This window comes from Pseudarthrobacter sp. NKDBFgelt (assembly GCF_046097905.1).
Lineage (GTDB): Bacteria > Actinomycetota > Actinomycetes > Actinomycetales > Micrococcaceae > Arthrobacter > Arthrobacter polychromogenes.
The window spans coordinates 1-41,712 of the sequence record NZ_JBJURL010000039.1 but is presented as its reverse complement, the minus strand read 5'-3'; the positions used below and the strand labels follow the sequence as shown (position 1 = coordinate 41,712).

36 protein-coding genes and 1 pseudogene are annotated in these 41,712 nt (G+C 66.2%); 6 read left to right on the top strand and 31 right to left on the bottom strand.

Features of this window, described 5'->3' with window-relative positions:
- Nucleotides 1–137: 137 nt before the first annotated feature.
- The 4 genes from leuS to ACKAE7_RS12015 all read right to left on the bottom strand — a co-directional run bounded on the left by leuS (nt 138) and on the right by ACKAE7_RS12015 (nt 7,272).
- Nucleotides 138–2,666, bottom strand: a complete 2,529-nt coding sequence (leuS, locus tag ACKAE7_RS12030) for a leucine--tRNA ligase (RefSeq protein WP_408979289.1) — start codon at nt 2,664–2,666, stop codon at nt 138–140.
- A 334-nt stretch (nt 2,667–3,000) separates the two neighbouring features.
- Nucleotides 3,001–4,515 carry a glycerol kinase GlpK gene (gene glpK, locus ACKAE7_RS12025; RefSeq protein ID WP_174174340.1) on the bottom strand — a complete coding sequence of 505 codons (1,515 nt, stop codon included), beginning with the start codon at nt 4,513–4,515 and terminating at the stop codon, nt 3,001–3,003.
- 49 nt (nt 4,516–4,564) lie between these two features.
- Nucleotides 4,565–5,314 (bottom strand): MIP/aquaporin family protein, encoded by a 750-nt coding sequence (locus tag ACKAE7_RS12020; protein ID WP_104185910.1) that lies wholly within the window; start codon nt 5,312–5,314, stop codon nt 4,565–4,567.
- 89 nt (nt 5,315–5,403) lie between these two features.
- A complete protein-coding gene (locus ACKAE7_RS12015) occupies nt 5,404–7,272 on the bottom strand; it encodes a glycerol-3-phosphate dehydrogenase/oxidase (protein WP_408979288.1) in 1,869 nt (622 codons plus the stop codon).
- Nucleotides 7,273–7,359: 87 nt separating this feature from the next.
- Here ACKAE7_RS12015 and ACKAE7_RS12010 point away from each other — a divergent pair, with 87 nt between their 5' ends.
- The 4 genes from ACKAE7_RS12010 to ACKAE7_RS11995 are packed head-to-tail and all read left to right on the top strand — an operon-like array spanning nt 7,360 to nt 11,230.
- Nucleotides 7,360–8,334: a sugar-binding domain-containing protein gene (locus tag ACKAE7_RS12010; protein WP_190612496.1), complete on the top strand. Its 975-nt coding sequence runs from the start codon at nt 7,360–7,362 to the stop codon at nt 8,332–8,334.
- 10 nt (nt 8,335–8,344) lie between these two features.
- Entirely contained in the window at nt 8,345–9,214 is an 870-nt protein-coding gene (locus ACKAE7_RS12005) for an aldo/keto reductase (RefSeq protein ID WP_408979287.1), read from the top strand.
- A 10-nt stretch (nt 9,215–9,224) separates the two neighbouring features.
- Nucleotides 9,225–10,151 carry an alpha/beta fold hydrolase gene (locus ACKAE7_RS12000; RefSeq protein WP_408979286.1) on the top strand — a complete coding sequence of 309 codons (927 nt, stop codon included), beginning with the start codon at nt 9,225–9,227 and terminating at the stop codon, nt 10,149–10,151.
- Entirely contained in the window at nt 10,148–11,230 is a 1,083-nt protein-coding gene (locus ACKAE7_RS11995; RefSeq protein WP_408979285.1) for a glycosyltransferase family 4 protein, read from the top strand. The genes ACKAE7_RS12000 and ACKAE7_RS11995 overlap by 4 nt, the downstream gene beginning before the upstream one ends.
- Nucleotides 11,231–11,240: 10 nt before the next feature.
- On the opposite strand, the gene ACKAE7_RS11990 is transcribed toward ACKAE7_RS11995, so the two are convergent.
- The 13 genes from ACKAE7_RS11990 to pyrR all read right to left on the bottom strand — a co-directional run bounded on the left by ACKAE7_RS11990 (nt 11,241) and on the right by pyrR (nt 26,410).
- Nucleotides 11,241–13,349 (bottom strand): primosomal protein N', encoded by a 2,109-nt coding sequence (locus ACKAE7_RS11990; RefSeq protein ID WP_408979284.1) that lies wholly within the window; start codon nt 13,347–13,349, stop codon nt 11,241–11,243.
- 167 nt (nt 13,350–13,516) lie between these two features.
- Nucleotides 13,517–14,752: a methionine adenosyltransferase gene (gene metK / locus ACKAE7_RS11985; RefSeq protein WP_188808850.1), complete on the bottom strand. Its 1,236-nt coding sequence runs from the start codon at nt 14,750–14,752 to the stop codon at nt 13,517–13,519.
- A gap of 86 nt (nt 14,753–14,838) precedes the next feature.
- Nucleotides 14,839–16,080, bottom strand: coding sequence for a bifunctional phosphopantothenoylcysteine decarboxylase/phosphopantothenate--cysteine ligase CoaBC (gene coaBC / locus ACKAE7_RS11980; RefSeq protein WP_408979283.1), 1,242 nt, complete (start codon nt 16,078–16,080; stop codon nt 14,839–14,841).
- A gap of 38 nt (nt 16,081–16,118) precedes the next feature.
- On the bottom strand, nt 16,119–16,379 hold the full coding sequence (gene rpoZ, locus ACKAE7_RS11975) for a DNA-directed RNA polymerase subunit omega (RefSeq protein ID WP_003800778.1): 261 nt from the start codon (nt 16,377–16,379) through the stop codon (nt 16,119–16,121).
- Between the two features lie 15 nt (nt 16,380–16,394).
- Nucleotides 16,395–16,991, bottom strand: coding sequence for a guanylate kinase (gene gmk / locus ACKAE7_RS11970; protein WP_104185918.1), 597 nt, complete (start codon nt 16,989–16,991; stop codon nt 16,395–16,397).
- Nucleotides 16,992–17,035: 44 nt separating this feature from the next.
- Entirely contained in the window at nt 17,036–17,353 is a 318-nt protein-coding gene (gene mihF, locus ACKAE7_RS11965) for an integration host factor, actinobacterial type (RefSeq protein ID WP_174174766.1), read from the bottom strand.
- Between the two features lie 110 nt (nt 17,354–17,463).
- On the bottom strand, nt 17,464–18,336 hold the full coding sequence (gene pyrF, locus ACKAE7_RS11960; RefSeq protein ID WP_188808847.1) for an orotidine-5'-phosphate decarboxylase: 873 nt from the start codon (nt 18,334–18,336) through the stop codon (nt 17,464–17,466).
- Nucleotides 18,329–21,643, bottom strand: a complete 3,315-nt coding sequence (gene carB / locus ACKAE7_RS11955) for a carbamoyl-phosphate synthase large subunit (RefSeq protein ID WP_188808846.1) — start codon at nt 21,641–21,643, stop codon at nt 18,329–18,331. Before carB ends, pyrF begins: the two co-directional genes overlap by 8 nt.
- Complete coding sequence (gene carA, locus ACKAE7_RS11950; protein WP_408979282.1) at nt 21,643–22,929, bottom strand: glutamine-hydrolyzing carbamoyl-phosphate synthase small subunit; 1,287 nt, start codon at nt 22,927–22,929, stop codon at nt 21,643–21,645. Before carA ends, carB begins: the two co-directional genes overlap by 1 nt.
- Before the next feature lie 4 nt (nt 22,930–22,933).
- The gene (locus ACKAE7_RS11945; RefSeq protein WP_188808844.1) at nt 22,934–23,452 is read right to left on the bottom strand and encodes a hypothetical protein; all 519 of its coding nucleotides are present in this window, start codon (nt 23,450–23,452) and stop codon (nt 22,934–22,936) included.
- A complete protein-coding gene (locus ACKAE7_RS11940) occupies nt 23,452–24,801 on the bottom strand; it encodes a dihydroorotase (protein ID WP_408979281.1) in 1,350 nt (449 codons plus the stop codon). The genes ACKAE7_RS11945 and ACKAE7_RS11940 overlap by 1 nt, the downstream gene beginning before the upstream one ends.
- Nucleotides 24,801–25,826: an aspartate carbamoyltransferase catalytic subunit gene (locus ACKAE7_RS11935; protein WP_408979280.1), complete on the bottom strand. Its 1,026-nt coding sequence runs from the start codon at nt 25,824–25,826 to the stop codon at nt 24,801–24,803. Before ACKAE7_RS11935 ends, ACKAE7_RS11940 begins: the two co-directional genes overlap by 1 nt.
- Entirely contained in the window at nt 25,823–26,410 is a 588-nt protein-coding gene (pyrR, locus tag ACKAE7_RS11930) for a bifunctional pyr operon transcriptional regulator/uracil phosphoribosyltransferase PyrR (RefSeq protein WP_408979279.1), read from the bottom strand. The genes ACKAE7_RS11935 and pyrR overlap by 4 nt, the downstream gene beginning before the upstream one ends.
- A gap of 183 nt (nt 26,411–26,593) precedes the next feature.
- Between pyrR and ACKAE7_RS11925 the strand changes: the two genes are divergently transcribed.
- Nucleotides 26,594–27,865 carry a PrsW family intramembrane metalloprotease gene (locus ACKAE7_RS11925; RefSeq protein ID WP_408979290.1) on the top strand — a complete coding sequence of 424 codons (1,272 nt, stop codon included), beginning with the start codon at nt 26,594–26,596 and terminating at the stop codon, nt 27,863–27,865.
- Between the two features lie 100 nt (nt 27,866–27,965).
- Here ACKAE7_RS11925 and nusB read toward each other — a convergent pair whose 3' ends face one another.
- From nusB to ACKAE7_RS11855, 14 genes are all read right to left on the bottom strand, one after another.
- Complete coding sequence (gene nusB, locus ACKAE7_RS11920; protein WP_408979278.1) at nt 27,966–28,376, bottom strand: transcription antitermination factor NusB; 411 nt, start codon at nt 28,374–28,376, stop codon at nt 27,966–27,968.
- The gene (gene efp, locus ACKAE7_RS11915) at nt 28,376–28,939 is read right to left on the bottom strand and encodes an elongation factor P (protein WP_066276200.1); all 564 of its coding nucleotides are present in this window, start codon (nt 28,937–28,939) and stop codon (nt 28,376–28,378) included. Before efp ends, nusB begins: the two co-directional genes overlap by 1 nt.
- 190 nt (nt 28,940–29,129) lie before the next feature.
- Nucleotides 29,130–29,648 carry a tetratricopeptide repeat protein gene (locus tag ACKAE7_RS11910; RefSeq protein WP_188808840.1) on the bottom strand — a complete coding sequence of 173 codons (519 nt, stop codon included), beginning with the start codon at nt 29,646–29,648 and terminating at the stop codon, nt 29,130–29,132.
- On the bottom strand, nt 29,648–30,739 hold the full coding sequence (gene aroB, locus ACKAE7_RS11905; protein ID WP_104185929.1) for a 3-dehydroquinate synthase: 1,092 nt from the start codon (nt 30,737–30,739) through the stop codon (nt 29,648–29,650). The genes ACKAE7_RS11910 and aroB overlap by 1 nt, the downstream gene beginning before the upstream one ends.
- Nucleotides 30,736–31,302, bottom strand: a complete 567-nt coding sequence (locus ACKAE7_RS11900) for a shikimate kinase (RefSeq protein ID WP_408979277.1) — start codon at nt 31,300–31,302, stop codon at nt 30,736–30,738. Before ACKAE7_RS11900 ends, aroB begins: the two co-directional genes overlap by 4 nt.
- Nucleotides 31,303–32,502 (bottom strand): chorismate synthase, encoded by a 1,200-nt coding sequence (gene aroC / locus ACKAE7_RS11895; protein WP_191034446.1) that lies wholly within the window; start codon nt 32,500–32,502, stop codon nt 31,303–31,305.
- Between the two features lie 26 nt (nt 32,503–32,528).
- Complete coding sequence (locus ACKAE7_RS11890) at nt 32,529–33,389, bottom strand: shikimate dehydrogenase (protein WP_188808837.1); 861 nt, start codon at nt 33,387–33,389, stop codon at nt 32,529–32,531.
- Nucleotides 33,386–35,008: an endolytic transglycosylase MltG gene (gene mltG, locus ACKAE7_RS11885; RefSeq protein ID WP_188808836.1), complete on the bottom strand. Its 1,623-nt coding sequence runs from the start codon at nt 35,006–35,008 to the stop codon at nt 33,386–33,388. The genes ACKAE7_RS11890 and mltG overlap by 4 nt, the downstream gene beginning before the upstream one ends.
- Nucleotides 35,005–35,601, bottom strand: a complete 597-nt coding sequence (ruvX, locus tag ACKAE7_RS11880) for a Holliday junction resolvase RuvX (RefSeq protein WP_188808835.1) — start codon at nt 35,599–35,601, stop codon at nt 35,005–35,007. The genes mltG and ruvX overlap by 4 nt, the downstream gene beginning before the upstream one ends.
- Before the next feature lie 7 nt (nt 35,602–35,608).
- Entirely contained in the window at nt 35,609–38,287 is a 2,679-nt protein-coding gene (alaS, locus tag ACKAE7_RS11875; RefSeq protein WP_190612460.1) for an alanine--tRNA ligase, read from the bottom strand.
- Nucleotides 38,288–38,436: 149 nt separating this feature from the next.
- The gene (locus ACKAE7_RS11870) at nt 38,437–38,679 is read right to left on the bottom strand and encodes a hypothetical protein (RefSeq protein WP_229666262.1); all 243 of its coding nucleotides are present in this window, start codon (nt 38,677–38,679) and stop codon (nt 38,437–38,439) included.
- 16 nt (nt 38,680–38,695) lie between these two features.
- Nucleotides 38,696–39,070, bottom strand: coding sequence for a DUF948 domain-containing protein (locus ACKAE7_RS11865; protein ID WP_191034444.1), 375 nt, complete (start codon nt 39,068–39,070; stop codon nt 38,696–38,698).
- 146 nt (nt 39,071–39,216) lie between these two features.
- Nucleotides 39,217–39,843: a 30S ribosomal protein S4 gene (gene rpsD / locus ACKAE7_RS11860; protein ID WP_104185938.1), complete on the bottom strand. Its 627-nt coding sequence runs from the start codon at nt 39,841–39,843 to the stop codon at nt 39,217–39,219.
- 171 nt (nt 39,844–40,014) lie between these two features.
- Nucleotides 40,015–41,433, bottom strand: coding sequence for an AAA family ATPase (locus tag ACKAE7_RS11855; protein ID WP_191034443.1), 1,419 nt, complete (start codon nt 41,431–41,433; stop codon nt 40,015–40,017).
- Between the two features lie 70 nt (nt 41,434–41,503).
- Between ACKAE7_RS11855 and ACKAE7_RS11850 the strand changes: the two are divergent.
- Nucleotides 41,504–41,712 (top strand): annotated as a pseudogene (locus ACKAE7_RS11850) (hypothetical protein); the annotation flags it as partial.

The window sequence follows — 41,712 nt, the reverse complement described above, 5'->3', positions numbered from 1 at the left end:
CCTGCCAGGTAGTTGGGTCCGCCGGCCTTGGTTCCTGCACCTACGGCTGACTTCTTCCAGCCGCCGAACGGCTGCCGGCAAGGGGGCCTCCTGGGGTCACAGCAGGCCGCCGGAGGATACCGGCGGCCTGGTCCGGCCTAGGCCGGGACGATGTTGACCAGTTTAGGGGCGCGGACGATGACGGTGCGGATGCCGCGGCCGTCAAGGGCGCGCTGGACATTCTCTGAGGCCAGCGCCAGCTCCCGGAGCTCGTCCTCGGTCACGGAGGGGGGAACCTCCAGCCTGTCACGCACCTTCCCCTGGACCTGGACGACGGCGGTGACGGTGTCCTGCACCAGCAGGGACTCGTCGTGTGCCGGCCAGCCCGCATTGGCCACCGAGGCGGGGTGCCCCAACACGTTCCACATGTCCTCGGCCGTGTACGGGGCGAACAGGCTCAGGATCACGGCAACCGCCTCGGCCGCCTCACGGACTGCCGGGTCGGTTCCGCCCGCCCCTGCGTCGATGGCCTTGCGGGTGGCGTTAACCAGTTCCATCAGCTTGGCCACCACCACGTTGAACTTGTTGGCGTCCAGGAGTTCGGCGGCGTCGGCAATGGTCCGGTGCGTCACGGAGCGCAGGGCACGGTCGCCGGTGGTGACGTCGACGCCGGGTCCGCTGGCCACATCCTGGGCGAGGCGCCAGGCGCGGGCCAGGAACTTTGCCGAGCCCGACGGCGAGACGTCCGCCCAGTCGACGTCGTCCTCCGGAGGGGAGGCGAAGATCATGGTCAGGCGCACGGCGTCCACGCCGTACTTGTCCAGCTGCTCACCGAGGTCCACGCCATTGCCCAGCGATTTGCTCATCGCTTTGCCGCCGTTGAGGACCTGGCCCTGGTTGAGCAGTGCGGTGAAGGGCTCGTTGGCCTCGATCAGGCCGAGGTCGTTGATGACCTTGGTGAAGAACCGGGCGTACAGCAGGTGGAGGATGGCGTGCTCCACGCCGCCCACGTACTGGCCCACCGGCATCCAGTCGTTGATCTTCTGCGGATCGAAGGGACCCTCGGTGTAGTGCGGGGAGACGAAGCGGAGGAAGTACCAGGACGAGTCCACAAAGGTGTCCATGGTGTCCGTATCACGCTTGGCCGGGCCGTGGCAGGTGGGGCACTCTACGTTGACCCACGCCTCGGCCGCGGCCAGGGGCGAGGTGCCCTTCGGCGAGAGGTCCTCACCGCGCAGGTCGGACGGCAGGGTGACGGGCAGCTGCTCGTCCGGGACGGGAACCTCGCCGCAGGACGGGCAGTGGATGATCGGGATGGGGGTACCCCAGAACCGCTGGCGGCTCAGCAGCCAGTCCCGCAGCCGGAAGTTGACGAACTTTTCGCCCGTGCCCTGCTGCTCCAGCATGGCGATCGCGGCCGGGATGGCTTCGGACTTGGGCAGGCCGTCGAGGTTGCCGGAGTTGATCAGGGTCCCCTCCCCTGCCGTCGCGGTGCCGGATACTGCGGGGTCTTCCTCGCCCGTATCCAGGACGGCCCGCACGGACAGGTCGAACTTCCGGGCGAAGTCCAGGTCGCGCTGGTCGTGGGCGGGCACAGCCATGATGGCACCGGTGCCGTAGTCGGCCAGGACGTAGTCCGCTGCCCAGACCGGCAGCTTCTCGCCGTTCAGGGGGTTGACGGCGTACCGGCCGGTGAAGACGCCGGTCTTTTCGCGTTCGGTGGACTGTCGTTCGATTTCGGAGAGCGCCTTGACCTGTTCGCGGTAGTCGTCCAGGGCTGCGGCGTGCTCGTCGGTGACGAGTTCGACGGCGAGCGGGGCGTCTGCGGCCACCACAAAGAACGTTGCGCCGTACAGCGTGTCCGGGCGGGTGGTGAAGACCGTGACCTCCTTGGCGGGCCTGCCGCCGTCGGCCTCGATCACAAAGTTGACGTGCGCGCCCTCGGACCGTCCGATCCAGTTCTTCTGCATGGCCAGCACGCGCTCGGGCCAATGCCCCCGCAGCTGCTCCATGTCATCGAGCAGGCGGTCCGCGTACTCGGTGATCTTGAAATACCACTGGTTGAGGGACTTCTTGGTGACGGTGGTGCCGCACCGCTCGCAGGCCCCGTTGACAACCTGTTCGTTGGCCAGGACGGTCTGGTCCTTGGGGCACCAGTTGACCGGGGAGTTCTTCCGGTAGGCCAGGCCGCGCTCGTAGAACCGCTTGAACAGCCACTGCGTCCACCGGTAGTACTCGGGGTCCGAGGTGTGCAGCCGCCGGGACCAGTCAGCAGAGATGGCGTAGCGCTTGAAGGACGCCGCCTGGGTGTCGATGTTGGCGTAGGTCCACTCGCTGGGGTGGGCATTGCGCTTGATGGCGGCGTTTTCGGCGGGCAGGCCAAAGGAGTCCCAACCAATCGGGTGGAGGACGTCGTAGCCCTTCTGGCGCAGGTAGCGGGCCACGACGTCGCCCATGGCGAACGCTTCCGCGTGGCCCATGTGCAGGTCACCGGACGGGTAGGGGAACATGTCCAGCACGTAGCGGCGCTCGCGCGTCCCGTCATCGACGGGTGTGAAGACCTTGAGGTCCTCCCACACCTGCGGCCATTTGGCCTCCATCGCCGCGAAGCTGTAGGTGCCCTCCTCGGGCACGTCCGCTGACACTGTTGCTGCTGTTCCGGTCTCTGTCTCCGGCTGAACGCCCACTGCTGCCCTCTTCTGTTTCTGTTACGGCATCTGTGCTGCCATAACGGCCTGATCCCCCTGCTGCCACCGGGAAATGCTCCCGGACACACAAAAGCCCCTCGCCATGGAGGGGCTGCCGCACGCTATCCGTTGTTTCGGATACCGGGCGGCTGGCTAAGCAGAAGGATCGTACGCATGCAACCACTTTAGCGCACCCATACAGCACCACGTCGCAAACAAGCGGCTGAGGTGGCAGTTAAACGGGAGAGGGGCCGGTGACTCCCCGCCATGGTGTGGTGGGCACCGCGAAGCGGGCGGGCGGGAGTCACCGGCCCCTCTTGGGGGCAGCTCTGGGCTACTTCACGTCCTCGTCGACCCAATCCATGGACTTGGTGACGGCCTTCTTCCACAGGCGCAGCTGGCGGTCCTGCTCGGCCTGGTCCATCTGCGGCTCCCAGCGCTTGTCCTCGGACCAGTTGGCCGAGCACTCCCCCAGGTCCTTCCAGAACCCGACGGCCAGGCCGGCCGCGTAGGCCGCACCGAGGGCGGTGGTTTCCACAACCTTCGGCCGGATCACAGGAACGCCCAGGATGTCCGCCTGGAACTGCATCAGCGCATCATTGGCCACCATGCCGCCGTCGACCTTAAGTTCGGTGAGCGGAACGCCCGAGTCCGCGTTCACGGCGTCCAGCACCTCCCGGGTTTGGAAGGCGGTGGCTTCCAGCGCGGCGCGGGCGATGTGGTTCTTGTTCACGAACCGGGTCAGCCCAACGATCGCGCCGCGGGCATCCGAGCGCCAGTACGGTGCAAAGAGGCCGGAGAAGGCGGGCACGATGTACACGCCGCCGTTGTCCTTCACGGACGCGGCGAGGGTTTCCACTTCGGGCGCGCTGCTGATCATTCCCAGGTTGTCCCGCAGCCACTGGATGAGCGAGCCGGTGACGGCGATGGAGCCTTCCAGGGCGTAGTGCGGCGCAGCATCGCCGAGCTTGTAGCCCACAGTCGTCAGCAGCCCGTTCTTGGAATGAACAATCTCCTCTCCGGTGTTGAAGATCAGGAAGCAGCCCGTGCCGTACGTGTTCTTGGCCTCGCCGGCCTCGAAGGCAGCCTGGCCGAACGTGGCCGCCTGCTGGTCGCCGAGGATGCCCGCAACGGGAACTTCCCGCAGGAGCTGTGAGGTGTGCACGGTGCCGTACACCTCCGACGAGGACTTGATCTCCGGCATCATGGTCCGGGGAACACCGAAAATGCCAAGGATCTCGTCGTCCCATTGCAGGGTTTCCAGGTCCATGAACAGTGTGCGGGAGGCGTTCGTGACGTCGGTGACGTGGACTCCGCCGTTGACGCCGCCGGTCAGGTTCCACAGGACCCAGGAGTCGGTGTTGCCGAACACCAGGTCTCCGGCTTCGGCCCTGGCGCGGGCGCCCTCCACGTTGTCGAGGATCCATTTGATCTTGGTACCGGAGAAGTAGGTGGCCAGCGGCAGCCCCACTTTTTGCTTGAAACGGTCCGGGCCGCCGTCCTTGGCGAGTTGGTCCACAATGTCCTGCGTGCGGGTGTCCTGCCAAACGATGGCGTTGTAGACGGCCTCACCGGTGGTCTTGTCCCACACCACGGCAGTTTCGCGCTGGTTGGTAATGCCGACGGCGGCAATGTCGTGCCGTGTCAGGTTCGCCTTGGACAGTGCGGAGGCAATGACCTCCCGGGTGTTGTTCCAGATTTCGGCGGGGTTGTGCTCCACCCAGCCGGCCTGCGGGAAGATCTGTTCGTGTTCCATCTGGCCCGAGGACACGATGCTCCCGCTGTGGTCGAAGATGATGGCCCGGCTGCTGGTGGTTCCCTGGTCGATGGCGATTACGTACTGGTTCATGATGGACGTCCTTGTCTGTATCAATGCGTTGGCAGTGTTTGTTAGTGGGTCAGGCTGCGGCGGTAACGATGATCGGCGCGAGGTTGGCCACGATGCCGGCAAGGGCGCCGCCTACCAGCGGGCCCACCACCGGGATCCAGGAGTAGCCCCAGTCGCTGGAACCCTTGCCCTTGATGGGCAGCAGGGCGTGGGCAATGCGGGGACCGAGGTCGCGGGCCGGGTTGATGGCGTAACCGGTGGGGCCGCCGAGGGACACGCCGATGCCGACGACGAGCAGTGCGACGGCCAGCGGGCCCAGGCCCGAGGGGGTTCCGCCGAAGGTAAGGATGACGAATACCAGGACGAAGGTGCCGATGATCTCGGTGACCAGGTTCCAGGGGGTGGACCGGATGGCGGGCCCGGTTGAGAAGACGCCGAGCTTGCTGGCAACCTCGGGCTCCGCGTCAAAGTGCTGCTTGTACGCCAGCCAGCACACCACGGCACCGAGGAATGCGCCCACCAGTTCGCCACCGAAGTACGTCAGCGTCGAGGCGAAGTCCACGGGCACGTCCGGCGCGTATTCGGTTTTTCCGTTGACCAGCAGCCCTAGGGTTACGGCGGGATTCAGGTGGGCACCGGATTTCGCGGCAACGAAGACGCCGGCGAATACAGCGATGCCCCATCCCCAGGTGACCATCAGGAACCCACCGCTGTTGCCCTTTGTCCCACGTAGGGCAACGTTGGCGACGACGCCGCAACCCAGCAGGGTGAGCATCGCCGTTCCGAATACTTCGGAAAGGAAAACTATTCCAAGAGACATCTTTGACTCCTTATTTTCTGATGGAGGTCCTTCGCGGGTTGAAGGACCGTGGGCCGGGGCGGGTTGCCGCCCCGGCCGGCAGCCTGGTGCTAGGCGACCAGGCTGTGGGTTTCTACACGGTGGAACCTTTGCAGCACGTCCTGCGCGTGCTTGATCTCTGCCGCCCGGACCGCGGCGTTCCAGCCAAGGGGAACCGCCAGCACATCTGCCACTTCGTTCAGCAGTTCGCCCGTCACCAGGCCCCTGAATGCCAGGGAGGTCCGGCGGATGAGGACGTCCACCAGGTGCCCCACCTGCTCGTGGGCCGCCATGAACTCAAGTTCACGCACGCTCAGTTCGCGGGTGGAGTGCAGCAGCCTGTCGGGTCCGGCATCGAGGTACTCCATGACATCCTGGGCACGGGTCCCGTACCTGGTCAGGAGTACCGCGGTACGGTCGGCGTCACGGCCGGAGGCCATGTGCGCCTTGATCCATTTCTGCACGCCGGGCTCATCAGCGGGAAAGCCTGCGCCGCCGCCGATGGGAAGCTGTGCGGTGGAGACTTTGCGTCCCATTCCGATCTCGGCCAGCACGTCGTTGGTCATGTGTTCGGCAAGGGCCCGGAAGGTGGTCCACTTGCCGCCTACCAGGCTCAGCACTACGGCGCCCTTTCCGTTTCCGTCCTGGACGGGTTCGCGGCGCTCGATGCGGTAGTCGCGGGAAACAAAGCCCGGCTGGGTGGCATCGTGGCGTGGCAGCGGCCGCACTCCTGAAAAGGTGTAGACGATCTGTTCACGCGTGACAGGCAGGTCCGGGAAGACGTGCCCGATCAACTCGAAGAAATACTCGATTTCCTCATCCGTGCAGACGGCATCCTCTGCCATGTCTGCGTCCACATCAGTGGTGCCCACCAGGACCCGGTCCCCCATGGGGTAGATCAGGACGATCCGCCCGTCCGTGTGTTCGAAGAAGATTTCCCGGCCGCGGCAGGCTTCCAGGAGCGCAGGGTTGTCCAGCACAATGTGGGAGCCCTTGGTGCCGCCCATGAAGGTGGAGGCAGTTCCCATTGCTTCGTTGGTGAGGTCCACCCAGGCGCCGGTGGTGTTCACAATGACGTCTGCAGTGAAGTCGAATTCTTCGCCCGTGAGTTCGTCCCGCAGCCGGACGGTGCTTCCCCTGCCGGTGCCCGGGTTGGGCTTGCCTGTCATGGACTGCAGTGAAACGTAATTGCTGGCACGGGCCGTGTAGCCCTGGGCATTGCCTTCGCCGACGGCCGCGCGGCCGGCCTTCTCCCCGTCCTGGAGGACGTCCAGGGTCAGGCGCTCCGGGTTGTGCACGGACGCGTCAAAGTAGGTGGCGGTGTACTTGACGTCCGGGCGGAGTGCGGGCAGTTCCGCGCGGGCCCGCCGGCCGCTGCGGAACTGGTGCCGCGGGACCGTGCCGCCGTCGCGGGAGAACGAATCGTAGAGGCTGAGGCCGAGCTTGATAAGGAAGGCCCCGCGTTCCTTGGGCTTGCCCTGCTGCTTGTGCGTCAGGAAGCGCAGGGGTGCGGACAGCACGCCGGAAAACGTGCTGAAGATCGGGATGGTGGTCTGCAGCGGCTTCACGTAGTGCGGAGCGATGCGGAGCAGCCGGTTTCGCTCCACCACTGACTCCTGGACCAGACGGAATTCGCCGTTTTCGAGGTAGCGAATGCCGCCGTGGATCATGTGGGAGGAGGCGCCGCTGGCTCCCTGGCAGTAGTCGCCGCGTTCCACGAGGGCAACATCCACGCCCTGCAGCGCGAGGTCACGGAAAGTTCCTACACCGTTGATGCCGCCGCCTACCACCAGCACCTTTGCATGCGGGCGGCGCCGCAGATGGTGGACGGAACTGCGCTCAGCTCCCTGCTTCTCCGCAGGTGTTGCAGAAGGTCGGCCGGCTGAATCCTTGGGTCCCAAAACGACTCCCTTGGGCTTTGTGTGGCGCGGGCAACCCATTGGGCGGGCCCGCCGTTCTCCACTATTGTTTGGACTAATGGAAAATGGAGTCAAGCACTATGCACAAACGTGCACGAGGGAGTGGAAATGGACCCATCAAGGCACTCTGACGCGCTGCGGGCTGCACAAATGTATTACCTGCAGGACCTGACCATGGATGCGATAGCCCGCGAACTCCGGACCTCCAGATCCACCGTGTCCCGGCTCCTGTCCTCTGCACGCGAATCCGGTCTGGTGCAGATCCAGATCCGCAATCCACTGGACACCGGCCCGGAGCTTGAAGGCCGGATCCGGCAGCGCTACGGCGTGGACGTCCACGTGGTGCCGGTCCTGGAAACACTGAATGAAGCCGAAACGCTGGACCGCGTGGCCATGCAGGCCGCGCGCACCATCGGGCCCGTGGTGGACTCCAATGCAATCATCGGGGTGGCCTGGGGATCCACCCTGAGCGCCGTCAGCCGCCACCTCACCCGCAAGATCACCCACGACAGTGTCATCGTGCAGTTGAACGGCGCGGGCAACATGCACACCACCGGCATCACGTACGCCAGCGACATCATGCGGAGGTTCGGAAGCGCCTACGGGGCCAGGGTGGAACAGTTCCCAGTACCGGCCTTTTTTGATCATGCCGCCACAAAAACCGCAATGTGGAATGAGCGCAGCGTGCAACGGATCCTGGAACTCCAGGCGAAGATGAGTATCGCCATCTTCGGTGTGGGCTCCGTGGATGCGGACTACCCCAGCCACGTCTACGCCGGGGGGTATCTGGACGAGATGGACCTCAATATCCTGGCCACGTCCGACGTGGTGGGTGACGTTGCCACCGTCTTTTTCCGGGGCGACGGATCCTCCGACGGAATCATCCTCAACGAAAGATCCACGGGCCCGGCCTTGGCAGAACTGCGTCAGGTCCGGCGGAGGATCTGCGTGGTGTCCGGGGTGTCCAAGATCAAGGGGCTACGCGGCGCCCTCGCCGCCGGCCTGGCCACCGACCTGATCCTGGATGAGTCCACAGCGCGGCGCCTGGTGGATTACGAGGGCCTCCCGGGGGCTAATGGGTAGAGTCGTGGCTATGAGAACCTCACCGCGGCTCAGCCTGAACAACGGCGTGCTGATCCACCAACTCGGCTTTGGACTGTACAAGGTCCCGGCCGCGGACGCGGAAGGGCTCGTTGCCACCGCGCTCGCCGCCGGCTACCGCCATTTCGACACCGCCGCCATGTACGGCAACGAAACCGGCGTGGCCCGCGGGATCAGTTCCCAGCTGGGCGGGGATGCCGGCAGCGGCGGGTCGGGTGAACTTTTCCCGGCCTTGTCCAGGGAGGACGTGTTCGTCACCACCAAGGTGTGGAACGACCATCACGGCTACGACGCCACGCTGCGGGCCTTCGACGACTCCATGGTCAACCTTGGCCTCGATTACGTGGACATGTACCTCATCCACTGGCCCTGCGCCAGGCGCGGGCTTTTTCCCGATACGTACCGGGCCCTGGAGACCCTGTACCGGGAAGGGAAAGTCCGGGCCATCGGCGTCTGCAACTTCCAGCCGTACCATCTTGACCGGCTGCTCCAAACGGCAGAGGTGGTTCCTGCCGTCAACCAGATCGAGCTGCACCCATGGCTGCAGCAGGCGGAACTGCGCACGCTGCATGACGGGCTGGGCATCAGGACGGAGGCCTGGAGCCCCCTGGGCCGCGGCCAGGTCCTCGCAGATCCCGTGGTCCACGCCTGCGCCGCTGAACACGGCAAGACCGCGGCCCAGGTGATCCTGCGCTGGCACATGCAACTGGGCAACATCGCCATCCCCAAGGCCAGCACCGAGGGCCGCATCCGGGAAAACCTCAAAATCTTCGACTTCGAACTCTCGGACCGGGACATGACTGCGTTGGCAGGGCTCGACCGGGGGCATCGCACCGGCTCGCACCCCGACCACGTCAACTAAGGCCGCACAGATGACCACAGCACACCCCCGGCCTGCCTCGCCTGCCTACTTCAGCCATGGACTTGCCGCCCGCACGTCGTCCTCGTCGGTGGAGATCGACGGCGGCAAGGTTGCCTTCTGGACCTACGAACCGCTGCATGCCGGCCCGGAAACGCGGACCATCCTGGTGATCCATGGCTTCCGCGGAGACCATCACGGACTCCTGCGCGTGGCGGACCAGCTTCCCGACATGCGCATCATCATGCCGGACCTGCCCGGCTTCGGCGACTCGGAAGCGTTCACGTCCGGCCGGCATTCGGTGGAGCGGTACGGCTCATTCATCACCGGATTCATGGCAGCCCTCGGACTGGGCCCGGACACGGTCCTGCTGGGCCATTCCTTCGGCTCCATCATTGCCGCGCACTTCGTGGCCGACCATCCGGGAACCGTCAATCCGTTGATCCTCATCAACCCGATCGCCGCACCGGCCCTCGAGGGTCCGAAGGGTGTGATGACCCGGCTCGCGGTCCTCTACTACCGGCTTGCCGCGCGCCTTCCCCGGCAGCTGGGACTGGCTTTGCTGCGGAGCCCGCTGATTGTCCGGGTCATGAGCGAAACCATGGCCAAGACGGCCGACAGGGACCTGCGCCGTTTCATCCACGATCAGCACAACGCCTACTTCAGCGCTTTTGCCAGCCGTGACAGCCTCCTTGAGTCCTTTACCGCGTCGGTCAGCAGCCACGTGGCCGAGGTGGCCGGCCGGCTCACCCTTCCGGTGCTGCTGATCGCCGGCGAAAAGGACGAGATCGCAGTGCTACCCGACCAGCGCCGACTGGCTGCGCTGCTGCCGGACGGCGAACTCAAGGTGATTCCCGGCGTCGGACACCTGATCCATTACGAAACCCCCGAACCGGCAGCCTCGTTCATCCGCAGCTTCCTTAAGGACCACCCCGCGTGAAGATTGTCATCGACGCACGTTTTACCCGGACCGACCACCACGACGGCATCAGCCGCTACGGGGCAAGCCTGATCGCAGCCACCGCGAAGATCGCGGACGTTTCGATGCTTGTCTCGGACCTCCGGCAGCTCCCACTGCTCCCGGATGTTCCCTACACGCTGATCAGCAGCCCGTTGTCGCCGAGGGAACTTTTTGTGGCGCGCACCATTAACAGGCTGGGCGCTGACGTGGTGGTGTGCCCGATGCAGACGATGGGCACCTGGGGCCGCAAGTACGGCCTGGTCCTGACGCTCCACGACCTCATCTATTACGAACACCCCGCCCCGCCGGGGTTCCTGCCCGCACCGGTACGGCTCTTGTGGCGGCTGTACCACAAGGCTTTTTGGCCCCAGCGCCTGCTCCTCAACCGGGCCGACACCGTGGCCACGATCAGCCGCACCACTGAAGCGCTGATCGCAAAGTACCGGCTGACCCGCCGTCCCGTGCGGATCATCAGCAATGCCCCCCAGCCGGAGCAGGAGCACGGGCCCCGGGCCGCTGACGCCGGTGCAGACCGCGCGCTCGTGTACATGGGCTCTTTCATGCCGTACAAAAACGTGGAAACCATGGTGTCGGGTATGGCGGGCCTGCCCGGCTACACGCTCCACCTGCTCAGCCGCATCACACCCCAACGCCGCGCGGAACTGGAACGACTGGTTCCTCCAGGGGCGCACGTGGTGTTCCACAACGGCGTTACTGACGAGGAGTATCACGCGTTTCTTCGCTCGGCTGCGGCGCTGGTCAGCCTGTCCCGGGCTGAAGGCTACGGTCTTCCCCTGGTGGAGGCCATGGCGCTCGGCACCCCAATTATTGCCAGCGACATCCCCATCTTCCGGGAAGTAGGCGGGGACGCCGCCCTCTACGTTGACCCGGAGTCCCCCGAACATTTCGCCCATGCCGTGCACACGCTCCAGGACAATGGGCACTGGGAGGAATTGTCGCGGCGCTGCGTTGCGCGTGCACGGGAGTTCACCTGGGACGAGTCGGCCCGCCAGCTGGTGGATGTGGCACACGAGATCATGGTCCGGCGCCGGCGGTAGAGGACGGCCCCTAAAGGACGTCGATGCCGTCCAACCGGAGCTGGAAGGGTTCGCTGGAGCGTTTCGCAGCGACCGCAGCCCTGGTGACCCTCAGGACGCGGGTGACGGCCGGAGCCTGTCCATAGGGGAAGAAGAGCAGGGTGCGCACATCCTCCGCTGAACGGCGGGGCGACGGCGGACCGCTGAGCACCACGGGTGCGGGTCCGGCGGCCCGCAAGGTGATCCCCCCGGAGGCAAGTTCCGCTGCCACGGCACCGGTGTAATGTTCGACGGCGGCGCGCGGCCCGGTGACGGAGGCAATACGGACCGCGGGGGGAAGCTGCAGTTCCATCCGCAGGGAAAGTTCCCGCTCCGCATAACCGGCGGGATCCCAGCGAAGCAGTGCACCCACGGCAGCTGTATCCGCGGCCGTGACCACCACCAGCCCGCCGTCCGCCGCGGGACGCACCAGCGCGGCGGCATTGAACCACCGCCGTACGGTATCCTCGCCGGCGCGCAGCGTCTCCCGGCGCAGCAGTGAATCACCGTCCAGGAGCAGTGCAGCCGCGTATCCCCCGTCCGCTACCGGTTCGGCACCCACCGTTGCCACCACCAGCGCCTTGCCCGGACCCACCACAGCCTTTACCTGGTCTCCCGAGGAAGTAACGACGGTCTTCCCCGGAAAGGCGCGGCCGAGTTCCTCAGCTGTCCTGATGACTCCGGTGGCACCCTTGCGCAGGCGCCTGCCGCCGCAGTGCACGCAGTGCCAGTCCGGCGCCGGGGTGGAGCACCAGCGGCATTGGGGCATGGCGGACGTGCCGCTGGCGCCTGCCACAGCCAGTGGTCCCTGGCAGCTGCCGCAGCGCGCCGGCTCGCGGCACATTTCACAGGCCAGCGACGGTGCGTAACCGGCCCGGGCCACCTGGACCAGGACCGGTCCGCGTTCCAGCCCCTCCTTGGCGGCCCGCCATGCGGCGCCGGGAAGGCGGGCAATCCTGGCCAGCGGATCCCGCTCCTGCTCGAAGCTGTCAGCAGTGTTGACGATGCGCGGGACGGTCCTCCGGACCTCAGGGCGGCCGGCCTCGACAGCACGTGCCCAGCCCGCTTCTACCAGCCGCTGGGCTTCCGTGCTTCGGGAGTGGCCTGCAAGGAGGCAGGCGGCATCTTCCTGTTCGGCCCGCAGGAGCAGCACCTCGCGGGCGTGCGCATACGGGGCGCGCTGCTCGATGTGGAGGTCATCGCCGTCGTCCCAGCAGGCCACCAGGCCCAGGTCCCGGACCGGGGCAAAAGCTGCCGACCTGGTGCCGATGGCAACCCGGGCGGTCCCCGCCAGGAGCCGAAGGAAATTGCGGTAGCGCGGGGTGGGACCGTCGTCGGCCGCCAGCCGGGCAACGGCGTCTTCGGGCAGCAGGCCGTGGAGCGCCTCTTCAAGGCGGTCAAGGTCGCGGTAATCGGGCACCACCACCACCGCGCCGCGCCCTGAAGCGTACGCAGCGGCCACGGCTTCCGCCAATAGCCGGGGCCATCCCGCCGGGCCGTATCCCTGCAGCGGGTTCAGTACGGCCCTCGGGGAACCGCCCCCGGCCAGGTGGTGGAGGAAGGCCTGGCCGTTGTGATAGGCCGCCCAGGCACCCGGCAGGTTGGCCGGTGCGGCACCGGTTTGAACCTGTGTGGCGTCCCGCTGCTCTGCCTGTTCCGGCGCTGCGGGCGCGTCCGGTCCCTCCGCGACGAACTCCTTTTCCAGTTTCGCGACCCGGGGCGGGACGGCGACCCGGAGGACGTCGCTGACCGTGCCGGCGTAGCGTGCGGCGACGGAAGCAACCAGTTCCCGCACAGCGGGCGTCAGCACGGACACCGGGGACACAACCTTGGCCAGCGGCACCAGGGTGTGTCCGGCGTCGGACGCGGCAACGCGTTCCATCAGGAAACCGCTGAGGTCCTGGCCGTTGAACTTGACCTTGACCCTGACACCCGGCATGGCGGCATGGTCGAGGGTGTCCGGAATCCCGTAATCGAAGAGCCGGTCTAGGTGCGGCAGGGAGGATTCCACCAGCACCCGGGCTACGGGCAGGTGCCTGGCCAGTTGCGGGCCGGCGGGCCGGGCGGTGGACGGAAAGCCCTGCAGGAGTGAGGGCTGCACGGCGCCGGGGACGTCCAGGGACGGCTGGACAGGATTGTCAGCAGCGATGGCACTAACCTCCCTTCGGCTCCCTGATTGACAAGCCCAGCCAAGCACAGGGCACTGACATGTTGCCGGAGGCCGAGATGCAGGCGAAGTTACAGGCTGCCAGTCCGGCGGTGCGGGGCCTAGGCGTTGAAGAACGCCTTAAGGTCGTCCACGCGGTCCAGGCGCTCCCAGGTGAAGTCCGGCTCATCGCGGCCAAAGTGTCCGTGCGCCGCGGTCTTGGCGTAGATGGGTCGCTTCAGGTCCAGTGCGTCGATGATGGCCCGGGGGCGCAGGTCGAAGATCTCCGCGATGGCGGCACTGATGCGGGCCGGGTCAACCGTTTCCGTGCCGAACGTTTCAACGTAGGTGCCCACCGGACGGGCCTGGCCGATGGCGTACGCGATCTGGATTTCAGCACGCTTGGCCAGCCCTGCGGCAACCACGTTCTTGGCAACCCAGCGCATGGCGTAGGCGGCCGAGCGGTCAACCTTGGACGGGTCCTTGCCCGAGAAGGCGCCGCCGCCGTGCCGCGCCATGCCGCCGTAGGTGTCAACGATGATCTTGCGCCCGGTCAGGCCGGCATCACCAACGGGGCCGCCGATGACGAACTCGCCGGCCGGGTTCAGGATGTTGCGGACCCGGGAGAGGTCGAGGTTGGCCCCTGCCAGCACCGGCTTGATGACGACGGCGGCGAGGTCCGCGCGGAGCTGGTCCAGGCTTGCGCCTTCGGCGTGCTGGCTGCTGATGACCACGGTTTCTACGGAGACCGGGACATCCTTGTCGTAGCCGACCGTCACCTGGGTCTTGCCGTCCGGGCGGAGGTAGGCCAGTTCGCCCGATTTGCGGACTTCGGTGAGCCGCTCGGACAGCCGGTGCGCAAGCCAGATGGGCAGTGGCATGTAGGACGGGGTTTCGTCGCTGGCGTAGCCGAACATCAGGCCCTGGTCGCCGGCGCCCTGGAGGTCGTAGTCGTCCTCCTGCCGTCCTTCGCGGGCTTCCAGCGAGTTGAACACGCCGCCGGCAATGTCGTTGGACTGCTGGCCGATGGACACGGACACGCCGCAGCGGGCGCCGTCGAATCCGTTGGCTGAGGAATCGTAGCCGATGCCCAGGATGGTCTCGCGCACGATCTGGGGGATCTCGACGTAGGCATCAGTGGTGACCTCGCCTGCAACGTGGACCAGGCCTGTGGTGGCCATGGTTTCAACCGCTACCCGCGATTCCGGGTCCGCAGCCAGCAGCGCATCAAGGATGGCGTCACTGATCTGGTCGCAGATCTTGTCCGGATGGCCCTCGGTAACCGACTCGGAAGTGAAGAGCCGAAGCGCGTTGGGCGTGGCCCCGGACGTGTGGGGAAGGTGCAGCGGTAAAGTCACTCAACTACCTTACTGGTTGGAATACGGACACCCGCCAGGAGACATCAGGAGATGTCTTCGTGCTAAGCAAACGTGGCCTGAAACACTCAGGCGCGGGGCGAAACGGAATTCAGTTCACCGGAGATCCGGCCGATGATGGCTGCCGAAACCTCCGCTTTGGTCCCGGACGCCTCCTGTGGTTCGGAGCCGGAGCGGGCCAGGATGACCACCGAATTGGTGTCCTGCCCGAAGACCTTGTCCGTTCCCACGTGGTTGACCACCAGGAGGTCGCAGCCCTTGCGCTGCAGCTTCGCCCGGGCATGCGCCAGGACGTCACCGTCGCTGTCCCCGGTCTCGGCTGCGAATCCGACAATCAGCTGCTGCCGCCCGCCCGGGGCGGCACTGTTCCGGAGTTCCACAAGTTCGTGCAGGATGTCCGGGTTGCGGACCAGCGTGATGACGGGATCGTCCCGGTCGTCACGCTTCTTGATCTTGGTGTCGGAGACGGCCGCGGGCCGGAAATCGGCAACCGCCGCGGACATGATGACGACGTCGGAGTCAGCTGCCGCAGCAAGGGCGGCTTCCCGCAGCTGGAGGGCCGTCTCCACGGGCACAACCTCGACGCCGGCCGGCGGGGCAACGTCCATGTGTGCCGCCAGCAGGCGGACGGTTGCGCCGGCGTTGCGGGCTGCGACCGCCAAGGCGACTCCCTGCTTCCCGGATGACCTGTTGCCAAGGAAGCGCACCGGATCCAGGGGTTCGCGGGTTCCGCCGGCGCTGATGGTGACGGTGCGTCCGGCCAGCGGCAGCTGGAAATCCGACTGCCCCTGCACCAGGGCCATGGCGGCGTTAAAAATGGCTTCCGGTTCGGGGAGCCTGCCCGGCCCGGAATCGGCGCCCGTAAGCCTGCCGCTGGCGGGTTCGAGGACGGCCGCACCACGGCTGCGCAACGTTTCGACGTTGGCCCGGGTTGCCGCGTGCTGCCACATTTCAGTGTGCATGGCGGGGGCGAACAGGACAGGGCCGCGGGCCATCAGCAGGGTGTTGGTCAGCAGGTCCCCGGCCTGTCCGGTGGCTGCCTTGGCCAGGAGGTCAGCGGTGGCCGGGGCGATGACGATCAGGTCAGCCTCGTGGCCCAGCCGGACGTGGTTGACCTGGTGTACGTCGTCGAAGACGCTGTTGCTGACCGGATTTCCGGACAGCGCCTCCCACGTGGCAGTGCCAACAAACCGGGTGGACGCCTCGGTGGGGATCACCGTGACGTTGTGGCCGGCTTCAGTAAAAAGCCGGAGGAGCGATGCCACCTTGTAGGCGGCAATCCCTCCCCCGACTCCGAGGACTATGCGCACGTGACCTCCGTCAACAGCAAGTCAGTTCGGCGGCAGTTTTACTCTGCAGCTTCGATCGGCGTGGAAACCAGCTTGCCTTCGTTGATCTCGCGCAGGGCGATCGACAGCGACTTCTCGTTCAGCTTGGTGTCAACCAGCGGGCCGACGTATTCGAAAAGGCCCTCGTGCAGCTGGGCGTAGTAAGCGTTGATCTGACGAGCACGCTTGGCACCGAAAATCACCAGGCCGTACTTGGAATCGGCTGCCTCGAGCAGCGAATCGATCGGCGGGTTGATGATGCCTTCAAGGTTCGTGGACACGAATTCTCCAAAGTTCTAGCGGGCTGACGGTTCCGGCGCTCCATGCGGGTGCGGGGTCAGCCCCATGAGTGAAACAAGCTCGTCCGCTGCCCGGCGAACGTCGTCATTGATGACGGTGTAGTCGAACTCCGGTTCAGCAGCAAGTTCCAGTTTAGCGGTTTCCAGCCGGCGCTGCTGTTCCTCCGGGGTTTCCGTGCCGCGGCCCACCAGCCGGCGGACCATTTCGTCCCAGCTGGGCGGGGCCAGGAAGACAAACTGCGCATCCGGAACGGCGGCCTTCACCTGCCGGGCACCCTGCAGGTCGATTTCCAGGAGCACGGACCGGCCCTCGGCGATGGCCTGGTCCACGGTGCTTTTCAGGGTCCCATACGTGTTCTGCCCATGGACCACGGCCCATTCCAGGAGCTCGCCGTCAGCGACAAGCTGCTCGAACTCCTCCTTGGACTTGAAGAAGTAGTGGACGCCGTCCTGTTCGCCGGGACGGGGCGCGCGGGTGGTGGCGGACACGGACAGCCACACCTCGGGATAGTTGTCGCGGATGTAAGTGGACACGGTGCCTTTGCCAACAGCCGTCGGACCAGCGAGGACTGTCAGTCCAGGTTTCTTGCTCACGTATTCCTTTGCCGGGGTTTGGGGTGGGCGGGCTTCGGCCCGCCCTAACTCTCGTCTATAAAATCTACCAGCGCGCGGCGCTGGTGGATGCCCAGGCCGCGGACCCTGCGGGACGCCGCTATCCCCAACTGGTCCATGATCGCCGCGGCCCGCACCTTGCCGATGCCGGGAAGCGCCTCAAGGAGTTCGGAGACCCTCATGCGTGCCAGGGCCTCGTCCTGCAGCGCGGAGCTGATGATGTCCGCGGCAGACCTCTCGCCGTTCTTGAGGCTTTCCTTGGCCGCCGCACGGGTGGCCCTGGCTGCTGCTGCCTTGTTCAGGGCCTCAGCCCGTTCCGATGCGGATAACGGCCGCAGGACCATGGTGCACACCCCCGGATTCGGTGGACGGGTCCAGGGGCGACCGCCCTTGGACCTGTCCTGAAACTACCCTTTGGTGCTGCCCGAATCAATGCATCCGCTGAAACGGACCACTATTCGCCGCGGAGTCCGTCCAGGGTCCGTTGCGCCGCGTCCCGCAGGCCGCGCTGCTCCGGCCCGGCGGACAGGATGTCCCTGCTCGAGGTGCCGAGGACCTGCGGGTAGGCGGCGCCGAACGTGGTGCGGAGGTCGGCAGGCGTGGCCCCCTGCGCTCCAAGGCCCGGGGCCAGGAGCGGTCCGCGCACGGCGGCCAGGTCAAGGTCCAGTTCGGACAGGGCCGACCCCACGGTTGCCCCCACCACCAGGCCTACGGAGCCGAGGCTCCCCTGGTAGCGGCGGTTTTCGGCCGCAGCCGACTGCGTGATCCTGCGGGCCACGGAGTCCGCTCCCCCGACGTGCTGGACGGACGCGCCCTCGGGGTTGGACGTGAGTGCAAGGACGAACACACCACGGCCGGTCTCGGCTGCCAGGTCCAGTGCGGGGCGCAGTGACTCGAAGCCAAGGTAGGGGCTAAGCGTTACCGAGTCCGCCGCGAGGGGGGAATCGTCCCGGAGCCAGGCGTCGGCATAAGCCGCCATGGTGGAGCCGATGTCACCGCGCTTGGCATCGGCGATGGTGAGTACCTTCTCGTCGCGGGCTTCGGCAAGAAGCTCTTCAAGGACAGTTATCCCGGCGGAGCCGTGGCGTTCGTACAGCGCCACCTGGGGCTTGATGGCGGCAGCGAGGGAACCCACGGCCTCCAAAACTGTCAGCGAAAAGCGCCTCAGCCCGGCGGCGTCGTCGTCCAGCCCCCAGTTCTTCAGCAAGGCAGGGTGCGGGTCGATGCCCACGCACAGGGGGCCGCGGGCGGCCATGGCGGCACCCAGCCGGGAGCCGAAAGACTCCCGGCCTGGCGCGTCAGCGGACGGCACTGCCTGCTCAAGCACGCTGCAGAGCCGCCTTCTGGGATTCGGCCAAGGAGGCTGCGTGCTCCTGCAGGCTGGTGACGGACCATTCGTAGGTCCGCATCGCCTCGATGGCCTGCACGGCGGCGTTGAACTCCGCCACCGTGGTGATGCAGGGAATGCCGATGGAGGTGGCCGCTGCCCGCAGTTCGTAGCCGTCGCTGCGGGCCTCCCCGCCGGACGGGGTGTTGAAGACCATGTCGATCTCGCCGGCGATGACGAGGTCTGCGATGGTGCCTTCGCCCTCGGCGCTGCTGCCCTCTGCCACCTTGCGGACAGGGGTGGCCTGGATGCCGTTGCGGCGCAGGACGTCCGCGGTGCCGCCGGTGGACACGATTTCGAAGCCCAGGTCGGAGAGCCGCTTCACGCCCATGATCACGGAGCGCTTGTCGCGGTTGGCCACGGAGACAAAGATCTTGCCCTCGGTGGGCAGCGCGTTGTTCGCGGCTGCCTGGCTCTTGGCGAACGCGGTGTCGAAGTGCTTGTCGATGCCCATGACCTCGCCGGTGGAGCGCATTTCGGGGCCGAGCAGGGAGTCAACCACCTTGCCCTCCAGGGTGCGGAAGCGGCTGAACGGCAGGACGGCCTCCTTGACGGACACCGGCGCGTCCAGGGGAAGCGTGGACCCGTCGCCCACCTCGGGCAGCATCTTGTAGGCGCTGCGGAGCTGTCCGATGGTCACGCCGGTGCCGATCAGGGCAGCCGCTTTGGCCATCTGCACACCGGTCGCCTTGGAGACGAACGGCACGGTGCGGGACGCGCGGGGGTTTGCCTCCAGGACGTACAGGACGTCGGAGGCCAGGGCGAACTGGATGTTGATGAGACCGCGGACGCCCACGCCTTCGGCGATGGCGCGCGTCGCCGTCCGCACCCGCTCCAGCACGTTGGTGCCCAGGGTGATGGGCGGCAGGACGCAGGCGGAGTCGCCGGAGTGGATGCCGGCTTCCTCGATGTGCTCCATGATGCCGCCCAGGTACATGTCGGTGCCGTCGAAGAGGGCGTCGACGTCGATTTCGACGGCGTCCTCCAGGAAGCGGTCGATCAGCACCGGGTGGTCCGGGGTGATCTCCGTGGCGTTGGCGATGTAGCGGGACAGGTTGGGCTCGTCGTAGACGATTTCCATGCCGCGGCCGCCCAGCACGTAGGACGGGCGGACCAGGACCGGATAGCCGATTTCGTCGGCGATCTTCTTGGCGTCCTCGAAGGACACGGCAGTGCCGTTCTTCGGGGAGATCAGGCCCGCCTTGTCCAGGACGCGGGAGAACGCGCCGCGGTGCTCGGCGAGGTCGATGGCCTCCGGGGACGTTCCGAGGATGGGGACACCGGCATCCGCCAACTGCTGTGCGAGCTTGAGCGGGGTCTGGCCGCCGAGCTGGACGAAGACGCCCATGACCCCGCCGGTGCGTTCCTCCGCCGCGATGACCTCCAGCACGTCCTCGAGCGTCAGGGGCTCGAAGTAGAGGCGGGTGGAAATGTCGTAGTCGGTGGAGACGGTCTCCGGGTTGCAGTTGACCATCACAGTCTCGTACCCGGCCTTGCGCAGCGCCATGGACGCGTGGACGCAGGAGTAGTCGAACTCGATGCCCTGGCCGATCCGGTTAGGGCCGGAACCGAGGATCAGGATGGACGGCTTGGAGTGCAGCGCAACCTCGTCCTCCTCGTCGTACGCCGAGTAGTGGTACGGCGTGTAGGCGGCGAATTCCGCCGCGCAGGTGTCCACGGTCTTGTAGACCGGACGGATGCCCAGGGCCTGGCGGACGCCGCGGACCACGGCCTCGGAGTTGTGCGTGAGGGCACCGATCTGCTCATCGGAGAAGCCGTGGCGCTTGGCGCGCTTCAGCATGTCAGCCGTCAGCGCACCGGCCTGGCGGATTTCGCGGGAGATCTCATTGAGCAGCTGGAGCTGGTCCAGGAACCAGGGATCGATCTTGGTGGCCTCGAAGAGGTCCTCCACGCTCGCGCCGCCCAGGAGAGCGCGCTGCACCTGGTGCAGGCGTTCGGTGGTGGGGCGCTTTGCCTTCTCGATGAGCTCCGGCACTTCCCATTCGGGAACGGAGCTGAAGTCCAGCTGCGAGCCCTTCTGCTCCAGGGAGCGCAGGGCCTTCTGCAGCGCTTCGGTGAAGTTGCGGCCCATGGCCATGGCCTCACCCACCGACTTCATGGTGGTGGTCAGCGTGTTGTCCGCGGCCGGGAACTTCTCGAATGCGAACCGCGGCACCTTGACCACAACGTAGTCCAGGGTGGGTTCGAAGGACGCCGGGGTCTTCTGCGTGATGTCGTTGGGGATCTCGTCCAGCGTGTAGCCCAGGGAGAGCTTGGTGGCGATCTTGGCGATGGCAAAGCCGGTGGCCTTGGAGGCCAGCGCCGAGGAACGGGAGACGCGGGGGTTCATTTCGATGACCACCACCCGGCCGGTGGCGGGGTCGATGGCGAACTGGATATTGCAGCCGCCGGTGTCCACGCCCACTTCACGAATGACGGCGATGGAGATGTCGCGCAGGCGCTGGTATTCGCGGTCGGTGAGGGTGAGGGCGGGCGCCACCGTGATGGAGTCGCCGGTGTGGACGCCTACGGGATCGAAGTTCTCGATGGAGCAGACCACCACGACGTTGTCGTTCTTGTCCCGCATCATCTCGAGCTCGTACTCCTTCCAGCCGAGGATGCTCTCTTCGAGCAGCACCTCGCTGGTGGGGCTGTACTGCAGGCCCTGGCCCACGATGCGGCGGAGGTCGTCCTCGTTGTAGGCGAGGCCGGAGCCCAGGCCGCCCATGGTGAAGGAGGGCCGGACCACCATGGGGTAGCCGAGGTCCTCGGCGGCTTTCAATGCCTCGTCCATGGTGTGGATGATGTGGCTGCGGGCGGACTCGGCGCCGCAGCGCTCCACCACGCCCTTGAATTTTTCGCGGTCCTCCCCGAGCTCAATGGCGGCGATGTTGGCCCCGATGAGTTCCACGTTGTACTTCTCGAGCACACCGTTCTTATCCAGGGCGATGGCGGTGTTCAGCGCGGTCTGTCCGCCCAGGGTAGGCAGGACGGCGTCCGGGCGTTCCTTGGCGATGATCTTCTCCACCACCTCGGGGGTGATGGGTTCGATGTAGGTGGCGTCGGCGAACTCGGGGTCGGTCATGATGGTGGCCGGGTTCGAGTTGACCAGAATGACCCGCAGGCCTTCTTCCTTGAGGACGCGCAGCGCCTGGGTCCCGGAGTAGTCGAACTCGGCGGCCTGGCCGATGACGATCGGGCCGGAACCAATGACGAGGACGCTCTTGAGGTCTGTACGTTTCGGCATTACTTCTTGTCCTCAGTCTTGTTGTCGGAATTATTCGGCGTTGCCGCGCCGGCGGGGTGCGCGGCGTCCACGGGCTCCTTGGAAAGGTTGGCGGTCCTGCCGTCCCGGGTGCCCTCCATCAGCTCGATGAAGCGGTCGAACAGGTAGGCGGCGTCGTGCGGGCCGGCCGCAGCCTCGGGGTGGTACTGCACGGAGAAGGCGGGGATGTCCAGGCAGGCGAGCCCTTCCACGACGTCGTCGTTCAGGCTGACGTGGCTGACCTCCACGCGTCCGTACCGTTCCTCGGGAGCCTGCGTGGCGCCGTCGAGCGGTGCGTCCACGGCAAAGCCGTGGTTCTGGGAGGTGATCTCCACCTTGCCGGTGCGGCGGTCCATGACTGGCTGGTTGATGCCGCGGTGGCCGTAGCGGAGCTTGTAGGTACCGAAGCCCAGCGCGCGGCCCAGGATCTGGTTGCCGAAGCAGATGCCGAAGTAGGGCAGCTTCTCGTCCAGGACGGAGCGGAGCAGCTTGACCTGCGCGTCGGCTGTGGCGGGGTCGCCGGGGCCGTTGGACATAAAGAAGCCATCGGGGTTGACGGCCTTCACGTCGTCCAGGGTGGCGGTGGCGGGCAGCACGTGGACGCGGACGCCGCGCTCGGCGAAGCGGACAGGAGTCATGGCCTTGATGCCAAGGTCGATTGCCGCGATGGTGAAGCGGGGGTCGCCTTCCCAGCCGTGGTCCTTCGGCTCCACCACGTAGGCCTCGTCAACGCTGACTTCCTCGGCCAGCCGGGAGCCCTCCATGGGGGCGCTGGCCAGGACGGCGTCGACCAGTTCCTTGTCCGTGGCCTGGGCGGCCTCCCCGGAGAAGATGCCGGCGCGCATGGTCTTGTGCTCCCGCAGGTGCCGGGTGATCGCGCGGGTGTCCACGCCCTGGATCCCCACGATTCCCTGCTCCACCAGTTCGTCGTCCAGTGAGCGCTCGGAGCGCCAGTTGGAGGGCCGGCGGGCAGCGTCGCGGACAATGTATCCCGCAACCCAGATGCGGCGGGACTCGGCGTCCTCGCTGTTAACGCCGGTGTTGCCGATGTGGGGCGCCGTCTGGACCACAAGCTGGTGTGCGTAGGAGGGGTCAGTGATGGTTTCCTGGTAGCCGGTCATGCCGGTGGCGAAGACTGCTTCTCCGAGAGCGGTTCCGGTGGCGCCGTAGCTGCTTCCGCGGAAAATGCGGCCGTCTTCGAGCACCAGCGCAGCGGGAGCTGACACTGGAGCGGAAACTGGGGCGTTTACTGCTGTATTTGTTGTCACTGTCTTACTTTCCACTGTTGGCGTCAGCCGCCGGGGCTGAAGAAATCAATTCCTGAAGTGCTTCGAAGAGCCGGTCTTTGTCCGCCGCACGGCGGGTGCGGAAGCCGGAGTCCAGTTCGTGGCTGCCGTGTACCCAGGACAGGACCAGGAGTCCGTCCTTTTCCACGAACTTACCTGCCATGCCGCTGTCCTGCCGGACGCCGGTGAGTGATGCGGCAGGGATGTAGATGGCGGGAGCGCCCGACCGGTCAAAAAGGACGCCGTGCGGATACACCTCGAGTGTTGAGGTGGTCCTGATCCCCAGGCCGTGCACGGCGATCCGGTCCAGCCAGTCGCCAGCGGTGGTGGTGGCCACGTACTGCCCTTCCGCGCCGGCGATCGGCTCGCCAGGTTCGGCGGGCACGGGAGGCAGCTGGCCGACGTCGGACTGGCGGCGGAGCCTGCTGCGCCAGCCGATGGCGAGGAGGACAAACACGACGGCGATGATCGCCAGCATCGCCAGTCCCGGAAGGATTTTTTCCATCAGGCGACGCCTGCGGCTGCGTCGGCGTAGGGGTACGGCGTGTTGAGTTCACCGTCGAGGACAGTGGGGTGCCCCTTGAAGAAGGTGGCCACCACCCTGCCGGGCAGTTCCCTTCCCTTGAACGGCGAATTCCGGCCCATGGTTGCCATGCTGAACGGATCAACCGTCCAGCGGGCAGCCGGATCCACCAGGATGACGTTCGCGGGCTCCCCCGCCTCCAGCGGACGGCCCTGGTCAGCCAGCCGGCCGATCTGCGCCGCAGCGGTGGAGGTGACGCGGGCGAAGTCCGCCCACGTCATGAGGCCGGTTTCGATCATGGTGTGCTGGACCACGGAGAGGGCGGTTTCCAGCCCCGTCATGCCCATGGCCGCCTGCGCCCACTCGCACTCCTTGTGCTCGCTGGGGTGCGGGGCGTGGTCCGTACCCACGACGTCGATGGTGCCGTCCGCCAGGCCTGCACGCAGCGCCTGGACGTCCGCATCGGTGCGCAGCGGCGGGTTGACCTTGAAGACGGGGTCGTAGCTGCGGACCAGGTCATCGGTCAGCAGCAGGTGGTGCGGCGTCACCTCAGCCGTGACGTTGATCCCCCGCTCCTTGGCCCAGCGGATGATTTCCACGGAGCCGGCGGTGGAGACGTGGCAGACGTGCAGCCGGGAACCGACGTGCTGCGCCAGCAGGACGTCACGGGCAATGATGCTTTCCTCGGCGACGGCAGGCCAGCCTGCGAGGCCGAGTACAGCGGACACCTCGCCCTCGTTCATCTGGGCGCCGGCGGTAAGGCGCGGCTCCTGCGCGTGCTGGGCCACCACGCCGTCGAACGCCTTGACGTATTCCAGCGCACGGCGCATCAGCACGGGATCGTGGACGCAGATGCCGTCGTCGGAGAACATCCGGACGCGTGCGCGGGAATCGGCCATGGCCCCCAGCTCGGCCAGCTGCTCGCCTGCCAGGCCCACGGTGACCGCACCGACCGGCCGCACGTCCACCCAGCCGGCTGCCCGGCCAAGGGTGTAGACCTGCTCCACAACGCCCGCGGTGTCTGCCACGGGCGTGCTGTTGGCCATGGCATGCACGGCGGTGTAGCCGCCCAGGGCCGCTGCGCGGGTACCCGTCTCCACGGTTTCGGCGTCCTCGCGGCCGGGCTCGCGGAGGTGCGTGTGCACGTCCACCATGCCGGGCAGGGCCACCAGGCCGGTGGCGTCGATGACGGTGACGTCGTTGGCCCTGCCTTCCGTACTGAGGCCGGTTCCGGTTTCGGCGATGACGCCGTCGCGGATCAGCAGGTCTGCCGGTTCGCCGCCCAGGATTGAGGCGCCGCGGATCAGGTAGGTTCCGGTGTTGGCTGCCATCAGTTGATCTCCTTGGTGGAATGGGTGCCGGCGTACGCCAGGGCTGGGGTGGCGGCTGGTTCCCGGGTGTCTCCCGAAAGCAGCAGGTAGAGGGCGGCCATCCGCACAGAGACGCCGTTGCGGACCTGGGCCAGCACGGTGGAACGGGGTGAATCGGCGGCAGCCGCGGAAATTTCCAGGCCCCGGTTCATGGGGCCCGGGTGCATGATGATGGTGTTTTTCATGCCCAGGGTGTCCAGGGCTTTCAGGCGGTTGTCATCGAATCCCCACCGCCGGGAGTACTCACGGGTGCTGGGGAAGAAGGATGCGTTCATGCGTTCGCCCTGGACCCGCAGCATCATCACGGCGTCGACGCCCTGCTCAAGGGTGTCGTCCATGTTGTAGCTGACCTTGCAGGGCCACTTTTCGACGCCGATGGGCAGCAAAGTGGGCGGGGCCACCAGGGTCACTTCCGCCCCGAGCGTACGGAGCAGCCAGACGTTGGAACGGGCAACCCTGGAGTGCAGGACGTCCCCGGCGATGGCAACCCGCATGCCCTTGAGGTCCGCGCCTTCGGAACCGGTGCCGGCCAGGCGCGCCCAGTGCCTGCGCATGGTGAACGCATCCAGCAGGGCCTGGGTGGGATGTTCGTGCGTGCCGTCGCCGGCGTTGATCACGGCAGCGTCAATCCAGTCCGTGGCTGCGAGGCGGTGCGGTGCGCCGGAGGCCCAGTGACGGATGACGACGGCGTCCGCTCCCATGGCGGACAGCGTCTGGGCGGTGTCCTTCAGGGACTCACCCTTGGACACCGAGGAGCCTTTGGCCGCGAAGTTGATGACATCCGCACTGAGCCGCTTGGCGGCGGCTTCGAAGGAGATCCGGGTGCGGGTGGAGTCCTCGAAGAAGAGGTTCACCACGGTGCGGCCGCGGAGCGCCGGGAGCTTCTTGACCTCGCGGTCGCCTACCGCTGCCATCTCCTCGGCGGTGTCCAGGATACGGATGGCATTGGCGAGGCTGAGGTTCTCGGTGGAGAGCAGGTGCTTCATGAACGGCCCTCGATAACTACCTCGTTGACCGGCGTGCCGCCAGGGGCTGTGTCGGTCTCAGCCAGCCGGACCCGGACCTTTTCCGCCGATGATGTTGGCAGGTTCTTGCCCACGTGGTCGGCCCGGATGGGGAGTTCGCGGTGGCCGCGGTCGATCAGCACAGCGAGCCGGACGATGCGCGGACGGCCGAGGTCGACGAGCGCGTCAAGGGCGGCGCGGATGGTGCGGCCGGAGTACAGGACGTCGTCAATGAGGACAACCACCTTGTTGTCGATGCCCGTCCGGGGCAGTTTGGTGGGGTACGGCGGCCTTGTCCCCTGGTGGGAGAGGTCATCGCGGAACATCGTGACATCCAGCTGGCCAACGATGGCGGCAGCGTCAACGTTGCTGTCAGCGGCGGCGATTTTTTCGGCGAGGCGCAATGCAAGCGGGTAACCGCGGCGCGGGATGCCCAGCAGGACGAGGTCCTGCGAACCCTTATTGGCTTCAAGGATCTCATGGGCGATACGAGTGAGGGCCCGGTCAATGTCCGCCTGGCTGAGGACAACCCTGGCTGGAACCGGTGCGCTGGTGACAGAAGTCAACGCTCGTCTCCCCTTTCCCCGCCTCACAGGACGGAATTAAAAAAGGATTATGTGCGTCTCAAAATTACCACACGGGTTTCCCGCAGCCTGTGCCGGGAGGGCGCGGTACTGATCACACTGCAGCGGCCCGGCGCCGCTGTCCTTGGAGGCGCAGCGGCCCGCACCTAGGCTGTCGTTATGCCGATGAATCCGCCACACCCTTCCTCCGGGCCGCCCGACGATCCCAGGCTGCGGGGAACTGCGCCGCTTCCGGGCGAAGCGAACCCCAGCTGGATGGGGCATGTGGAGCCGGGGAACTACCGCCCCGCGCCGGGACACGTGGGCAGGCCCGTGGACACGCTAGTGCCGCCGCAGGTCCAGGGAGCCGTGATGAAGGCCGGCCGGTCCCGCAGCGGCCTGGTGGGGTTGACGGTCGGCGGGAGCACCCTTGCCTTCCTCAGCTTGTTCCTGGTGGTCCCGTTCCTGCTGTCCAACACCGGGCCGGCCGGGTTCCTGGTGGGATTCCTCGCGTCCCTGGTTCCGCTCTCGGTGGTTCTCCTGGCCGTGCACATCATTGACAAGTGGGAACCTGAACCGAAGCGGCTCCTCTTTTTCGCGTTTACCTGGGGCGCTGCGGTATCCATTGCAGTAACCCTGCTGATCCAGCCGTTCTTTGTCCTGGCGTTCCAGTTTTCCGACGGAGCCGACCTCCAGGCCTACATGGCCACGGTGCAGGCGCCCATCGTGGAGGAGTTCGCAAAATCCCTGGGGCTGCTGATACTCCTCCTGATGGCGAGGAAGCACTTTGACGGACCGGTGGATGGCGTGGTGTTTGCGTTCACCATCGCAGGGGGTTTCGCTTTCACGGAGAACATCCTGTACTTCGGCCGGGCCGTTGCGGAGTCCGCGGATCCTGCCGGCGACTTTGCCCAGGTCTTCTTCCTCCGCGGCGTCATGTCGCCTTTTGCGCACGCCATCTTCACAGGCACCACGGGCCTGGTGATGGGGTTCGCGGCCCGGCGCTGGCATGCGGGTGCCTCGGTGGCAGCCTTCTTCGTGGGGCTGCTGCCGGCCATGTTCCTGCACAATCGCTGGAACAGCATGGGGCAGGGCTTCCTGGCGGAATACCTCATGGTCCAGGTGCCCATCTTTTTCCTCGCCATTGGCGGCATCATCCTGTTGCGGGTGGCGGAGAAACGCCTGACCCGGCAGCGCCTGCTGGAGTACTCAGCCGCCGGCTGGTTCACGCCGGCCGAGGTGGAGCTGATGGCCACCCTGGGCGGCCGGCGCACTGCCCTGAACTGGGCTGGGAGCTATGGCAGGAAACGGCAGATGAGGGAATTCCTGAAAGCCGCCACCCGGCTGGCCAACACTCGCCAGCGCATACTGAGCGGCCGCGACGTGCAGCTGCAACAGGCTGAGGAGCGGCAGCAGCTGCAGCGCATCCTGGCCCTGCGGGCCGCCGTCGCACACTGAACAGGCCGAAGGTCCCGCCATGCGGGCCTTAACGGGGGAAGGACCGGCCTCCACATCCGTGGCGGCCGGTCCTCCTGGTGTTGCCGTGTGTTGGTGATGCTCAGGCGAGCAGCGACGGCTTCAGCTGCTGCAGGCGGCCCAACAGCCCGTTGATGAACTGCGGCGATTCGTCAGTGGACAGGGTCTTCGCCAGCGCCACAGCTTCGCTGACCGCGACGCCGTCCGGGACGTCGTCGTTGTACAGGAGCTCCCACGTGCCGATGCGCAGGATAATGCGGTCCACGGAAGGCATCCGCTCCAGGCTCCAGCCCTGGGAGTACGTTTCCAGGAACTCGTCGATCGCCGCCTGGTGGGAAACAACGCCCTCAACGATTTCGATGGTGTACGGGTTTACCACCTGGTCAGCCTTTTCGCGCCGCGAACGGATCACGTCAAAAGCCGAAACCGAGCGCTGCTCGGCTTCGAAAAGAACATCCAGTGCCCTGTTACGGGCTTTACCGCGGGCGCTCACTACTCGGTAACCCGGCCCAGGTAGCTGCCATCGCGGGTGTCCACCTTGACCTTGGTGTTGTTCTCGATGAACAGCGGGACCTGGATCTCGTAGCCCGTTTCCAGGGTTGCGGGCTTGGTGCCGGCGGAGGAGCGGTCGCCCTGCAGGCCCGGCTCGGTGTAGGTGATTTCCAGGACAACGCTCGGGGGCAGTTCGATGTAGAGCGGATTGCCCTCGTGGATGGCGATGTTGACCATCTGGTTTTCCAGCATGAAGTTGGTGGCGTCGCCCACGGTGGCGCCGGAGACCGTGATCTGGTCGTAGTCGGAGGTGTCCATGAACACGAAGTCCGCACCGTCCTGGTACAGGTACTGGTAGTCGCGGCGGTCCACGGTGGCGGTCTCGATCTTGAGCCCGGCGTTGAACGTCTTGTCCACGACCTTTCCGGACATCACGTTGCGCATCTTGGTGCGGACGAAAGCACCGCCCTTGCCAGGCTTGACGTGCTGGAATTCGATGATGTTCCAGAGCTGGCCCTCAAGCTTCAGGACCGTTCCGTTCTTGATGTCGTTAGTGGTTGCCACTGTTTCCTCTGGTTTCTCTGTCTGGTCGCGTTGTCAGACGTTGTATGCCGGGCAGACAGGCCAAACGGACTGCCAGCGCGTGTTTGTCAAAAATCGGGGAGTTAAAAATTCAAGAACCATTCTACCGGTAAATTCCGGGCACCTTTCGGCCCAGCCCCCAAGCCGCCCTCCAACCGGGCTGCAGGCAGCGTCAGCAGGCGAGCTCCAGCACGTCCCGCGCACGCTGCAGCGCCACTGTGGATGAGTAGATCTGCGCCGCATCGGCGGACTGTGCTACCCGAAGGTCCAGGGCCCGCGCAAAGGATTCAACGGCCGCGGACGTCTGCCCGGCGCTGTACTGGGTCTTGCCCAGGAACTGCCACACAAGGGCCTCCCGCGGCGTTCCCTGCACCTCTGCAAGGAGCTGGCGGAACAGCTCGACGGCCCGGTCCAGCCGGTTGGAGACACGGAGGACTTCAGCCTCGAAGGCACGCAGGCGGAAGGATTCCGGATCCTTGAAACGGGCTTCTGCGAGCAGTTCGGCGGCCTCGGACGCGTGTCCTTCCACCAGGAGCACGAAGATGTGGTCAGCGGGATCCGTGGACACTGCCAGCGCCTCGCGGCAGGAGTCCTGGTTCACGATTTCCGGCAGCAGCGATTCGGGGTTGATCCGGATCCCCGGGAAACCCGCATCCGGCCAGTCAGCTGTTCCTCCCATGTCGCCCTGCATCAGGATGCAATTTCCTGGTAGGCCGCAAACAGCAGCGAGGTGTCCGGGACATCGAGGATCCCGGGTTTGGCCACGCCGTCCAGGACGACGAACCGCAGCAGGTCCCCGCGGGACTTCTTGTCCCGGCGCATCCCGTCCAGCAGCCCCTGCCAGCGGTCACGCCGGTACGTGACCGGCAGCCCCAGGCTCTCAAGGATGCTCCGGTGCCGGTCGGCGTCGGCATCGCTGAGGCGCCCCACGCTGCGGGCAAGTTCGGCGGCGAACATCATGCCCACCGAAACGGCCGCACCGTGCCGCCAGGAGTACCGCTCAACCAGTTCGATGGCGTGGCCCAGGGTGTGCCCGTAGTTCAGTATTTCCCGCAGCCCGGATTCCTTCAGGTCCTCCGAAACCACCTTGGCCTTGACGGCGATGGCACGTTCAATCAGTTCCCGGAGGACGTCGGACTGGGGATCCGCCACTGCCGCAGGGTCCTTTTCCACGAGGTCAAGGATGGCGGGATCAGCGATGAAGCCGCACTTGATGACTTCCGCCATGCCGGAAATCATCTCGTTCCGCGGCAGCGTCTCCAGGGTGTCCAAATCGGCCAGTACCGCGGCCGGAGGGTGGAAGGCGCCCACGAGGTTCTTACCCTCGGCGGTGTTGATTCCGGTCTTCCCGCCCACGGACGCGTCCACCATGCCGAGCAGGCTGGTGGGCATGTGGATGACCTTAACGCCCCGCAGCCAGGTGGCGGCGACGAAGCCGGCGAGGTCTGTTACCGCGCCTCCCCCGACGGCCACAATGGCGTCGGAGCGGGTGAAGTCGTTCTGCCCAAGGACCTGCCAGCAGAAGGCGGCCACCTGGATGTGCTTGCCCTCTTCAGCGTCCGGAATTTCCGCGGTCAGGGAGGTGAATCCGGCTGCTGCGAGTTCGTCCCGGACGGTGTCACCGGTCAGCCGCAGCGCACGCGGGTGGATGACGAGCACGCGGCGGACGCGTTCCCCCAGCAATCCGGGGAGGTCACCGAGCAGCCCCCGGCCGACGACGACGTCGTAGTTCTCAGCGGCGGAACCGCCGGTGACACTGATGACTGTTGATTCGGTGCTCACTTTTCAACTTCCTGTTTGGCAGCTGCGTAATCGCGCAGTGCTGCTTCGAGCCGGCCGCCCAGCTCGGAAACCGAGCCGTGGCGCACGTCCAGGGTGATGTCTGCAAGCCGCTCATAGACCGGCTTGCGGGTGGCGAACATGGCCGTCCAGCGGCCCATTGCGTCCCCGGCCAGCAGCGGGCGCCCGGAGTTGCGCGCGATGCGGCCCGCGACCGTTTGAGCGTCGCATTCGAGGTATACAACGGTGCAGCGGCTGATGAGCTGCTGCGTTCCGGAGTCCAGCACCGCACCGCCGCCCAGGGAGATGACGGTGACCGTACCGTCGGCCGCTTCGACGACGGCGGCCACGGTCCGTGCTTCGATCTCACGGAACGCGTTCTCGCCGCGGCCGGCAAAGATGTCCGCAATCGAACCGTGCCCTGCAACGATAACAGCGTCCGTGTCCACGAAGGGAACTCCGAGCTGGAGCGCCAACTGCTGTCCTATGGCCGATTTTCCGACCGCCATCGGCCCTATCAGGACGATGGGACGCCCTGCGGGTCCGGTTTTGCTGCGATGGGGCACTTACTGGCCGATCGAGTCCAGGGACGCCGGAATGTTGTCCAGGTAACCCTTGATGTTGCGTGCGGTTTCGGCCACCGAGTCACCGCCGAACTTCTCGGTGACGGCCTCGGCCAGCACCAGGGCCACCATGGCTTCGGCCACTACGCCGGCAGCGGGAACAGCACACACGTCCGAACGCTGGTGGTGCGCCTTGGCGGGCTCACCGGTGCTGACGTCGATGGTCTTCAAGGCGCGCGGGACGGTGGCGATGGGCTTCATGGCGGCGCGGACACGCAGGACGTCGCCGATGCTCATGCCGCCTTCGATGCCGCCGGCACGGTTGCTGGTCCGGACGATCCGGCCGTCGGCGTCCCTGACGATTTCGTCGTGGGCGGCGGAGCCGCGGCGCGACGCGGTCAGGAAGCCGTCGCCGACTTCCACGCCCTTGATGGCCTGGATCCCCATCAGGGCCGCGGCAAGGCGGGAATCGAGCCGCCGGTCCCAGTGAACGTAGCTGCCCAGTCCCGGCGGCAGCCCGTAGGCAAGGACCTCCACCACGCCGCCCAGGGTTTCGCCTTCCTTGTGTGCCGCATCAACCTCCGCCACCATGGCGTCCGAGGTTTCCCGGTCGAAGCAGCGCAGGGGGTCGGCATCGAGCGCAAGGACGTCGGACGGCACGGGCAGCGGACGCCCTTCGGGAACCGTGACGCTGGCGATGCTGACAGTGTGGCTGACCAACTCGATGCCGAGGTGCTTGAGGAATTGCGCAGCCACGGTGCCCATGGCCACCCGTGTTGCTGTTTCGCGTGCGCTGGCACGCTCCAGGACGGGCCGGGCCTCGTCAAAGCCGTACTTCTGCATACCCGTGAAGTCCGCGTGGCCGGGACGGGGGCGGGTCAGCGGCGCGTTCCGTGCCTGGTCAGCAAGAAGTTCCGGATCCACGGGGTCGGCAGACATGATCTGTTCCCACTTGGGCCATTCGGTGTTTCCCACCTGGATGGCCACGGGCCCGCCCTGCGTCAGGCCGTGGCGGACGCCACCGAGGATGGTCACAGCGTCCTGCTCGAACTTCATGCGTGCTCCGCGGCCGTAGCCCAACCGGCGGCGCGCCAAGGAGTCTGCGATGTGCCCGCTGGTGATTTCCACACCGGCGGGGACGCCTTCAATAATTCCCATCAGAGCCGGACCATGGGATTCACCGGCAGTCAACCAACGCAACATATTTTCCATCCTGCCACGGGGGGCGGTTACAAAGCCCGTCGGGGAAGGCCGACTGAGGCGCACATCACATCTATGACGGCCGCATTGACGTCATCGTCGCGGCGGGTAAAAAGGCGTACCTGTTCCACTGCCTGGTACAGCAGCATCTCCAGGCCGGGCACTACGGTTCCGCCTCCGGCCTGCCATACCGAGGCCAGCAAACTGGGCCACGGATCGTAGGCAACGTCCAGCAGGACTCCGGGCAGGCTGGTCTTCAGGGAAGCCAGTTCAGCGGCCAGTCCGTCCGCCGCACGCGGCGGGAGGGTGGAAATGACGACGTCGGCCGCTGCCGTGGGACGGGCCGCCTCCGCCAGGGTGCGGATCTCCAAGGAAACGTCCAGGCTGTCCGCAGCGGCGAGGACATCGGCGGTCCGGGACGTATCCCGGACAAAGACCTTGGCCTGGCTGGCCCCGAGTTCCTTGAGCGCCGCGACGGCCGAGGCTGCAGTTCCCCCTCCCCCAAGGATCACAGCGGCCGGGGCCGCGCCGGCACCCGCGTGCTGCAGTGCATTGACGATGCCGGCCACATCGGTGTTGGAGCCAACGACGCGCCGCGTGCCGCCGTCCTCCTCAAACGTGACGGTGTTGACCACGCCCAGGGTCCTGGCCACCCCGCGGACTTCATCCACCTGCCCGAGCATGGCCGTCTTCAAGGGCATTGTGACCGAGAGGCCGCGCCAGCCCGGCTGGTCGCGGATCTGCCCCATCAGGGATGGCAGCAGTTGCTCCGTGACGTCGATTGCCGTGTAGCTGATCCCGATCCCAAGCTGGCCGTAGGCAGCCAGATGCAGTGCCGGGGACTTTGAGTGGCTTATCGGATGGCCCAGGACGGCAGCCCGAAGGCTCACGTGCAACGTCCCACGTTGGCCGTGCACCAGGCATTGTACTGCTCCACGTAGCGGTTGTGCTCATCAAGTGTCTTGGAGAACTTGGTCTCCTTGGTGTCCAGGTTGATGGTCACCCAGTAGAGGTAGTCGTTGGTCTTGGGCCTGGCGGCAGCGTCGATCGCAGTCTTTCCCGGGGAGCCGATGGGTCCTGGCGGCAGGCCGGGATTCGCATAGGTGTTGTACGGGTTGGACTTGTCCTGGCGCTGTTCATCAGTGAAGTTGTAGCTCTTGGTCCCCAGGCCATAGGTCACGGCGGAGTCCACCTGCAGGAAGCCCCCGGTCTGGTCATTGGGCTTGAGCCGGTTGTAGATGGCACCGGCCACGTCCCCGTACTCCGCCTGGCCGCCCTCGGCCTGGACGATGCTGGCGACAATCACGGCCTCGTACTGCTTGGCTGGGTCCGTGATGCCCTGCGACACAAGTTCGTCCGTTGTGATCTTAACCAGGGACTGGAGGATGTCCTTTGCCGGAGTGCCAAGGGGGAAGCGGTGCTCCCCCGGCGCCAGGTATCCCTCGAGGTTCTTGGCGTTGGCCGGAAGACCGAACTGGGCCGGCTCGTTGCTGAGGGCCTGCAGGTCCTGGAAGGAAATCCCGGACCCCTGCGAGATCGCCTGGAGGGACTCGCCAATGCGCAGACCGGCGCTGAGCGCGAAGTAGATGACTTTTTCCTGGTCCTTGCCAAGGAGGACGTTCACGGCGTCCGAGTTCTTCATTTCCGACTTGAACGTGAAGTCACCCGGCGCGAGTATTCCGCCGGATGCGTTGAAGCTCTGCAGGAATGTATCGGCATTGGCCACCACCCCTTCGTTTTCCAGCTTCGAGGCGACAGACCGGGTGCCCTCACCGTTTTCGACGGTAACCATCACTTCTCCGGAACCAGGGCCGGGGAAATCGCTGGGCTTGTCGCTGCCAAGCAACGGCTTGAGGAACTGCGCTCCGACGGCGACAGCCGTGACGAAGACGGCAAGGGTCAGGAACAGCGCCAGGAGACGCCGGCGCCGGCGCACCTTCTTCGACGGCTTGGCCACTACGGTTGCTGCGGCCGAGGCCGGAAGGAGTTCATGGTGGTGCGCACCGTCGTCGTGCCCCTCTTCGTAGTGGCTTCCGTCGTCGTGCCCGTCCCCATAGTGCGTTCCGTCATAGTGCCCATCATGCTGGTGCACGCCGGCCGCGTAGCCGTTCCCGTCTGCGTAGCCGGGTTCCTCGTAGTGGGGTTCGTCGCTGTAATGCACGCCCGCCGCGTGGTGGTGCCCTGCAAGGGCCGGCTCGTGGTGATCGTCCTGGATGGACGGCGGGGTGGCGGGAGCAGCCGGAATCACGGGATCTTCCACCCGGTCCTGCGGTGCCGGTTCTTCACGCAATGGTTCATCCTGACGCCGGGGGTCTGCTTCTGCGGCCGCGGGGGGTTCCGCGGGCAGCGGTGGAATATCGTGGCCGGTCTCGTATGCCTGCTCCGGAACGGCATCGTGGCCTCCGGAGTTGAGGGTCTTTTCCCGTTCGCGGAGTTCCTTGCGGGTCAGCGGCCTTCCTGCCCCCGCGTCCAGAGGGCTGGAAGAGTCGTCAATGTTGGCAGGGCTCACTGGTGCCTTCCATTATCTGAAGATCGGTCCGTATCGCCGGGTGTGGCGGGCATCGTTTCCGGCGCGCTGCCTCCCATGTCCACGGAAGGGGGTGGCGCCGTCACGCGTGAGCCGACGTCCGCTCCCCTGGCTTTCTGCATGTCGATGGCGTGCTGAAGGATACCTGCCGCCGCGACCTGATCAACTACTTTACGGTGGTTCCTGCTGCTCATGCCAGCTTCGTGCAGGCTCCGGTGGGCGCTGACACTGCTTAGCCGTTCATCCACGAGGTTCACCGGCACCGCCAGGTCCCGGGCTGCGAGCTCGCCAACCAGCAGGTGGGCGTAGTCCGTGGCCATCATGGCAGAGGCCCGTTCCTCACCCTTCATGGTTCGTGGCAGGCCCACAAAAACCTGGACGGCACCGAGTTCCTGGACCAGTTTGGCAATGACCCGGACGTCTGAGTTCTTTTTCGCGTTGCGGTCCAGCGTCTTGTACGGGGTGGCCAGGATGGATTCCCGGTCGCAGATGGCAACCCCCACCCGGACGGTGCCGACGTCCACCCCCAGTTTGATGCCGTGGGGGTAGTCGCCGGCAGCAGCAGGATCGGTCATCGGAGGATTAGCGCCGCGAAATGGCGTCGACGACGGCGGAGAGGGCCTGGCCCACCTGGCCGGCGTCGGTTCCGCCGCCCTGTGCGACGTCGTCCTTTCCGCCGCCGCCGCCGCCAAGGATCCCTGCGGCGAGGCGCACCAGGGCTCCTGCCTTGACCCCCGCCTCCCGTGCACCTTCGTTGGTGGCCACCAGGATGACGGGGCGGTCGTTGGCGACGCCGGCTACTGCCACCGCCGCGGGTGCGGAGCCGAGGCGGTTCCGCAGGTCCAGGGCCAGGCCGCGCAGGTCGTCAGCGCCGCTGACCTGTCCTGCGTCGTGGGCGATGACACTGACACCGGAGGCATCCTTGGCACTGCTGACCAGCTGGGCGGCAGCGCCAGCCAGCTGCTCCTTGCGGAGACGGTCCAGTTCCTTTTCTGTCGCCTTGAGCTTTGCCAGCGTGGCGGCGATCCGGTCTGCAAGTTGGCCGGAGGGAACCTTCAGCATGTCGGTGAGCTCGGTGACCAGGGCGCGCTCGGCCGCCAGGTGGCGGAAAGCATCCATGCCCACGAAGGCCTCCACACGGCGGTTTCCCGACCCGACGGACTGCTCGCCCAGCAGGGAAAGGCTGCCGATCAGGGACGTGTTGGAAACATGGGTGCCGCCGCAAAGCTCGCGCGACCAGGCGCCGTCGATCTCGACAACCCGGACTTCGCTGCCGTAGTTCTCGCCAAAGAGTGCCATGGCGCCCAGTGCCTTGGCCTCGGCCAGGCCCATGACCTTGGTTTCCACCCGGAAGTTGTTCCGGATGGCCAGGTTGGAGACTTCCTCGATCTCGGACCGCGTGGCCGTGCTCAGCCCCTCACCCCAGGCGAAGTCGAAGCGCAGGTAACCGGCCTTGTTGTAGGAGCCGCGCTGGGTGGCTTCCGGGCCAAGGATCTGGTGGAGCGCGGCGTGCACAATGTGCGTGCCGGTGTGGGCTTGTTCGGCGGCGTGCCGGCGTTCACGGTCGACGGCGGCACGGACCAGCGAGTCGGCCCCGATTTCGCCTTCGCGGACGATCGCCTTGTGGACGCTCAGGCCCTTGAGGGGGCGCTGGACGTCGAGCACCTCAACAACAAACCCGTCACCGGTGATCAGGCCAGTATCGGCGGCCTGGCCGCCTGCTTCGGCGTAGAAGGGCGTTTCGGAGAGTACCAGCTCGATTTCATCGCCGGTGGAAGCCTGATGGACCGCACGGCCGCCGGTGAGGATGCCGCGGACGCGGGACTCGCCGTCGAGCTCGGTGTAGCCGGTGAAGACCGTCTCACCCTGGGCCAGGATGTCCTGGAAGGCGCTGAGGTCGGCGTGGCCGCCCTTCTTGCCCTTGGCATCGGCCTGGGCGCGCTGGCGCTGTTCCTGCATGAGGCTGCGGAAGGCGGCCTCATCCACGTTGAGCCCTGCCTCCTCGGCCATTTCCAGGGTCAGGTCGATGGGGAAACCATAGGTGTCGTGCAGTGCGAAGGCGTCGGCCCCGGACAGCGGCTTGTTGGCGGCCTTGGATTCCTTGACGGCGTCCTCGAGGCGTGCGGTTCCGGAGGCGATGGTCCGCAGGAAGGCCTTCTCTTCGGCGTACGCGATGCGGCTGATCCGGGCGAAGTCCGTGTCCACTACGGGGTAGACGCCCTTCATGGCATCGCGTGAGGCGGGAAGGAGTTCGGGCAGGCAGGCCTGTTCAACACCGAGGAGGCGCATGGAACGGACGGCACGGCGGATGAGCCGGCGCAGTACATAGCCGCGACCCTCGTTGGAGGGGGTCACGCCGTCGGAGATCAGCATCAGGGCGGACCGGATGTGGTCGGCGACCACACGCATGCGGACGTCGTCCGTGTGGTGGGGGTCTTCGTCGGTCTCGGCGGATGTGTATTCCTTGCCGGAGAGCTCGGCAGCCTTGTCGATGACGGGGCGGACCTGGTCCGTCTCGTACATGTTCTCGACACCCTGCAGGATCATGGCCAGGCGTTCCATGCCCAGGCCGGTGTCGATGTTGCGCTTGGGCAGTTCGCCGACGACGTCGAAGTCTTCCTTCGAGCGGACGTTCTCGATCTGGTACTGCATGAACACAAGGTTCCAGATTTCGATGTAGCGGGTCTCGTCAGCCAGCGGGCCGCCCTCAACACCGTACTGGGGCCCGCGGTCGTAGTAGATCTCGGAGCAGGGACCTGCCGGGCCGGGCTGGCCGGTATGCCAGTAGTTGTCCGACTTGCCCATCTTCTGGATGCGCTCGGCAGGTACACCGGTGTTCTTGAGCCACAGGTCCTTGGCTTCGTCGTCCTCTTCGTAGACCGTCACCCAGAGCCGCTCGGGCGCCAGGCCGTAGCCGCCGTCGTCAACGCCTTTGGTAAGCAGCTCCCAGGCGAACTTGATGGCGTCTTCCTTGAAGTAGTCGCCGAAGGAGAAGTTGCCGCACATCTGGAAAAAGGTTCCGTGGCGGGCGGTCTTGCCCACTTCCTCGATGTCGCCGGTGCGGATGCACTTCTGCACGCTGACGGCGCGCGAGTAGGGTGCTTCCTCCCGGGCGGTCAGGTAGGGAATGAACGGCACCATGCCGGCAACCGTGAACAGCAGCGAGGGGTCGCTGGAGACCAGCGATGCGGAGGGAACCGCGGTGTGGCCCTTGCTGACAAAAAAGTCCACCCAGCGCTTTGTGATCTCCTGCGACTTCATGAGCTGTGTACGTACCCTTCTTGCTCCGCGCACTGTGCGTCGCGGAGGTTCTTTCGCTTAGCGGTTCCGTTGTGTACGGTGCCCGCCGGTGTGGTTCTAACGTGTGGTGCCTGCCTGGTTCCGACGTGCGGTGCCGGTCAGCAGGGTGGTCAGCGGCGGACCAGGTCTGCCGATTCGACGCCGAGGGCGGAGCGCAGGTCGGTTTCCCGCTCGCGCATTCCGGCGCGGACGGCGTCGGCAAAGTCGTAGACACCGTCGGCAAGGCGGTTCACGGAACGGTTGAGGCCCTCCGGCCCCAGCGTTGACTGCATGCTGGCCTGCACTTCGGTCACCTTGCGGAAAGCGATCACTCCGATCGCCACGCCGATTCCCATCCAGATAAATCGTTTCATTCTCTTCTCCCGGAATCTAGCGGCTGCGGCGGCCGGCGGCGGGCTTCTTGCGCCCGGCCAGCGCGGAACGGACACCGTAGCTGAAGGCTGCCACCTTGATCAGCGGCGACCCCACGGTGGCGGCCACAAGGGAGGACAGGGCGGAAAGGTTTGCGGACGCGTCCGAAACGTTGGACGAGATGCCGTCCACTTTCCTCAACTGCTGGTTGGTGGTGGAGACGGTGGCGGTGACCTCGTCCATAAGCGGCGTGGCGCCGTCGCTCAGGGACCGTATGGAGGTCCGGACCTCGTCCAGGACGCGGCCCAGCTTAAGGATGGGCACGGCGAGCAGCAGTACCAGGACTGCAAACACCCCGGCAGCGATCAGGCCGGCAATATCGCCACCAGACATAGACGTTCATCTCCTCGAAATTCTGTGGTTCGGTTGCATCACGGCGAGTGCGCGTGAAACGCATTCCGCAGATGTCCCCCAAGTACCTTACATACAAAGAAGCCCGCGGCGCTTGCCACGGGCTTCTTTGGATACGCTGCTGGAATTTAGCGTGCGTAGAATTCGACGACCAGCTGCTCTTCGCAGGTCACGGGGACCTCGGAGCGCTTGGGGCGACGGACCAGGCGGGCCTGGAGGGCTTCCAGCTTGACGTCCAGGTAGGCCGGGACGGCAGGCAGGACGTCGCGGTGGGCGCCGGCAGCTGCAACCTGGAGCGGAACCATGGTTTCGCTGCGGGTGTGGACGTGGACCAGCTGGCCCTCACCGACGCGGAACGACGGGCGGTCAACGCGGACGCCGTCAACCATGATGTGGCGGTGCACAACCAGCTGGCGGGCCTGGGCGATGGTGCGGGCGAAGCCGGCACGCAGGACCAGGGCGTCAAGGCGCATCTCGAGCAGCTCGATGAGGTTTTCACCGGTCAGGCCCTTGGTGCGGCGGGCTTCTTCGAAGGCGCGGGTCATCTGTGCTTCGCGGATGCCGTACTGGGCGCGCAGGCGCTGCTTTTCGCGCAGGCGTACGGCGTAGTCGGAGTCCTGCTTCTTGCGGGCACGGCCATGCTCACCGGGGCCGTACGGGCGGCGCTCCATGTACTTGGCGGCCTTGGGGGTCAGAGCGATGCCGAGGGACCGCGAGAGGCGGGCCTGACGGCGAGCACGAGTGTTGTTAGCCACTTGTGTCCTTCCAATATCTGCGGTGTGTCAGTGTTACTGGCCTCCACGATGGAGAGCATCGGCCAACCGCTGCCTTTTGCTACTGGGCACAGGGCATAACCTTCTCAACATGAAATTGGGGAGATTGTGCGTCTGTGCCTTGCCAGACAAACATCTACCTTAGCACGGCGGTCACTTGCCCCGGACAATCCTGCGCAGCCGCTCCAGCCGCGTGGCAATGTCCCGCTCTGCGCCGTTGGCCGTGGGCTGGTAGTAGTCCTTTCCCACCAGGTCATCCGGCGGGTATTGCTGGGCTGCCACGCCGTGCGGGGCGTCGTGGGCGTATTTGTAGCCAAGGCCGTGCCCCAGCTGCTTGGATCCGGGGTAGTGGGCGTCCCTCAGGTGCGCCGGGATGCCGTTCCCCAACCCTGCCCGGACATCGGCGATGGCCTTGTTGATTCCCATGTAGGCGGCGTTGGACTTGGGGGCGGTGGCCAGGTGCACCACGGCTTCGGCCAGGATGATCCGCCCCTCAGGCATTCCGATCAGCTGCACCGCCTGCGCCGCGGCCACGGCCGTCTGCAGGGCCGTGGGATCCGCCATTCCCACGTCTTCGGCTGCTGAGATTACGATCCGCCGGGCGAGGAAGCGCGGGTCCTCTCCCGCCTCCAGCATGCGGGCCAGGTAGTGCAGGGCGGCGTCGACGTCGGAGCCGCGGATGGACTTGATGAAGGCGCTGATGACGTCGTAGTGCTGGTCACCGGCTCGGTCGTACCGGACGGCGGCAACGTCCAGGGCACGCTCGGTGTGTTTAAGTTCGACGGCGACGGGCCCGTCCCCTGCGTCGTCCGCATCCCCGAACGCAACACCGGCGGCGGCCTCCAATGCCGTCAGGGCACGGCGTGCGTCGCCTCCGGAAAGGCGTACGAGGTGGTCGAGTGCTTCCTCGCTGAGGCCCACTTTCCCGTTCAGCCCGCGGGGATCGGCGACGGCGCGCTGGATCAGTCCTTCAATGTCAGCGTCGGTGAGCGGACGGAGCGTCAGCAGCAGCGAGCGGGAGAGCAGCGGTGACACGACGGAGAACGACGGGTTCTCGGTGGTGGCGGCAACCAGTACCACCCAGCGGTTTTCGACTCCAGGCAGCAGGGCGTCCTGCTGGGCCTTGTTGAAGCGGTGGATCTCGTCCAGGAACAGGACTGTGGTGGTCTTGTAGAGGTCGCGGGCCGTCAGGGCCTCGTCCATGACGCGCCGCACGTCCTTGACGCCGGCAGTAATGGCGGAGAGCTCCACGAACTTCCTGCCCCGTCCGCGGGCAATCACGTGGGCGAGGGTCGTTTTACCGGTTCCCGGGGGCCCCCAGAGGATGAGCGAGGTAGGTCCCGCAGGGCCTGTTGTGTCAGCACCGGCTCCGGCGGCCAACTGGCGCAGGGGCGACCCCTGTCCCAGGAGGTGCTGCTGGCCTACTACCTCGTCAAGGGTGCGGGGACGCATCCGGACGGCGAGCGGGCCCCTTGGGGAAGCTTTCGCCCCTGGCCCTGCAGTCCGGCCGGGGGCAACGGAGGCGTCGTCGTCATCATCATTGCCGCGGCCGTGCCCGAAGAGATCTTCCACATAGATAGGCTACTTCCAGTTCACTTCCGGATTTTCCCGGGAGTCCGGCAAGCCAGTAAAGGAACGTCCCATGTCCGCACGCACCACCGGCGGAGCCCGGCCGGCCTCCGTGCGCACGGCATTCATTCCCGGCAGCCGGCTGGCCGGATGGGTGGAAAGGTTTGGCGCGGCGCACGGCGGATACCAACTCAGCGATGACGACGACGGCCTCCGCCTTTTGGCCGCGGACGGCGCCGAAGCCCTCCTGCAGCCTCCCTGGCCGGCCGACGGGCGGCCCGG

What these genes read in the sequence shown, in the direction of transcription:
- ACKAE7_RS11935 (WP_408979280.1), bottom strand. Translation starts at nt 25,826, where the DNA reads ATGAAGCACCTGCTCTCCACCGAGAACCTCAGCCTCGCCAATGCCATC.
- aroC (WP_191034446.1), bottom strand. Translation starts at nt 32,502, where the DNA reads ATGTTGCGTTGGTTGACTGCCGGTGAATCCCATGGTCCGGCTCTGATG.
- alaS (WP_190612460.1), bottom strand. Translation starts at nt 38,287, where the DNA reads ATGAAGTCGCAGGAGATCACAAAGCGCTGGGTGGACTTTTTTGTCAGC.
- ACKAE7_RS11870 (WP_229666262.1), bottom strand. Translation starts at nt 38,679, where the DNA reads ATGAAACGATTTATCTGGATGGGAATCGGCGTGGCGATCGGAGTGATC.
- ACKAE7_RS11945 (WP_188808844.1), bottom strand. Translation starts at nt 23,452, where the DNA reads ATGGAAAAAATCCTTCCGGGACTGGCGATGCTGGCGATCATCGCCGTC.
- carB (WP_188808846.1), bottom strand. Translation starts at nt 21,643, where the DNA reads ATGCCGAAACGTACAGACCTCAAGAGCGTCCTCGTCATTGGTTCCGGC.
- ACKAE7_RS12010 (WP_190612496.1), top strand. Translation starts at nt 7,360, where the DNA reads ATGGACCCATCAAGGCACTCTGACGCGCTGCGGGCTGCACAAATGTAT.
- ACKAE7_RS12015 (WP_408979288.1), bottom strand. Translation starts at nt 7,272, where the DNA reads ATGGGTTGCCCGCGCCACACAAAGCCCAAGGGAGTCGTTTTGGGACCC.
- ACKAE7_RS11865 (WP_191034444.1), bottom strand. Translation starts at nt 39,070, where the DNA reads ATGTCTGGTGGCGATATTGCCGGCCTGATCGCTGCCGGGGTGTTTGCA.
- ACKAE7_RS11940 (WP_408979281.1), bottom strand. Translation starts at nt 24,801, where the DNA reads ATGGCAGCCAACACCGGAACCTACCTGATCCGCGGCGCCTCAATCCTG.
- ACKAE7_RS12020 (WP_104185910.1), bottom strand. Translation starts at nt 5,314, where the DNA reads ATGTCTCTTGGAATAGTTTTCCTTTCCGAAGTATTCGGAACGGCGATG.
- ruvX (WP_188808835.1), bottom strand. Translation starts at nt 35,601, where the DNA reads ATGACCGATCCTGCTGCTGCCGGCGACTACCCCCACGGCATCAAACTG.
- mihF (WP_174174766.1), bottom strand. Translation starts at nt 17,353, where the DNA reads ATGGTCCTGCGGCCGTTATCCGCATCGGAACGGGCTGAGGCCCTGAAC.
- ACKAE7_RS11910 (WP_188808840.1), bottom strand. Translation starts at nt 29,648, where the DNA reads ATGCAGGGCGACATGGGAGGAACAGCTGACTGGCCGGATGCGGGTTTC.
- ACKAE7_RS12000 (WP_408979286.1), top strand. Translation starts at nt 9,225, where the DNA reads ATGACCACAGCACACCCCCGGCCTGCCTCGCCTGCCTACTTCAGCCAT.
- ACKAE7_RS11925 (WP_408979290.1), top strand. Translation starts at nt 26,594, where the DNA reads ATGAATCCGCCACACCCTTCCTCCGGGCCGCCCGACGATCCCAGGCTG.
- ACKAE7_RS12005 (WP_408979287.1), top strand. Translation starts at nt 8,345, where the DNA reads ATGAGAACCTCACCGCGGCTCAGCCTGAACAACGGCGTGCTGATCCAC.
- glpK (WP_174174340.1), bottom strand. Translation starts at nt 4,515, where the DNA reads ATGAACCAGTACGTAATCGCCATCGACCAGGGAACCACCAGCAGCCGG.